At 26.9% G+C, this 57,671-nt stretch carries 53 protein-coding genes (1 of these 53 running past the window's edge); 16 read left to right on the top strand and 37 right to left on the bottom strand.

Annotated features, from left to right (window positions below; genetic code table 11):
• The 3 genes from Q1J76_RS09650 to Q1J76_RS09640 all read left to right on the top strand — a co-directional run.
• Nucleotides 1-985, top strand: the 3' portion of a protein-coding gene (locus Q1J76_RS09650) for a sulfate/molybdate ABC transporter ATP-binding protein (protein WP_300369859.1). 56 nt of this gene lie to the left of the window's left edge; the window shows 985 of its 1,041 coding nt (coding positions 57-1,041); the start codon falls outside the window, past its left edge; it ends in the stop codon at nt 983-985.
• 479 nt (nt 986-1,464) lie between these two features.
• Nucleotides 1,465-2,499 (top strand): RluA family pseudouridine synthase, encoded by a 1,035-nt coding sequence (locus Q1J76_RS09645; RefSeq protein ID WP_300369858.1) that lies wholly within the window; start codon nt 1,465-1,467, stop codon nt 2,497-2,499.
• Nucleotides 2,500-2,599: 100 nt separating this feature from the next.
• Nucleotides 2,600-3,031, top strand: a complete 432-nt coding sequence (locus Q1J76_RS09640; RefSeq protein ID WP_300369857.1) for a PepSY-like domain-containing protein — start codon at nt 2,600-2,602, stop codon at nt 3,029-3,031.
• A 59-nt stretch (nt 3,032-3,090) separates the two neighbouring features.
• Here the strand turns inward: Q1J76_RS09640 and purB are convergent, their stop codons facing one another.
• Nucleotides 3,091-4,383: an adenylosuccinate lyase gene (purB, locus tag Q1J76_RS09635; protein ID WP_300369856.1), complete on the bottom strand. Its 1,293-nt coding sequence runs from the start codon at nt 4,381-4,383 to the stop codon at nt 3,091-3,093.
• A 142-nt stretch (nt 4,384-4,525) separates the two neighbouring features.
• Here purB and Q1J76_RS09630 point away from each other — a divergent pair, with 142 nt between their 5' ends.
• Nucleotides 4,526-5,548 carry a threonine aldolase family protein gene (locus Q1J76_RS09630; protein ID WP_300369855.1) on the top strand — a complete coding sequence of 341 codons (1,023 nt, stop codon included), beginning with the start codon at nt 4,526-4,528 and terminating at the stop codon, nt 5,546-5,548.
• A 66-nt stretch (nt 5,549-5,614) separates the two neighbouring features.
• On the opposite strand, the gene Q1J76_RS09625 is transcribed toward Q1J76_RS09630, so the two are convergent.
• From Q1J76_RS09625 to Q1J76_RS09610, 4 genes are all read right to left on the bottom strand, one after another.
• Nucleotides 5,615-7,432, bottom strand: coding sequence for a methyl-accepting chemotaxis protein (locus Q1J76_RS09625; protein WP_300369854.1), 1,818 nt, complete (start codon nt 7,430-7,432; stop codon nt 5,615-5,617).
• Nucleotides 7,433-7,578: 146 nt separating this feature from the next.
• Nucleotides 7,579-8,469 (bottom strand): class I SAM-dependent methyltransferase, encoded by an 891-nt coding sequence (locus Q1J76_RS09620; protein WP_300369853.1) that lies wholly within the window; start codon nt 8,467-8,469, stop codon nt 7,579-7,581.
• A gap of 14 nt (nt 8,470-8,483) precedes the next feature.
• Complete coding sequence (nusA, locus tag Q1J76_RS09615) at nt 8,484-9,959, bottom strand: transcription termination factor NusA (RefSeq protein ID WP_300369852.1); 1,476 nt, start codon at nt 9,957-9,959, stop codon at nt 8,484-8,486.
• Nucleotides 9,960-10,016: 57 nt separating this feature from the next.
• A complete protein-coding gene (locus Q1J76_RS09610) occupies nt 10,017-10,577 on the bottom strand; it encodes an LSm family protein (RefSeq protein WP_300369851.1) in 561 nt (186 codons plus the stop codon).
• Nucleotides 10,578-10,817: 240 nt separating this feature from the next.
• On the opposite strand from Q1J76_RS09610, the gene Q1J76_RS09605 reads away from it, so the two are divergent.
• From Q1J76_RS09605 to Q1J76_RS09590, 4 genes are all read left to right on the top strand, one after another.
• Nucleotides 10,818-12,344, top strand: coding sequence for a phospholipase D-like domain-containing protein (locus Q1J76_RS09605; RefSeq protein ID WP_300369850.1), 1,527 nt, complete (start codon nt 10,818-10,820; stop codon nt 12,342-12,344).
• Between the two features lie 67 nt (nt 12,345-12,411).
• Nucleotides 12,412-13,365: a hypothetical protein gene (locus tag Q1J76_RS09600; protein WP_300369875.1), complete on the top strand. Its 954-nt coding sequence runs from the start codon at nt 12,412-12,414 to the stop codon at nt 13,363-13,365.
• Entirely contained in the window at nt 13,355-13,504 is a 150-nt protein-coding gene (locus Q1J76_RS09595) for a hypothetical protein (RefSeq protein WP_300369849.1), read from the top strand. The genes Q1J76_RS09600 and Q1J76_RS09595 overlap by 11 nt, the downstream gene beginning before the upstream one ends.
• Before the next feature lie 257 nt (nt 13,505-13,761).
• Complete coding sequence (locus Q1J76_RS09590; protein WP_300369848.1) at nt 13,762-15,045, top strand: galactokinase; 1,284 nt, start codon at nt 13,762-13,764, stop codon at nt 15,043-15,045.
• A gap of 51 nt (nt 15,046-15,096) precedes the next feature.
• Here Q1J76_RS09590 and Q1J76_RS09585 read toward each other — a convergent pair whose 3' ends face one another.
• The 9 genes from Q1J76_RS09585 to Q1J76_RS09545 form a co-directional block, all read right to left on the bottom strand.
• Nucleotides 15,097-15,792: a flavodoxin family protein gene (locus Q1J76_RS09585; RefSeq protein WP_300369847.1), complete on the bottom strand. Its 696-nt coding sequence runs from the start codon at nt 15,790-15,792 to the stop codon at nt 15,097-15,099.
• A gap of 18 nt (nt 15,793-15,810) precedes the next feature.
• Nucleotides 15,811-17,547: a flagellar assembly protein A gene (locus tag Q1J76_RS09580; RefSeq protein WP_300369846.1), complete on the bottom strand. Its 1,737-nt coding sequence runs from the start codon at nt 17,545-17,547 to the stop codon at nt 15,811-15,813.
• Between the two features lie 97 nt (nt 17,548-17,644).
• Nucleotides 17,645-18,445, bottom strand: a complete 801-nt coding sequence (locus Q1J76_RS09575; protein WP_300369845.1) for a class I SAM-dependent methyltransferase — start codon at nt 18,443-18,445, stop codon at nt 17,645-17,647.
• A gap of 73 nt (nt 18,446-18,518) precedes the next feature.
• Nucleotides 18,519-19,145, bottom strand: coding sequence for a PASTA domain-containing protein (locus tag Q1J76_RS09570; RefSeq protein WP_300369844.1), 627 nt, complete (start codon nt 19,143-19,145; stop codon nt 18,519-18,521).
• A 24-nt stretch (nt 19,146-19,169) separates the two neighbouring features.
• Nucleotides 19,170-20,105: a methionyl-tRNA formyltransferase gene (gene fmt, locus Q1J76_RS09565; RefSeq protein ID WP_300369843.1), complete on the bottom strand. Its 936-nt coding sequence runs from the start codon at nt 20,103-20,105 to the stop codon at nt 19,170-19,172.
• 57 nt (nt 20,106-20,162) lie between these two features.
• Nucleotides 20,163-21,611 (bottom strand): hypothetical protein, encoded by a 1,449-nt coding sequence (locus Q1J76_RS09560; protein WP_300369842.1) that lies wholly within the window; start codon nt 21,609-21,611, stop codon nt 20,163-20,165.
• Nucleotides 21,612-21,646: 35 nt separating this feature from the next.
• Nucleotides 21,647-22,261, bottom strand: coding sequence for a DUF8513 domain-containing protein (locus Q1J76_RS09555; protein WP_300369841.1), 615 nt, complete (start codon nt 22,259-22,261; stop codon nt 21,647-21,649).
• Nucleotides 22,262-22,429: 168 nt separating this feature from the next.
• Nucleotides 22,430-24,331, bottom strand: a complete 1,902-nt coding sequence (locus Q1J76_RS09550) for an ankyrin repeat domain-containing protein (RefSeq protein ID WP_300369840.1) — start codon at nt 24,329-24,331, stop codon at nt 22,430-22,432.
• A gap of 100 nt (nt 24,332-24,431) precedes the next feature.
• Nucleotides 24,432-27,035, bottom strand: a complete 2,604-nt coding sequence (locus Q1J76_RS09545) for an ABC transporter substrate-binding protein (protein ID WP_300369839.1) — start codon at nt 27,033-27,035, stop codon at nt 24,432-24,434.
• A gap of 249 nt (nt 27,036-27,284) precedes the next feature.
• Between Q1J76_RS09545 and Q1J76_RS09540 the strand changes: the two genes are divergently transcribed.
• Complete coding sequence (locus Q1J76_RS09540; RefSeq protein WP_300369838.1) at nt 27,285-28,208, top strand: tyrosine-type recombinase/integrase; 924 nt, start codon at nt 27,285-27,287, stop codon at nt 28,206-28,208.
• A 13-nt stretch (nt 28,209-28,221) separates the two neighbouring features.
• Here Q1J76_RS09540 and Q1J76_RS09535 read toward each other — a convergent pair whose 3' ends face one another.
• On the bottom strand, nt 28,222-28,875 hold the full coding sequence (locus Q1J76_RS09535; RefSeq protein WP_300369837.1) for a helix-turn-helix domain-containing protein: 654 nt from the start codon (nt 28,873-28,875) through the stop codon (nt 28,222-28,224).
• A gap of 151 nt (nt 28,876-29,026) precedes the next feature.
• Between Q1J76_RS09535 and Q1J76_RS09530 the strand changes: the two genes are divergently transcribed.
• The gene (locus tag Q1J76_RS09530) at nt 29,027-30,439 is read left to right on the top strand and encodes an HD-GYP domain-containing protein (protein WP_300369836.1); all 1,413 of its coding nucleotides are present in this window, start codon (nt 29,027-29,029) and stop codon (nt 30,437-30,439) included.
• Between the two features lie 17 nt (nt 30,440-30,456).
• Nucleotides 30,457-30,978 (top strand): hypothetical protein, encoded by a 522-nt coding sequence (locus Q1J76_RS09525; RefSeq protein WP_300369835.1) that lies wholly within the window; start codon nt 30,457-30,459, stop codon nt 30,976-30,978.
• Here Q1J76_RS09525 and Q1J76_RS09520 read toward each other — a convergent pair.
• The 5 genes from Q1J76_RS09520 to Q1J76_RS09500 are packed head-to-tail and all read right to left on the bottom strand — an operon-like array spanning nt 30,975 to nt 36,348.
• Entirely contained in the window at nt 30,975-31,907 is a 933-nt protein-coding gene (locus Q1J76_RS09520; RefSeq protein ID WP_367182120.1) for a UDP-N-acetylmuramate dehydrogenase, read from the bottom strand. The genes Q1J76_RS09525 and Q1J76_RS09520 overlap by 4 nt on opposite strands.
• Nucleotides 31,876-33,264, bottom strand: coding sequence for a UDP-N-acetylmuramate--L-alanine ligase (murC, locus tag Q1J76_RS09515; RefSeq protein ID WP_300369833.1), 1,389 nt, complete (start codon nt 33,262-33,264; stop codon nt 31,876-31,878). Before murC ends, Q1J76_RS09520 begins: the two co-directional genes overlap by 32 nt.
• A 19-nt stretch (nt 33,265-33,283) precedes the next feature.
• Nucleotides 33,284-34,357 carry a UDP-N-acetylglucosamine--N-acetylmuramyl-(pentapeptide) pyrophosphoryl-undecaprenol N-acetylglucosamine transferase gene (locus Q1J76_RS09510; RefSeq protein ID WP_300369832.1) on the bottom strand — a complete coding sequence of 358 codons (1,074 nt, stop codon included), beginning with the start codon at nt 34,355-34,357 and terminating at the stop codon, nt 33,284-33,286.
• Nucleotides 34,354-35,448 (bottom strand): FtsW/RodA/SpoVE family cell cycle protein, encoded by a 1,095-nt coding sequence (locus Q1J76_RS09505; protein ID WP_300369831.1) that lies wholly within the window; start codon nt 35,446-35,448, stop codon nt 34,354-34,356. Before Q1J76_RS09505 ends, Q1J76_RS09510 begins: the two co-directional genes overlap by 4 nt.
• Nucleotides 35,449-35,463: 15 nt before the next feature.
• The gene (locus Q1J76_RS09500; RefSeq protein ID WP_300369830.1) at nt 35,464-36,348 is read right to left on the bottom strand and encodes a toxin A; all 885 of its coding nucleotides are present in this window, start codon (nt 36,346-36,348) and stop codon (nt 35,464-35,466) included.
• A 175-nt stretch (nt 36,349-36,523) separates the two neighbouring features.
• Between Q1J76_RS09500 and Q1J76_RS09495 the strand changes: the two genes are divergently transcribed.
• The gene (locus tag Q1J76_RS09495; protein ID WP_300369829.1) at nt 36,524-37,546 is read left to right on the top strand and encodes a diguanylate cyclase; all 1,023 of its coding nucleotides are present in this window, start codon (nt 36,524-36,526) and stop codon (nt 37,544-37,546) included.
• Between the two features lie 100 nt (nt 37,547-37,646).
• On the opposite strand, the gene pta is transcribed toward Q1J76_RS09495, so the two are convergent.
• The 7 genes from pta to Q1J76_RS09460 form a co-directional block, all read right to left on the bottom strand.
• Nucleotides 37,647-38,651: a phosphate acetyltransferase gene (gene pta / locus Q1J76_RS09490; protein WP_300369828.1), complete on the bottom strand. Its 1,005-nt coding sequence runs from the start codon at nt 38,649-38,651 to the stop codon at nt 37,647-37,649.
• A 125-nt stretch (nt 38,652-38,776) separates the two neighbouring features.
• Nucleotides 38,777-39,652, bottom strand: coding sequence for a DMT family transporter (locus Q1J76_RS09485; protein ID WP_300369827.1), 876 nt, complete (start codon nt 39,650-39,652; stop codon nt 38,777-38,779).
• 75 nt (nt 39,653-39,727) lie between these two features.
• On the bottom strand, nt 39,728-41,356 hold the full coding sequence (locus Q1J76_RS09480; protein ID WP_300369826.1) for an ankyrin repeat domain-containing protein: 1,629 nt from the start codon (nt 41,354-41,356) through the stop codon (nt 39,728-39,730).
• Nucleotides 41,357-41,499: 143 nt separating this feature from the next.
• Entirely contained in the window at nt 41,500-42,858 is a 1,359-nt protein-coding gene (mgtE, locus tag Q1J76_RS09475; protein ID WP_300369825.1) for a magnesium transporter, read from the bottom strand.
• A gap of 45 nt (nt 42,859-42,903) precedes the next feature.
• Nucleotides 42,904-43,572, bottom strand: coding sequence for a hypothetical protein (locus tag Q1J76_RS09470; RefSeq protein WP_300369824.1), 669 nt, complete (start codon nt 43,570-43,572; stop codon nt 42,904-42,906).
• A gap of 53 nt (nt 43,573-43,625) precedes the next feature.
• A complete protein-coding gene (locus Q1J76_RS09465) occupies nt 43,626-44,384 on the bottom strand; it encodes an MBL fold metallo-hydrolase (RefSeq protein WP_300369823.1) in 759 nt (252 codons plus the stop codon).
• 68 nt (nt 44,385-44,452) lie between these two features.
• Complete coding sequence (locus Q1J76_RS09460; RefSeq protein WP_300369822.1) at nt 44,453-45,496, bottom strand: glycosyltransferase family 9 protein; 1,044 nt, start codon at nt 45,494-45,496, stop codon at nt 44,453-44,455.
• Nucleotides 45,497-45,662: 166 nt separating this feature from the next.
• Here Q1J76_RS09460 and Q1J76_RS09455 point away from each other — a divergent pair, with 166 nt between their 5' ends.
• Nucleotides 45,663-46,640 carry an ABC transporter substrate-binding protein gene (locus tag Q1J76_RS09455; protein ID WP_300369821.1) on the top strand — a complete coding sequence of 326 codons (978 nt, stop codon included), beginning with the start codon at nt 45,663-45,665 and terminating at the stop codon, nt 46,638-46,640.
• A 59-nt stretch (nt 46,641-46,699) separates the two neighbouring features.
• Here Q1J76_RS09455 and Q1J76_RS09450 read toward each other — a convergent pair whose 3' ends face one another.
• Nucleotides 46,700-47,326 (bottom strand): D-sedoheptulose-7-phosphate isomerase, encoded by a 627-nt coding sequence (locus Q1J76_RS09450; protein WP_300369820.1) that lies wholly within the window; start codon nt 47,324-47,326, stop codon nt 46,700-46,702.
• 71 nt (nt 47,327-47,397) lie between these two features.
• Nucleotides 47,398-48,066, bottom strand: coding sequence for an ankyrin repeat domain-containing protein (locus tag Q1J76_RS09445; protein ID WP_300369819.1), 669 nt, complete (start codon nt 48,064-48,066; stop codon nt 47,398-47,400).
• A 230-nt stretch (nt 48,067-48,296) separates the two neighbouring features.
• On the opposite strand from Q1J76_RS09445, the gene Q1J76_RS09440 reads away from it, so the two are divergent.
• Complete coding sequence (locus tag Q1J76_RS09440; RefSeq protein WP_367182123.1) at nt 48,297-48,704, top strand: cyclophilin-like fold protein; 408 nt, start codon at nt 48,297-48,299, stop codon at nt 48,702-48,704.
• A gap of 59 nt (nt 48,705-48,763) precedes the next feature.
• Nucleotides 48,764-49,261, top strand: coding sequence for an NAD(P)H-dependent oxidoreductase (locus Q1J76_RS09435; RefSeq protein ID WP_300369818.1), 498 nt, complete (start codon nt 48,764-48,766; stop codon nt 49,259-49,261).
• Between the two features lie 66 nt (nt 49,262-49,327).
• On the opposite strand, the gene Q1J76_RS09430 is transcribed toward Q1J76_RS09435, so the two are convergent.
• From Q1J76_RS09430 to Q1J76_RS09405, 6 genes are all read right to left on the bottom strand, one after another.
• Nucleotides 49,328-50,749: an ABC transporter permease gene (locus Q1J76_RS09430; protein ID WP_300369817.1), complete on the bottom strand. Its 1,422-nt coding sequence runs from the start codon at nt 50,747-50,749 to the stop codon at nt 49,328-49,330.
• On the bottom strand, nt 50,749-51,789 hold the full coding sequence (locus Q1J76_RS09425; RefSeq protein ID WP_300369816.1) for an ABC transporter permease: 1,041 nt from the start codon (nt 51,787-51,789) through the stop codon (nt 50,749-50,751). Before Q1J76_RS09425 ends, Q1J76_RS09430 begins: the two co-directional genes overlap by 1 nt.
• A gap of 403 nt (nt 51,790-52,192) precedes the next feature.
• A complete protein-coding gene (gene rnhA / locus Q1J76_RS09420; protein WP_300369815.1) occupies nt 52,193-52,684 on the bottom strand; it encodes a ribonuclease HI in 492 nt (163 codons plus the stop codon).
• A gap of 6 nt (nt 52,685-52,690) precedes the next feature.
• Complete coding sequence (locus Q1J76_RS09415) at nt 52,691-53,692, bottom strand: DHH family phosphoesterase (RefSeq protein ID WP_300369814.1); 1,002 nt, start codon at nt 53,690-53,692, stop codon at nt 52,691-52,693.
• 32 nt (nt 53,693-53,724) lie between these two features.
• Nucleotides 53,725-54,093, bottom strand: coding sequence for a 30S ribosome-binding factor RbfA (rbfA, locus tag Q1J76_RS09410; RefSeq protein WP_300369813.1), 369 nt, complete (start codon nt 54,091-54,093; stop codon nt 53,725-53,727).
• Nucleotides 54,094-54,105: 12 nt separating this feature from the next.
• Nucleotides 54,106-54,585 (bottom strand): chemotaxis protein CheW, encoded by a 480-nt coding sequence (locus Q1J76_RS09405; RefSeq protein WP_300369812.1) that lies wholly within the window; start codon nt 54,583-54,585, stop codon nt 54,106-54,108.
• 285 nt (nt 54,586-54,870) lie between these two features.
• Here Q1J76_RS09405 and Q1J76_RS09400 point away from each other — a divergent pair, with 285 nt between their 5' ends.
• The gene (locus Q1J76_RS09400; RefSeq protein WP_300369811.1) at nt 54,871-55,938 is read left to right on the top strand and encodes a M42 family metallopeptidase; all 1,068 of its coding nucleotides are present in this window, start codon (nt 54,871-54,873) and stop codon (nt 55,936-55,938) included.
• A gap of 148 nt (nt 55,939-56,086) precedes the next feature.
• Here the strand turns inward: Q1J76_RS09400 and Q1J76_RS09395 are convergent, their stop codons facing one another.
• Together Q1J76_RS09395 and Q1J76_RS09390 are read right to left on the bottom strand one after the other, a co-directional pair.
• Nucleotides 56,087-56,512 (bottom strand): hypothetical protein, encoded by a 426-nt coding sequence (locus Q1J76_RS09395; RefSeq protein WP_300369810.1) that lies wholly within the window; start codon nt 56,510-56,512, stop codon nt 56,087-56,089.
• A 70-nt stretch (nt 56,513-56,582) separates the two neighbouring features.
• Nucleotides 56,583-57,671: sialidase family protein (locus Q1J76_RS09390; protein ID WP_300369809.1), on the bottom strand; the 1,089-nt coding region annotated here is incomplete at its 5' end.

Raw genomic sequence — 57,671 nt, 5'->3', positions numbered from 1 at the left:
GTTTGAAGTAAAAAGTGAAGTGTTTTCTATACTTGGAGAATCTGGAAGCGGTAAAAGTATGGTTTTAAAATGCATTGCTGGAATAGAAAAACCAGATAGAGGATATATAGAATTTAATGGTAATATTTTTTATGATTCTAAAAAAAAGATTAATGTAAAACCTCAAAAAAGAAATGTTGGTTTCCTATTTCAAAATTATGCTTTATTTCCGAATATGACTGTTGAAGAAAATATTAAATGCGGTATAAGAGATAAAAAAAATAGTATTAATATAGAATACATAATGAAAAAATTTTTTATACATCATATAAAAAATAAAAAGCCTAAAGAAATATCAGGAGGCGAGCAACAAAGAACAGCATTAGCTAGAATATTCGTATCATCTCCCAATATATTAATACTTGACGAGCCTTTAAGTGCTTTGGATCATCATATAAAATGGGAATTAGAAAAATTTATTGCATCAAGTATAAAAGAATTTGACGGTACTACCCTATTTGTATCGCATAACAGAGATGAAGTATATAGATTATCTAATAATATAGGAATAATAAATAAAGGAAAATTCGATATAATAGATTCTAAATATAATCTATTTGAAAATCCAAAAACTTATTTCTCGGCACTTCTTACTGGATATAAAAATTTCTCAAAAATAAAAATTATTGATAATAAAAAAATTGAATGCATTGATTGGAATATCACTTTAATAATAAATGAACTTAATAAAAATACTGAAAATGCTAATTATATAGGAATGCGTCCGTATTCTTTTTTTGATTGCAAAGATAATACAAATAATATAAAATCAAAAATAACAAATATTACAGAGGACATGTTCTCATATATAATAACTTTAGTACCTATTAATAGTAACAATCAAATCACTTGGAGATTGGATAAAAATAGTTACAATAATAATTATAAATTAAATGATATAGTTAATCTTGGTTTTAATATAGATGATATAATATTCCTTAAATAATTTCCTTATAAATCTTTAGAATGCTTTAAATATTAAAAAAACTTGGGCGGGGACATTTATTTCTAATATGGCAAAAAACTTTATTTAAATTAAAATTGATAAGTAAACAATAAAAAATAAAGGGCGGGGTATGAAAATAGATAAAAAAATGATTATAAAATATATAAAATAATCTTATTAAAATTTTAATTTTTTGCTTTATTCTAAATCCCCCCTATATATTTGCTGCTTATTTTAGAATTGATAATTATTATTATATTTAATATTTATTTATAACATATTAGCTTCCCACCCAAATTTTAATTAAATTTATAGCCTAATTAACGCACGAAGAAAAAATTTAATATAAAAGAATAATTAATAATAGCATGTAATTATATATAAAATTTTATTAACCGTGCGTAAAATAAATAATAATTTAATATTTGATACTAAAAAATTTTTTGACAATTTTTTTTAGTATTAGTATAATCTTAATTATGAGAAAGAAAAAAAATAAATTAAATGAGAATATAGAGGAATTATATAAAAAATCCGTCATAAGAAAATGCAAGATAGAAGAAGATGTAGAATCTAATACGAGATTAGATAAATATATGGGCGATAGATTTTCTTATTATTCAAGAAATAAATGGCAGGATTTAATAGGACAAGGCTTGGTGCTTCTGAATAATAAAAAAGTAAAATATACAAGAGCAGTAAAAAAAGGAGATGAAATAGCTTATCACATAATAGGAATGAAAGAACCCGAAGTAGATAAAAATGTATCTATAGTATATGATGACGGTGATTTAATTATAGCAAATAAACCAGCCAATTTACCAGTTATACCTTCAGGAAAATACTATCATAATACACTTCATACTATAGTAAAAAATATGCTAGGCTGTAATATAAATATGCTCAATAGAATAGATAGAGAAACAAGCGGATGTGTAGTTCTCTCAAGAAGCAGTAAAACAGCATCAAATTTCTGTGCTATACTTGCAGGAAGAAAAATAAATGGTAAACAATACAGAAGAAACTCTATAAAAAAAACTTATATAGCCATAGTTGAAAATTCTAAAAATATAGAGGATAAATTTATTGTAGAAGGCTATATGCTTGAAAGCGGACATAAATATTATAGACGTTTTCAAACACTTCATAAAGAAAATATAAAAGGTTCTAAATATTCAAAAACAGCCTTCAAAACTATAAAAAAAATAGGCAATTATGCTATTGTTATGGCTAGACTATATACTGGAAGAATGCATCAAATTAGAGTTCATCTATATTCTAAAGGTTTATTCATGGTAGGCGACAAAATATATGGTAAATACGGACCAAAAGTATTTGATGACTTTATAGAAAAAGATATTATACCAACAGGGTTTTTCAAAAGACAAGCTTTGCATGCCTATAGTCTTGAATTTAATCATCCCATTAGCGATGAAAAAATAAAAGTAAAAGCCCCATTACCTAAAGATTTAAAAAACTTCATAAAAAAAATAGGAAATAAAGTAAAAATTTAGTAAAATATTTGTAAAAAAACTTGACAAATGATAAAAAAGTGATATACTTATAACTATAAAGATAATTTATATATATAAAAAAATTGGAAGGGAGTAAATCATGAAAAAATTATCTATTTTACTAACATCATTAATTATTTTATCAGCATCAAATCTTTTTGCAGATGACTGGGTAGTTCCTCCTAGTTCTTTACCTCAAAAAGCTACTTCATTCATACAAAGAGTCTTCCCTAATACTCAAATATGGAAAGTAGAAAGAGATGGAAGAAAATTTGATGTAAAATTATCCAATGGAACATCAATAGACTTTTTAAGTAATGGAGATTGGGATAATATAGACAGTGAATATAGCCCTATACCAGATGCTGCTTTTCCTCAAGCTGTTATAAAGGCTATAAGAAATGCGTATCCTCAAGCTGCTATAATAGATGCAGAAAAAGAATGGGGAAATTATAAATTAAAATTAAACAATATGATGGAAATTATGGTAACAGGAAACGGACAGATTATGGGACAAAAATTTGATGATTGATTAAATTAAGCAAAATAAAAGCGGTTGTATTAATAAAATACTTCCGCTTTATTTTTATATTATATTCCAAATCTTTTCATTATAACATCAATATTTCTTAAATAGTATGCATAATCAAAGCAATCATCTATTTCTTTAGAACTTAAATATTTTGTTATATCTTCATCTTTATGAACATTCTCTTTGAAATCTTCATTATTGAGCCATCTTTTCATTGCATTTCTTTGAACCCATCTATAAGCATTATCTCTATCTATGCCTTTATTAACTAAACTTATTAAAATCCTTTGACTGAAAATTAAACCTCCTGTCTTTTCAATATTAGCCTTCATAGCTTCTGGATATATTAAAAGTTTATCAACTATATCAATAAATTTATTAATAGCATAATCAACAGCAATAGTAGAATCTGGCAGTATAACTCTCTCAACAGATGAATGGCTAATATCTCTCTCATGCCAAAGTGTAATATCTTCCATAGAAGCTAATGCATTTCCTCTCACAATTCTAGCCAAACCTGATATTCTCTCACATGTAATAGGATTTCTTTTATGAGGCATAGCTGATGAACCTTTCTGCTTTTCACTGAAATATTCTTCTGCTTCTCTAATATCAGTTCTCTGCAAATTTCTAATCTCAGTAGCAAATTTCTCCAATGAACTAGCAACTATAGCCAAAGTAGTAAGATACTGAGCATGTCTGTCCCTTTGTATTATTTGAGTGGACACTTTATCCGCTTCTATTGCTAATTTTTTACAAACTATTTCTTCTATTCTAGGATCAATATTACTATAAGTACCAACTGCCCCAGAAAGTTTACCTACAGAAACCTGCTTTTTAGCCTCATCTACCCTTTTAATATTTCTTTCATTCTCATCATACCATAATATAAATTTCAAGCCTAATGTCATAGGTTCAGCATGTATACCATGTGTTCTTCCTATACAAGGAGTATATTTATGCTCTTTTGCTCTTCTCAATAAAACTTCTGATAATCTTTTCAAATCATCTAAAATAATTTCAGCAGATCTTTTCATCATAACAGCTAATGCAGTGTCTTTAACATCGCTTGAAGTTAAACCCTTATGTATATACTGTCCTCCCTCCCCTACATTCTCTTGAACTGCAGTTACAAATGATATTATATCATGATTAGTTTCTTTCTCTATTTCAGCAATTCTCTCTACAGTGAAAGTTGCTTTTTCTTTAATATTTTTTACAGCTTCTGCAGGTATTTCTCCAATTTCTGCCATAGCCTCGCATGCTGCTATTTCAACATCAAGCATTACCTGAAACTCATTTTGTAAACTCCAAAGTTCTCCCATCTCTTTTCTAGTATATCTCTTTATCATAAATTATTATCCTCAATAAAATTATTAAATATAAAATCATTATAGATAAAATTATAATTTATTTCAATTATTTTTTAGCTGTTGTAATTTATCAAAAAAAGAATTAAAATTTATTGAATTAAAATATATGGAGCATATAAAAATGAAAATTTATGATTTAAGAAGCGACACCATCACTAAACCAAGCAAAGCAATGCGTAAAGCTATATATAATGCTGAATGTGGTGATGATGTATATATGGAAGACTCTACTGTTAATAAACTTCAGGAAATGGCTGCTGATATAACAGGAAAAGAAAAAGCAATATTTGTTTCAAGTGGTACTATGGGAAATTTAATACCAATGATGATATTAGGAAGAAAAACAAGCCAAATTCTTTTAGAAGAAGAATCCCATATAATACATTATGAGCTTGGAGGAGTTTCATCTTTGGCTGGAATAATACCACTTCCTGTAAAAGCTGAAAGAGGAATTTTAATTAAAGATATAATAAAAAATTATTTAGATGAACAGCCTTATTATATGTCAGCGGTTAATATAATTGAAGTTGAAAATACTCATAATAGACATGGAGGAAGCGTTTATCCTATAGAAGTATTAAAAGAACTTTATGATTTCACTAAATCAAAAAATGTTCATCTTCATATGGACGGAGCAAGGGTTTTTAATGCATCTATAGCAAGTAAAGTTTCCGTTAAAGAAATCGCTTCAAATACTGATTCTATAACTTTCTGCTTATCAAAAGGATTAGGAGCACCAATGGGAGCTATGATATGTGCAGATAAAGATTTTATTGATGAAGCATTTAGAGTAAGAAAGCTTATAGGAGGAGGTATGAGACAAATAGGTTTAATGGCTGCCGCTGGAATATATGCTCTGGAAAATAATATATCATCATTAGAAGAAGATCATAAAAAAGCTAAAAAAATTGCAGAATCAATAATAGAATCTCAAATAGGATCTGTAAATTTAAAAGATGTAGAAACTAATATAGTTATTGCTGATACAAAAAAATTATCTTCTACTATAATATCAAAACTTTCAGAAAAAGGAATAAAGTCTAGTTCTTTCGGAGATTATAAAATAAGATTTGTTACTCATAGAGATATAAGTATGGAGGAAATAGATGAAGTTTGCCAAATAATAAAAAACTTAAAAATATAATTAATATATAAAAAAGAGTATGCTAAATGTGAAAGAAGCATACTCTTTAATAATATTATTTTTTATTTAATTAAAATTATTATCTAATTTAAAATAATCAAGCTCAGATGATAAATTAGCAGTAGCATTAACAACATCTTTTCCAAGTATTGAACTTTCATTAACCAAGTGAGCATTTTCCTGAGTTATTTTATTTAATTCATTCATAGCAGTACTAATCTGTTTAACGCTACTCTCTTCATTAGATGTAGATTCATATATGCGAATCAATATATCTGAAACTTCTCTAGCAGAATTTTCTATTTGAACAAGAATATCTAAAGAGCGTCTTACAGATTCATCTCCAATTTCAATTTTAGATACAGTATTTTCTATAATACTTGTAATGTTTCCAGCAGCCTCATTAACATTCTGTGCTAAACTTCTTATTTCAGAAGCAACAACGGCAAAACCTCTTCCCTGCTCTCCAGCACGTGCCGCCTCAACAGCAGCGTTAAGTGCCAATATATTAGTTTGAAAAGCTATTGTCTGTATCAATTTTGTAATATTAGATATCTCTTTACTAGACTCAGAAATTTCTATCATATTATTTGATATTTCATTAACTGCTGATACACCATTCTGGGTAGATTCTGTAACCCTAGAACTCATATTCTTAGCATCATAAGATCTCTTTGAAGTTTCAGAAATTGCCGATAGTAAATTTTCTATAGAACTAGTAATTTCTTCAACAGCAGATGCCTGAGAAGATGTTCTATCTGATAAATGATCTATTCCTGTTGATATTTTTTCAGATGAATTATTGATTAATGAAATATTTTCCTTTAATTCAAAAACAATTTTATGCATTATATGCTGCATATCATTAATAGAATTTGATAAAAGCCCAGCCACATCTTTTCTCTGTAAATCTTTACTTTCAAATTTACTATCAAATCTTCCATCCTGCATCATTGTAATTATTGTAATAGCATGATACAAATTATTTGATAATGGTATAACTATTCTGGCAACAAGAAGACATTCCAATATTATAAGAACAAATATACATAAAAATAAACTTAACATCAAAAATCTAAATTGATTATAAAATTGTTCAGCACTTCCTTTGAATACTAATATCCAAGGAGCATTGTAAGTTTTTTTGATAGAATACCATTCATTACCTACAATATCCAAATCCCCTATATGAGAAGTTAAATCATTTTTAAAACTAGAGAATATATCATATGTAAATAAATTATTAGTTTCATTCAAAATATAATCTTTATTATCATGAGTCATGAATATACCATTATCAGAAACTATATAAATATCATCAGTAAAATTTCTCTTTAAACTATCAGCTATTTCATTTACATCGGTAAAATCTATAGAAAATACACCTTTTAAAGAATTATTAGTATATACAGCCTTAGAAAATGTTATAGTAAGTTTATTAACAGCAAAATCAATATAAGGCGAACTAATAACAATATCATTAGTAGTTAATGCATCTTTATACCAACCTCTTGAAGTTTGATCATAACTAAGAGGATAAACCTCTAATGTATTTATAAAAGTACCTCCTTGAGGATATGGAACTGCATCGCCAAAATAAATATTTAAATACCCTGTATTAAGTTTCTGAACATTAGTAATAAAGTGCCCAAATTCAATTAAGTTAGGATTAGATTTCAAATAGGCTTCCATCACATAAACCGTATTCTTTAATTCTTCAACATATCCTTCCGCTCTGGTTTCAACTTCTAATGAGCTAATATTCTTCTCATTTAAAAACCTAGATTTATACAAAGGTCTATAAATAATATAAATGCCAATAAACAACAACAATAGAAATATTATAAAAGGTGCCAAAAACTTCAACATTAATTTATTTTTCATAATAATAACCCTTATAAAAATTTATCCCTAATATTATAATATATAAAATTATATTCATATGTCAAATATATTACAATTTTTTTGCATAAACTCTAATAATATACAATTTTTTTGTAAATATTTTTTATTTTACTACAAATTATACATCATTTTTTTGATATTACCCTTATATTTTCACCATAAGACCATATATTATTATTATTTTTATAGTCTATAAATGATAAATTCGCAAAAGTAAATGTTTTTAAAGCAAAAATAGAAAATTTAAATAAATTCTTTATACTAGGAAAACTACCTTCAAGTATATTTGCTCTTAATTTTTCATTACCTATATCAACTTTATAATTACTGTAACTATATCCTATAATATCCAAATCAGCCTTTTTTATAAACCTTATCAGATTATCCTTATCAAAATTCACAATATGCTCAGTAGATAAGTATCTCATAAGCATTTCATAACTACATTGATCAATCATAGGAGAATTAGGCACTTCTATATATAAATGCCCATTATCTTCAAGTATATCTTTTACTTTCAGAAGTATTTCAAAAGGATTTTTAAAATGCTCTATAACATGCGAAAGTATTATTATATCGTATTTATTAGTACTTTCCAAAAAATTAGGCTCTAACTTTATATCATATTTTTTTTTGGCATAATATCTAGCATTATCATTAAGTTCATAACCGTAAACATCACTACCATTTTTCTTAAAAATATTCAAAAGCAAACCATCAAAAGCACCAATTTCACATACTTTTTTATTATTGCAGTCTATATGTTTTTTTATAAAGTTAAATTGAGATATACTTCTAGCATAACGCATTTTACTTTTAGCTATTTCAAATATTCTATTTTTTATATTATTATGATATTCATTTTTATATAAAAAATAAATTTCTTCATCGGAAGGCAATTCTATAAAATAAAGAGAACAATCATTACATTGATAAACTTTTTTATCATTCTCCCATATATTTTTTATAATGCCTATTTCTCTATAATGCCCGCTGCCACAAACTTCACATATCATAAAAATATACTCAATTATTCAAAAGAAAGTTCAATACCACATTTAGGACATTTAGTCATATCTTCAGTGATATTTGATCCGCAATTAGGACATTCATAAACTTCTATTTCTTCAACAATATCTTCAGAAGTAGTTTCATATTCATCTCCTGAAGCCTCTACAACCTCAACAACATCCTTCATTACAGAAATTAAATTATCAACTGTATCTTTTTCTAAATTAGTTTTTTCTATAATATCATCAACAGACATATTATATAACTCTTCTATAGAATTAATATTATTATCTATGAGAGTTTTAATAATAGATTCATCAATACCCTGTAAAGAATATAAATTACTTTCAAATACCTCTTCTATTTCTGATTCCTCGTAAGAAGTTTCTATTTCTTCAGTATTTTCTGAGAATATCTGATTCAAAGGAACTATATCCTTTAATAATTCAGGATTTTCTTTAATATCAGTTTCTGTTTTTATATCGAAATAGTATCCTGTAAGCTGTGAAGCAAGTTTAACATTATATCCGCTCTTTCCTAATGCAAGAGAAAGCTGTTCATCTGGTATAATAATCATAGCCTCTTTCTTTTCAGGATCTGTAATAATGATTCTAATAGGCTTAGCAGGAGTTATAGCCTCAGCAATATATTCTCTTATATCTTTAGACCATTTTACAACATCTATTTTCTCGCCTTCTATCTCTTTGATTACAGATTGTATACGAATACCTTTCTGTCCGATACAAGCTCCTATAGGATCAACTTCAGGCTTATTTGATACAACAGCAACTTTTATTTTTAAACCAGGCTGTCTTACAACATTCTTAATTTCTATAGTACCATCAGCAATTTCAGGTATTTCCAATTCAAATAATTTCTTAATAAAATCAGCTTTAGTTCTAGTTAAAAATATAGTAGGATGTCCAGCCTTATCATTTTCAACTTTATAAATATACGCTCTTATTCTATCTCCAGCTGTATAATGCTCTCTTGGAGACTGATCTTTTTTGGACAATAAACCTTCAGTCTTTCCTAAATTAACATAAATATTTCCTCTGTTCTCCCTCTGAAAATATCCATTAACAAGCTGATTTTCTCTTCTTTTAAACTCTTTAAATATAATATTTTTTTCAAGCTCAGAAATCTTCTGGAAAAATGCAGTTCTTGCCACTGTACTTTCTATTCTTCCGAATGCTTCAACCTGATCTACTAATATCAAAACTTCATCACCCAAGTTAATATCCTGATCTAATTTCTTAGCTTCTTCAAGAGATATTTCTTTATTCTTATCATTAACCTCTTCTACAACGTTAGCTGCCTTATATACAGTGGGATTATTTTTATTATCAAAATGTATATGGAAATTTATATCATTACCATATTTCTTTTTCAAAGCCAAAATCATAGTAGATTCTATAACTTCTTTTAAAAGTTCTACGCTAATATCCTTTTCATCAGATAACTGCTGTAAATAAGTTCCAACGTTTTCAAACATCTTGATTCTCCATTTTTTATTTTTTATAAATCACATACACATATAAGTATATAAATATTAACAATTTAATCTTGCTTTTATAATATCATTTTTTAATATTTTAATATTTTTTTCATTTATAATATTATCTTCATCAAAAACACTTATGATAATATAATCATCTTTAGCTTCTTTTAATACTGCCGTAACTGTAATAAAATCTTCTCCATCTTTATACTTTATTTTTATAGGCATATCCTCAAATAATTCATATCTATCATCAAATTTCCATCTAAAGCCTGCAGAAGAAACTGTAATAGTATAATCTCCCTCATCATACCCATTAGACTTTATACTGTTTTGTATTATTCTTGTAGTTTCTATACAATGACTATGCGATACACTTTCTTTCTTCTTAAAAATAACAGCATAAAGTTTTTTATTATCAGAAATAGCTCTTACTTTCAAATCAAGCAAATATATTCCTTTTTCTTGTAAAATACCTTCTATTTCATTAAATAATAAAGTTTCATCTATTATATTAATTTCTATTTTTTTCTTCTTATCATTTTTTAATTTCTTTTTTTTAGGCTCTCTGCCGTATTCTTTTTGCTTTTGAGGTCTACTTTTATTATTCATACAAATACTATTTTATAATATTTTCCTAGAATAAAGATATAAAAAAAGAGTGTCGGCTTCTTTTAGAAGAAAACCAACGCCCTTCATTACAAATATTTTCGGAAGTAGTTTTATTTTATCCTACTAATAAATTTTGTCAAGTACTTTAATAAAATTTATTATTATGTTAATGTTAATACAATTGACTTTTATAATTTTTCATATACTATTATAATCTATATTTTTTTAATTGGCATAATAATGATTTTCTATATTTTAACTATAATATTTTTTCTATATGTAATATTTATATCTATAAAAATGCTTCTGGAAAACAGACCTCCATACTCATTTATAGCATGGCTTACCGTTTTGGTATTTCTGCCTTATATAGGAGTTATATTTTATATATTTTTAGGAATGAATTGGAAAAAATCAAAAAAGAAAATTTCTGCTAAACTTCCTGAAGATATGATAAAAAAATATTTTTCATCTCTATTGAAAGAACAAATAGAAATACTTGATAATATGCATGGTAATTACAGCAAACATGTAAATTTGGTTAAACTTGCTATAAAAAGCGGTTATTCTCCTATAACAGTTCAAAATGAAGTTGCTATATTTGATGAAGGGCAAGAACTTTTTGATGCTATGATTAAAGATTTGAAATTGGCAGAGAAAACTATACATATGGAATACTTTATATGGAGAAGTGATAAATTAGGAAATAGAATAAAAGATGTTTTAATAAAAAAAGCAAAAGAAGGAGTAAAGATAAGGCTTATATTTGACGGTGTAGGATCTTTAAAAAGAATAAGTAAAAAATACAGAAAAGAATTAAAAGAAAATGGAATAAAATTTTTATATTATCATGATCCTTTTTCAATATTATGGACTAGATTTGTAAATTATAGAAATCATAGAAAAATAGTTGTTATAGATGGGCTTGTATCATATATGGGAGGTATGAATTTAGGTCAGGAATACATAGATGGAGGAAAACGTTTTGATTCTTGGAAAGATGTTCATATGAGAATTGTAGGAGATACATGCAATCTTATACAAAATGTATTCGTATGCGATTGGTACAATGCTGGCGGAAGAGATTTAGAAGTTTTTAATATCAATGAAAATAAACGAAGACATTTAATAAAAATTAAATATGCTAATGAAGAATTGGATGAAGAAAAAGTTTATATTATTAAAAAAGATCTATTCCCAAAATCTAATACGGATAAATTTCTACCTGTTCAAATTATAACTTCAGGAGCAGACTCAAAATGGGATACTATACAAAAAGTATATTCAAAAATGATAGAAGAGGCAAAAGAAAGTATTTATATAGAAAGTCCTTATTTTGTACCAGACGATGGATTTTTAAGCACTTTAGAAAATGCCGCTCTATCAGAAATAGATGTTAATTTAATGATAACTGGAAAACCTGATAAATTAATTGCTTGGTGGGTGGCACAAACTTATTTTGAAACTTTACTCAAGGCTGGTGTTAATATTTATCTTTATGAAAAAGGTTTTCTTCATAGCAAATTTTGTGTTATTGACAGCAGAATAGTATCTTGCGGTACTTGCAATATGGATATAAGAAGTTTCTATTTACATTATGAAATGAATGCCGTTATATATGATGTTGATACAGCCAAAAAATTTGAAAATATATTTAAAAAAGATATGCTTAATTCTCATAAAATAACAATTGAAGAATATTCCAAACAACCTATGCTTGTAAGACTAAGAAATTCAGCTTGCCGAATAATAGCTCCTGTTTTATAATAAAAAGAATATTTATGTATTGAATAATTAACATATTTTTTATATAATATAATAATAAGGTAATATGATGATAAAAAAAATAAAAATTTCAGAATTAGACAATCAAGCTCTTTTTGATTTGGGACTTTCAAAAGAAAGCTATATTTTATTTATAGACGATGCAGGTATAAAAAAAGAAAATATTAATACTTTAAATGATGTACTAAGAAAAAGAGAAGATTTCTTTTTGAATATATCTTCAGAAAAAAATGAAAGTAATAAAAATAATATAAGTGGAAATGATTTGCTTATAGCTTTACCAGATATAAAAAACCTTATATATCATGCTTCTCTTAAATATCCTTTAAAAAATATTAATATATTTTCAAGACTAGTAAATTTGAAAAGTCTTCATCTATACGGAGACTTACCAAAAGATATGGAATTAAAGCCTCTTGATAATATAGAAAATTTAGAAAGTATATATATAGAAAATGGACTTACATTGAAACAAGATGTTTATTTATCTATGAGAAATACAATCAAAGAAATAGGTGCTGGAAGATTTAGAATGGAATCTTTTGATAAGAATCCTAATTTGAAAAAGATAGCTATTCTTTCAGGAGTTTCACATGAAGAAGAGATGCCTAAAAAACTTCCTGAACTTGAAGAGATATACATAGAAAAAGGAAAAAATATAAAATCTTTTAATTTCTTATCTGAAATGAAAACTCTTAAAGCATTGGAGCTAAATAATATACCAACTTTAAAAGAAATTCCTAATTTGAGCAATTTAGAGGATTTGAAAAAAGTAACATTAACTAATTTAAGAAATCTTGAAAATATGGATGCTATATTAAATCATCATAGAATAAGAATATTAATACTAGAAAACATAAAATGCTTTAATGTAGATATACTATCAAAGGAAAATGCTCCTAGAATTAAATATGTATCCGTTATAACCGATGATAAAAATTGGGATAGAAGAACAAAAAAATTATTGGAGGAAAAGGGATACAAAGACTATTATGAAGATTAGTGCTTTAGAATTTGATATACAGAAAGATAAATATAAAAATTTAGAAATAATTAATGATTTTATTAAAGATACAAATTCTAATTTAATAGTTCTTCCAGAATTAGCATCTAATGGATATTTGTTTGAAAATAGAGATTAATTAAAAAAAATATCTGAAAAATAATAAACAAATGTCATACTTGCTTCTTTTAACTGTTTTACCAAACTAGCATTCTCCTAACTACTTGCCTCCATTCTTAATATAGCCTAATTAACTTGATCAACTCCTCTTTGCTGTTCTACTGCTTTTAGTAAATACATACTGTAATTGTAAAATATTTTGATTTTTATCGTTTTTCTTTGACAAAATTAATAGAATTATATATCATATAACATATAAAAATATAAGGATTTCATATGTATAATATAAGCCAATTAAAAAATTTAATAAAAGAAAAAAGTATGGACGAAAAATTTTCTTTAATATACGGAGGAGATGAAGATAGTATATCAGAAGCCTATAATAGATTATCTGATACTATAAAACATTTTGAGAGTATAGATAAAACCGATGAAATATATTTATTTAGTGCTTCTGGGAGAACAGAGCTTTCTGGAAATCATACAGACCATAATAATGGATGTGTATTAACTGCCTCTATAAATTTAGATAAATTGGCAGTAGTTTCAAAAAGAAATGATGATAAAATAGCTGTTTATACTGATTATTCAAACAATCCTGATATTATAGATATAAATGATTTGGACATAAATAAAGATGAATATGGCAAATCTAATGCTTTAACAAGAGGAGTTTGTGCAGCAATAAAAAATAGAGGATATAAAATAGGAGGATGTACTATAACTATAAATAATAAAGTACTTATCGGAAGCGGATTAAGTAGTTCTGCAAGTTTTGAATCTTTAATTGGTGAAATACAAAATGCTTTATATAATGATGATAAGATAAGTAAAATTGATATAGCAAAGATAGGGCAATATGCTGAAAATATGTACTTTGGAAAACCTTGTGGGCTTATGGATCAGATGGGATGCTCTGTAGGTGGAATTATGTCTATAGATTTTAAAGATAATGATAATCCTATAATAGAAAAAGTAGAATATGATTTTGAAAGTAAAGGATATGCCCTTATGATAGTGGATGCCAAAGGAGATCATAGTTCACTTACAAATGAATATGCTGCTATAAGAGAAGAGATGAATTCAATAGCAAACTATTTTGGTAAAAAAGTATGCAGAGAAATAACTAAAGACCAATTAATTGAAAATGCTTCTAAATTGAGAAAAGAAATTGGAGATAGGGCTGTAATGAGAGCATATCACTTTATAGAGGAAAACGAAAGAGTAATTAATCAAATAAATGCTCTCAAAAATGATGATATAAATACATATATAAAACTTATGAATGAATCAGGACTTTCTAGCTTTATGTATTTACAAAACTGTTATTCAGTTACAAGCTCAAAAAATATGGGAGTTGCTTTAGGATTAACTTTAACAAAAGATTTCCTTAAAGGAAAAGGAGCATGCAGAGTACATGGAGGAGGATTTGCTGGAACTATACAAGCTTTAATACCTGTAAATGATATTAATGAATATAAAAAAGTTATGAATTCAATATTCGGTGAAGGAAGTGCTGTAAAAATAAAAGTAAGACAATCTCCAGTATGTGAAATATAAAATAAAAATAAAAGGCAGGTTCTAAAAACGGATCCTGTCTTTTATTAATTTTTAATCTTTCCAAGGAACTTTATTATTAAGCCACCCTCTTTCATTCCAATAATTAAAATCATTCTCTGTAAAAGTTTTCTTTTTATGCAAAGATTTCACTATTCTAAAAAATATCTTCGTTTTTATAGATGGTTTTACCTTACCATATTCTCTTTTAATTTTTTTGGCAGCAGATTCAATTTTTTTGGAAATAGATGATTTTATATCCTCTTTAACTCTATTCCAAGTTATTTCCCTCACAGCAAAACCATATTTATATATCTTTGCTGCCCCCCAAAAGAATGTACTATCTGCCATATCTTTACAAGTGCTTTTCATTCCACCACCAGCTGCAGTAGATATACATACAACCTGCTTTTTAAACATAGATTCATGAGGTCTATGAACTATCCATCTATAACCATAATGATCCAAAAAGGATTTCATAGCACCAGTTACATGATAAACATAAACAGGACTCGCTAATATTATTATATCAGCATTATCCATAGATTCTGTTATAGGTTTAAGTTTTTCATAATTTGGACATAATGTTTCAGATCTTAAAAAACAACTGTTGCATCCTGCACAAAAAGCATTAAAATCTCTAGGTAGAAAAAATTCGGTAATCTCGCCTCCTAACCTATCATAAAGTATCTTAGTGATATTGTATGTAGATCCTTTATGGCTTTGCCCATGAATTACAGTTATTTTCATTTTCTATTGTTATACCTTTTAATCTCTATTTATCTCTCTAGGAAAATCATATTCTTCTATAGGTAACATTTTAGGAGCCTTTTCTGATATATCACCAAGTTCTTTAGAATAAAAATACTCCGTTCCAGAAATCTTTTTGGATATATATTTTCTAAGGCTTGAAATATATATTGTAACTCCAGGGAAAAATCCTTCCATAGAAGTAATACTGCTATGAGATAATTTTTCAAATTCAGCACTCATTTCATCTCTTCTTGCTTCCAATCGAGAAGTTTCCCTTACAAGATTTGTAATTCTTTTTAATATATCTTTTATTCCTTCTCTTTTATTTACAGGTATTCTCTCTATAAATGCTTTAGGATTTTTGAAATACTCTGTACCTAATAGAGATTTAATTTTGCTAATTTCTTCTTTATTTGTTTTCACTGTAGTAACTATATTTTTAAACTCAGCATCAGCTTCAGCATCTCTTCCAACTGTAATAGTAGTTTTTGATTCGCTCATAGAACCTATACTTTTAGCCCAAACACCATTCAAAGCTTTAACATTTCCTCCAATAATAACACCTTTACCATCTAATACTATAATTCTATCATTAGTAGCTATCTCTGAATTAACAAGCTGCTGAGCTAATACATCTCCCTTACATATTATATTAGCATTTCTAATAAACTGAGAACACATTTTACCATTAACATTTATTGTACTATTAGGACCGCCTATTATACCACCTGAAACTATCAAATTTCCAGCACATTCTATATAAGCATCTTCTATATTGCCATGTACAAATATATCACCCTCAGTTTTTATTGAAAATCCAGGAGCAACATTATCTTTAATAATAAGAGATCCATTAACCTCTATATTTCCAGTTGATAAATCCACCTTATCTATCTCTGCTACAGTACTAACGGATAAAGTATTATTATGATTGCTTAATATTCCTCTCATACCGCTTCTAATAGTAATACCGTCATCATCAACTGTGACATTTTTACCTAATTTATAACAAGGATCCTCATCATAATGAGCTTCCATAAGAACATCATATATATCAAGTCCGTCAATAGAAGGTTGTTCAGGCATGAAATGGGCAATTTGTATGCCTGCCTCTATATTATGAATAAATCCTCTTTCTTTAAAATCCATAGCACCTGTTTCTGATTCCTTACCTGTATCAATTGTAAAGTCATAATCAAGTATAATTTTTTGAGTATTGCCATCTATGGGTTTTCTTCCCTCTACAAATACACACATAACACCTTCATCATATTTCAGATTATACTGAACAAGCTCAGCTATTTTATCATAATTAACCATTAACTTTATAGGTATTTCGGATATCATAATTTGTATTTCTTCAAGCATAAGTTGTTTTTTCTGAAGTTTTTGAGGAGGAAGAACCATTACACCTCTCCATTTATCTGCAACATTAATAACAGGTATAATAGAAACAGATTTCAATTCATCATAAAATACATATCCATAAGCTGTACTTTTATAGATACCAGTCATTTTATCGAATTTTACATTCTTACTAGCTTTTATTCCTTCTCTTCTTGAGATTGATTTTAATACAGCATCTCCGGGACGAACATAATTTTTTAAAAGCTCCTCATATAAAGTCTGATTACTACTATCAACATCTACAATTTGATCGTATATCTCTCTAGTATTGATAAGATTATCATAAAAAAATTCATAATTATTAGGATCGATTGATAATGTTGGTTTTATAATTTCTTTACCCATATATGCTCCTTAAAAACGACTCAATACAATATATTTTATTATTATATTTATTTTTTAGCTTTTCATTTTTTATTTACTTTCATTTTTATTTTTATTTTTATTTTTTACATAGGAAAAGCATAACATCTCCTACATTAAATAATTTAACATATTTATCAAAAAAGGATTTAATAACTTTATTAGTTTTTTTCTCTACAGGTATAGAACCCCAAGAAAAATCATTTATTATATTAAATCCAATATCTTTCATATATTTTGATAAAGTAGTTTTAGAAAATAGCCATAAATGCTGTGGCATAACTGCTCTCCAAGATCCCCCATATTTCTTGGCAAACATACCATCGGCATTAGGCGTTGTAATTGCTAAATATCCTCCCTTAGCCAATATTCTATAAACTTCTTTCAAAGTATCTGCAGGATTAGGTACATGCTCTATAACATGAGAAAAATGTATAAATGAAAAATAATCATCTTCAAACCCTACATCAATAAGAGGCTTTTCATGCACAACGATATTATAATTTTTTCTAGCATATTCAGCAGATGATGAACATATTTCAATACCTTGAGGATTATAACCCTTACTTTTCAAATAATTCAGCATCATACCTGTAGCACAACCTATATCAAGAACATTTTTATTTGGTAATTCGCTTTCTATCTTGTCAAAACCTATATCTTTCATAGCAAGCTTCATAAGTCCAAAAAAATTTTCTTGATTAGTTACCTCATATTCAAAATAATTATCGCTATATATATCATTTATTTCCTTCTGACTTAAAATAGGATATTGATATATAAGACCGCAATTTAAACATTTATTGTAGCTTACCAAATCAGTTTTTATATAAAGCTCAGATTTGGTACTACCGCAAAACTCACATTCTGTGTTTTCCACTGTACAACTCTCCAATATTATATTCGGAAAAAAAGATTGTTTCTTTATTTAAATATATTTACTGCATTTGAGATTATTTATTATTAACGGTTAATATTATTTCGCTGTTAACTCCTACAACCTCATCAGCTGCTGGAATTTGCGATAGCACTATATTATTTTCATACATATCATCACTAACATTAACCTTAGGAAGCAATTTTACATTTGTCATTGTACTTAGAATCTCATTGCTTATTACAGAAACAGCATCTTCATATTTTAAACCTGTAACATCAGGCATTTTAGTTAGAGCTTGTTCAGCCACATTAACCACTAAATATACTGTCCTTCCCCTCTTTACCCTTACACCACCTTTAGGCTCTTGACTAACAATAGTACCTAATGGATAATTATCAAAATAATGCGTTTGCACATTAAGATTCATACCCTCTTTCTCTAATAAATTAAATGCCTGAAATATTTCCTCGCCTTGTACATCTGGAAGAACAAAAGATTCACCGCCTGATTTTACAACTACAAAAACTATTATAGAAACTACAAATCCTTGTAAAATAAAAAGAAGAACAGCAAAAAGTATTAATCTTTTAAATACCATAAGAGATTTAGGATCGCTGATTATACCATCAGGAAGAATTAAACTAATAAACTTTTTTATTTTTAATAAAACTTTATGAAATATTTCTTTTATATTATTCATACTATGCAATTATACTCCGCTTTTTTAATTAAAATATTCTCCAATAGACAATTTATTTCCGCATAAAAACTCTTTTACAGTTTGTCTTTTCTTGCCTTCTCTTTGAAGTTCTTTAATGATATATATTCCATTCAATGCTTGTACATAAATACCATCATTCCTTATATCAACTATTTTTCCAAAATCATTACTGTTATTATTAATAATATAACCGCTATTAAAAACTTTTATAGAAATATTTTTACAAAAACAATAAGCTGTAGGCCATCTTACAAAAGCTCTAGTCATATTATGCAAATTATAAGCATCTTTTGAAAAATCTAGTTTGCCGTCTTCTTTTTTAATCTTACTGCAATAAGTTGCCAATGCCTCGTCTTGCTTAATCATATTAGATATATATTTATCAGTATCTTTAAAGAACTCCCTTAATATATATACACCGCTTTCCTTTATTCTATCATACAAATCATAAAATTGCCAATTATTATCTACATTAAACTCATGCTGAAGTATAATATCTCCCTCATCTAATTTAAAATCCATTTTTTGTAATGTAGTACCACTTTTTTCAATACCATAAAGTAAAGCATGCTCAACAGGGCTAGCTCCTCTAAGAACAGGTAATAGTGAACCATGAATATTAAGAGGCATGATTTTTGGAATAGACAATGTTCTCTTATTTAAGATTTTTCCATATGCTACAACTATAAAAAAATCTGGAGCAATATTCACTAAAATATCATAAAAATCATCTTTATTTATACTTTCAGGCTGAAATAGATTAATATTCTTTTCTAAGGCAATTTCAACTACAGGAGAATTGATAATATTTCCTTTTCTATCTTTTTTAGTATCTATCGGAGCTATTACCCCACTTAATTTAACATTATCTAATTCCATTAATTGCAAGATACAATCTCTAGTAAAATCAGTTGAACCAGCTACAATAACATTATACATAATACAAATGATTATATATTTTTATTGTTAAAAGTCAAATATAATTTAAAAATAACATTATTCTTCAATTATAGTTATACCTTTAACATCATATAAAAATTGTATGAATAGGTCAAATATGATAGGATCTATAGCTATTTTACTCTCTGTGAACATTTTCCTCATAAATAATATTACTTCCTGAGGATTTTTATTTCTTTCACCATGCATAAAAAGTAAAGTATCATATATATCCACAACCTCAAACATTTTAGCTGGAAAATAGGCAAAACATTCAGCATTAATTACATCATCTGTTTCAAAAGATATTAAAAAATCAACTTTATGTTTAGGATCATTAATCTTCTTATCAAAAAAATTCTTCATTATTCCGCTGCCATAACCATAACATTCATGATGAAGCCCTGCTATTAAACAAGATTCATCTTTTTGACTCAATACATATTTAAGAAAATAATAAGCCTTTGCTGTATGGAAATCTTTAAAATCTCCGTCTTTAATAAAATCATCTGTAGGAATAAAATCTATCATATTAAGCATAGCAACATCATGATAAAAAGCACCTATAGCATAACTTAATATCTCAGAATTTGTAAATTTTCTTATTCCAAGTTTATAAATATTTTCTAGTTTTTCTATACTCTTTACAAGATTAAATTTATCTAAAATAGTGTTATATTTTTCAAAATAAATATTCTTATATTCCTGTCTTAATTTACTACTTAATCCTTTATTAAATATATTATTATAATAGTATAAAAACTCTATCATAACTATACAAACTCTATTACTATGACTCAATATATTACTGTCATTGAGCATATCCATAGAATCAAAAATATCACGGAAGAAATATTCTTTCTCCAAGTATGTCACTATAGAACTCATTATATTTATAATCATAGTATCAGTTTCAGCTACTGTAGAATTCATTTGATTTTTAGATGAGCTTTTAATATATTTCAAATGCCTTATAAAATCTAATCTGCCTATGATACCCATACCTGTTAATAAACGCTCTATATTTACGGCTATTTCAGCAGTAACTTTATGAGCTTTAGACTCTAACTTTAACTGATCTAAATTTGGTTTTAATAAATATAATCTATTATTTGTTTTTTCTTTTACTATCTTATCTAAAAGTACATTATTAGCTGATTTTAATTTTTCATTTGATGCAGCACAATTTTTGTAAATATGATAAAAATATTCAAATTCACTATATTTATTATCATCCGAACCATCTACTACATTATTTTTATTGGTTTGAGGATTATTCAAATTAAAAAATTTAGTTGAAAATGATGATATATAATATTTAGCATCTTTAAGAAAGATATTATCTTTTTGTTCTAAAAGCATTTCAACAGAATTTCCTGGTACAATGATACTTATACCATTAGGATTAACGCAGGTAAGTTCTATATCCTCTTTAATAATCATTTCTTTCATTTCTAAGATTTTATCAAAATTAATTTCATAATATTTATTCATTGATTTGAACATAATTCTCTTCCTAAATTTATAATAAAAATAAATTATTAATTTTCCATTTCCTGTAAAATTTCATCTATATGTTTAAGCTGTCTGTCAGCTGTTTTATTATAATCAATCTCTCCCAATGCTATTTTGTACGCTTTATCAATAAGATTATCCATTTCAAGTTTAGCTTTATTCTTCATAACCTTTTGTGCTAAATCTTTAGTTATAGCCCATCTTTCTTTAGCCAAATTATAGAAAAATACCGCATATTCAAAACTTTTCTTTATATCTTCATCAAATTGAGAATTATAAAAATAATAATTCTTCTTATCATAAAGTCCTGCAAGATAAATATAATTTTGAGTTATGAGATAGTTAAACTGCATATGCATAAGATCTTTATATCTAGTATAAGCCGCCTCTGTTTCTATAATAGTTAAAGCCCTATTAACGAAATCAAAAGGAGCATTCAAAGCCCTCTCAAGATAATCTACATTCCTAAGCAAGTCATATTCAGCATAATAGGAAGGCAAAGCATAAAGCCTATAATAATCCTCAGCATAAACTATATAACCATAATCTTTTTTTTCGATTATAGTTGATTCTTTCATACCTATTTTAGGGTATAGATTTAGAGTAAATATAAAAATCAATAATAATATTATTTTTTTCATAAATTTATACTTATAACTAAGATGCTTTTATTATTAACGGTATAAATAGTATAATACTTTATCAATAAAATAAAACAGTTATTTTTGATTTTTTAGTTTTATTTTATAAAATCACAACAATATGTTTGAATAGTATAATAATAGTATATATTATTAAATATGAGAATTTTATTTTTCTTCAGCCTCTTTCAATATCTCGAATATAGAACTATTATTATTATCTTTTGCTATGTCTATAGGATATTTACCTATATTATTTCTAATTCTAACATCAGCTCCAGATAATACTAATTCGCTCACTATATCCACATCGCCTGAATTAACAGCCTTATGCAAAGGAGTATCTCCATTCTGATTCTGTATATTAAGATCAGGCTTCTTTTCTAAAAGCATTCTCACTATAGGAAGTTTTGAATTCTCAGCGGCAATATGTAAAGCAGTATTTCCATATTTATCAATAGAATTTAAATTTACTTTCTGTGTTAATAAAATTCTAGCGATATTTTCTGCACCACTTTTTGCTGCTATCATCAAAGGAGTATAACTTGATATTCCAGCATAATTTATATCAGCACCATTTTCTACCAATATCTGAAGTAAATCTACATTATCATTATTAATAGCATATTCAATTAAACTCTCTCCATCTTTAGTTACAACAGATAAATTAGCCTTATTTGCTATTAGTAATTTAGTAAGCTCAACATCATTATTCATAACGGCAATAGTCAAAGGACTGAATCCTCTGATGTCTTCTGCATTAATATTTGCCTTATTTTCTATAAGAAGTTTTATCATTTCATTTCTACTTGATTCTATAGGACTATTCATAGCATATAAAAGTGCAGTTTGTCCGTCATAGCTTTCAGCATTAACATTAGCTTTATTTTCTATTAATACTTTAGCAAGTTCAATATCTCCATTATTAGCAGCATACATTAAAGAAGTCCATCCGTCATTATCATATGAATTAACATTAGCACCATTTGTAAGAAGAACCTTTACAGTATCTATATATGAATTACCGCTTGCTATTAATAATGCATTTTTACCATTAACCAATCTGTTCAATACATTTTTATCTATATTTGATATTATTTTCTCTGTTATTTTAGCACTATCTGCTGCCTTCTGCTGCATTAATACTAAATCTGAAGGAGCTAAACTTGTATTATTAAATTTTGATCCTACTGCAGCCATTATAATATTACCATATACATCACTGATGCCTGCTTCCTCTATTTTGGCACCTTTTGATAAGAAATAGTCAACTAAAGCTGGATTAAGAGATAAAACAGAATTATAAAGTATAGTTATACCATCAGCATCTTTATAATTAATATCCGCACCATTATCTATTAAATAACGAACTATATTCTCATCACTGTTTTCAATAGCATAACCTAAAAGTAAAGGCTCTCTCTTTAAATCAAATGAATTATCTAAAAGAAGTTTTATCATATCTTTATTAGTTTGCGATACTGCATAATACATAGGATAATGATCTAAATATTTGCCAGTATAAGAACCATATACATTAGCTTTTCCTTCTTTTATAAGAAGTTCTGCTATTTTTGTATTATTATTGCTTATAGCCAATAACAAAGGAGAAATTCCTGAATCATTAACTATTTCTGTGTCTGCTTTATTTTCTATTAAGAATTTCACAGCTTTAATATTATTATTTTTAACAGCATAAAATAAAGGAGTTTCATTATTATTGCCTGTTTCATTAACATCAGCAGTATGATTATTAACCATTTCTCTTACTACTTTATCTCCGTATCTTTTATTATATATTTCCTCACTGTATATTTCATAATTTCTAACCAATTTATCCATATCAGATTTGCCTTTTATAAATAAGAACAAACCTACAATTATTCCTGCCCCAATAAGAAGTACAAATACAATGGCACAGGCTACAACTGCCACTTTAAATATATATTTTTTATTTTCTTCTACTTCTTTTATTTTATCTACTCTTTGCATACTGCTTGAACTTCTCAGATCATTAGAAGAGTTATTTAAATCATTATTGATTTCATTATTATTATCCAAATTTTCCATAAAACACCGCCTCTTTAAAAGAATTTGAAAAATATAATATCATATTTTTTATAAATTAAAAGATATTAATCAAAAAATAAATATACTGCTATTATTTAAATTACTGTAATGCAAAACTTCTAGTTTCTATATAAGGAGTTTCATCAGCAATATATGATTCTATAACCACAATATAATTACCTTTAGGAAGAGATGCCAAGTCCTCTTTTGGTATTGTAAGTTTGAATACATCATTTTCCAAAAAGCCATTATACTCCCTTTCTACTCCGTTCTGTAATTGAAGCAATACTTTTACTTTTGTATCAGGATCAGGAAGTTCTAATGCATTATCAGGATAGTTATATGAAGAAACATAAATATCTATATTCAAATCTTTATTTCTATTTGCTATAGCAGGTATTTCAATATCTTCTATTCTGCTCATCTTAGTTGATAACTTTTCAATCCAATACTCAGCTGTATATCCATAATCTTTGAATGCGGTTAATTCTATATAATTAGCCTTAGAATCTATTCTTGAAATAAAGAAAGGTCCATTTGATATATAGGCATGTCCATACTTATCTATAAAATCAATAGCAGCCTGATATCTTTTAATAGCCTCATCTTTTGTGATAAAATCTTCTATTCCAACAGGTATATATCCACTGTCTTTCATTTCAATTAACTTTTCTTTTATATCCGATACACAGATAGGATTTTTAACATCTATAGAAGTTAAAGACTGATCCTGAGAAATAGTATAAATATTTCCTGATTTTGATCCCTCAAGAACTATTTTCATTATAGCCTCATTTATCTCGAAAGGAATAACAGTATTTCTGTTAGGATTTCCTATTTTAGGACTGACAGATGCAATACCTATTTGTCTGTTCATATCCATAGGCCAATAATAATTTCCATAAATAGTAAAACTTCCGTCATCATTTATAACGCTTCCAACAGCATTATCCATAGCAGAAAGATATCTTCCAGCCATAGCAGAATCATAATACTTATCATTTTCATTAGTTTTAGTTATTATATTAGCAATGAACACACTTCCATACATCAAATCAACCAAAGATGACTGAATGCCATGATGCCATTTGAAAAATTTAGGTTTAAAGTCGCATTTTACATAAGCGGTAAGATTATCAGCCTTTTTATAAATGATTTCTCCATTTTCTACTTTTGTAGTTAAACCCTCTTCCCATTTCTGAGTATAAGGATTGTACATTTTAGCATTATTAGGAACTTTAACAGTACCAACAGGAATACCATTATTTCCAGCCATAACACCTATCTCTAAACTATTAGTATCAACATCGCCAAGTATGAATTCAGTTTTTGCTGTAGAAGGTGATTCAAATGAAGAGCCTGCATCAGAACAAGGTCCAATCATTATTGCCGAATATGCATCAGAAAATCCTCCTACACCTACAGGATCCCAAGGGCTTATAAATAATGAACCCTGAGCGGAATGCTGTAGAACCCTAAGCACTTTCTCGCCGTTTCTGTTAGGCTTTATATCCGCACTTCTTATAGACCAATCATTTATACCATCACCTACTCCGTAAAGCATTCTTCTATTAAATCTATCTTTATTTGCTACAAAAAACTGCATTTGAGAGTTTAAATATATTCTTACAGCATCCTCAAGTCCTATTTCCTGCAAACGCATATTACCATTCCAATATTCATCGGCAGTAAGAAACCAGCCATTAGAATTCTTATCACTTATTTTAGAAGCCTCTCTATTATCATAATTCCAAAACTCTGAAATATTTACACCTGGCATATAATTACCTTCTCTTACATACATCTGCCTCAATGTAACATCCCACCAAGCTCTTGTAGCACCTGCTCCCCAAGCTTCTGTTATAATATTCCATTCATAATCTTTAGGATCAGTTCCATATACTACCTGAGTGGATTTATTTCTATCATATAGTAACTTTTCTACTTTTATACCTGTCTTTTCTATTAAATCGGCTATTGCATTACCTGCAGGAAGCCTTCCTGTAGGATCATCAACCCTTATAACGAATTTAATTTTTACAGTTTCACCATTATATTTCCACCAACCATTTTCTTTTATTAACTTTCCTCTGTTTTCAGGTAAATTGGCAGCTTTTTCCATAGCTTTATTTATATCATTAATAGCTTTTTCTTGATTGCCATTATCTGTTATACCCATTTTTGAAGGAATAAGATTATATCTATAAGTACCGGGCTGACCTGGTGTTGCATGAGTAAATGAAGGCTGTCCTGCTCCTCTCAAAATTTCATCTACTAACTTTTTTCTATCAATTAAAAAATTCATGGCAAATCTTACTTCATTTATAGCCAAAGGATTAAAATGGGTTTTTCCGTCTTTAGTTGTAACTGTATACGGAGCTTTATTTGGTACAGGATTAAATAATAAAGACCAAGAACCTGAAGGAACAGCATAAGTATCTAATTTCTCCAAATCGCTTTCGCTTAATGATAAATAAATACCTCCGTCTATACCACTTGCCATTAAATCGGCTCTTCCATCTGCTACATCTTTAATGGCTATTGTAATATCAGTTCTCACTTCATATATTATTTTATCTATTAATGCCCCACTTCTATCTATTTCTTTTTGCTCTATATCATGCTGATTATTAGAACATGAAAATAATATCATAAAGAGTATTGATATTAATAGTATATTAGATGTTTTATTATTTAATTTCATTATTCAGCCTCATTTATTAAAGAATAGAACTTAACATAATATATAATAATAGCAAATGAGTTGTCATTATATTTTAATAAATCAGATATATAATTATTATAAAAAAATTTACTATTTTTTCAACGATTATTGAGTATTTTATTACAAAATAATTAATAATTTTTTATACCAAGTTAACATACTTCATAAATTTATAATTTAAACTTTCGATAATAATTCAAAACAATATATTTTCATGGAGCCTATTATATGGATAATGATCATGTTTTTGATAAAAATAAAATATATGTCTTATTAGAAGAGTTCAGCGATTATTTGCAAACTTTAAACTTTGCAGCTCATACTATTAACAGTTATAGAAAAGATTTGAAAGAATACTTTCAATTTTTAGAAGACAAAAATATTTTATTGGATAATACTGATCATTATATAGTAAGAGATTATTTAACATTTTTGAAAAATAAATCTTTAACAAATTCTACTATGTCTAGACATTTATCTTCAATTAAAAAATTCTATAAATATTTGATTAGAAACGGATATTCGGATAAAACTAGAATAGTAGATATGAAAAGTCCTAAAAGAGAAGAGCATATAGCTAAATTTCTATCCATAGAAGATATAGATAATATATTGGCAATAAATGATGACGGAGATTTTACACTTATAAGAGATAAAATGATGGCTTTATTTATGTATGCAATAGGTTTAAGAGTATCAGAACTTGCCTCATTGAAACTCAGTATGATAAAAAAAGGCTCTAAAACTTTAAGAATATGCGGTAAAGGTTCAAAAGTCAGAGATATACCAATACTTCCAATAGTTTATGATAATTGGGATATATATATAGAAAAAAGAAGAATCATTCAAAAAGAATATTCTGAAAATAATGATTACCTATTTATAAACAGATTCGGAAAACCTATAAGTGATAGAAGTATAAGAACATCTATGAAACGTTTAATAAGAAATGCTAATATATCTATAGATTTTTCACCTCATACATTAAGGCATACATTTGCTACACATCTGCTTAATAATGATGCCGAAATAAGGGGGGTTCAGGAATTATTGGGGCATGAAACAATAGCTACAACTCAAAGATATACACATGTTACAAATTCAAGATTATTTGAAGTATACAATAAATTTCATCCTCATTCTAATAATTAATTTTATTGTTTAATTATTTTTTTCTTTTCTTTATACTTCTAAGATGTAAATATACTGTATGATGTGAAATATTTAAATAATTTGATACCAATTGAACCGCTTCTTTAAATTCAAATATACCTTGATTAAATAATTTTTTTATTATAGTTTTATTATATACAGAAGGTCCCACTTCGCTTTTATCTACAGTACTCATCACTTTTTTAATAGCATCTAAAATAATATCTTCTGATTTTCTATTTTGTTTATCTTTAATATTATCATTAATATTATCAGGTATAAATATTTTTAAAGTATTGATCAAGGAAGTATCATAATACCAGCTCATAACTATCATAGCTATTGGAACTTCATCAGAATTTTTAATAATCATATAATTTATTTTTTGGCATTCTCCAATAACAGTTTCAAGAAAGTAATTTTTATATAATAAATTATTATTCAAAAGTTCATTTAATACATTTTTATCTTTATCAGAAATAACATCACCGATTTTTTTGTTTTTAAGATATTCATTAACTACAAATAATATGGTGTATTCATCATTTTCAAAGGAATACAATACTATTTCTACATTTTCACCTAAATACACTCCCAAAGATTCTGAAAATTGTTTATAACTATTTAGTATGGCATAATCCTCTTTGGTGTATTTGTAATTAGGCATTTCTTCTCCATCTTATCAAATAGTATCACTTTATGTCTATAATATAATAATTTTTTTCTATTTTCCAAATTTTTCTAATTAAAATATTTATTTTATTATTATATGTATTATAATAATGCGAAAAGAAAATATTAATAGTGTGAGTTGTTTGATGGAAATCAATTTAGATAATTACATAAAAATACCATTAGAAAAATTAAAATTTTATAAAGAAGTAATATTAAAGGATAAAATAGAAATTATTTCTAAAAATGAAAATGGTGTAATTAATATAATACCAAGCAATAAAATTGATTATTTATTTGAAAGTAATATAAAAAAAAATCCTCTATTTAAAGATGCCGAATATTATATATATAAATCTTATTTGGAAATGCTTGATTTTTTTACCAATCCAGATGAGTTAAATAATAAAGATTATTTCTACTCTATTTTTACCAATTGTAAAGATCCTTCAGAAGATATAAGTAAAATTCAAGAAAAAATGCTTGAAGAAATTTTACCTATGAACAAATATCAAAGAATAGAAAATATTAAAAGTCTAATAACAGAATTGGAAGCTGAAGAAAATAAAGATAAATTTACCTGTAAAGCCGCTAATATTATTGGTGAAATATTAATAAAATTAGGACTTCTTCAAAGAATAAATGTTATAAGCAATATCACAGAAAATTCAGATGACAAAATAAATAATTCTAAAAAATATAATATCAATTATGAAGAGTTTATAAAAAGTGTTGCTGAAAGTACTTTTATATTACTAAATAAGAATTACGAAAAAGATGATATGTTGAAAGATACTATTGGATTTATGGGCTATAATATTATAGATCATAGTAATAGATTATTTATAAATACAATAGAGTTTATGATATTTTATAATAAGAATATCAATATGGGTATACTTTCCAAAATAAGAGCAAAATGGAAAAATGAGTATATGCCGTATTATACAAAAATTTCCAAGAAAAATAAATTTATAAAAGACACTTCAAAATTAGATAATATATTCAAATTAGGAATAAGGCAATTTGATTATATTGAAATTGTTAATATGGCTACAGCAGCATTATTGCATGATATTACTTTAACTGAAATAATAAATTATCTTCCTATAGAAAATTCTAATATTAATAATGACATATATTCTCATTCCATAAACTCATATAACTATCTTAAATATTCGATATCTAATAATCAAGATATTAATTTAGCTGTAGGACTTCATCATGAATACTATGGTTACGGATATGGACTTGCTATGACTTTATGTTATGCTATGAGAGCTAAAAAACCTAATTTTGAATATCAATATTTAATCAGTTTTGACTCTAAAGATATACTTAATTTTACAGCTTCTGTATTTTATCCAGTAAAAATTTTAGAAATATTAGATTTATACGATTTTCTAAAATATAAACATGATATTTGTTTGGATAATATAAATACAAATGAAGAAATACTAGATTATATGTATAATAATTTCTTAAAAGATGAAGTAAAAATTGATTATATTATATTTTCTATTTTTAAAAATTATTTATCAGATAAAAAAACTTTTTAAACCCAAAGGAAAAATCAATGAAAACTTTTATAACTTTATTTATAATTCTAAATATAATATTCTCTGTTTCCTGTTCTAAGAATGCAGAAAGCACAAGAGAAAATGAAACTTCTTATGAAAACATTTTGGATTACTTGCAAGTAGATTCCCCTAACTCATTTGCCCCATTAGGAATAGGTATTACTATAGCACCTCCTGAACATGGACAAAATGGAAAATATTTTATAGTTAATAAAAATATAGCAGAATCTTCATTTGACTATATGAACAATCCGTATATATACAGAGCTTCAAAAGATAGCAATGCATTATTATCATTTTACGGAGATTACACAAATAACATAGATAAAAATTTCACAGAAGATGAATATAAAATCGATGTGCAGTATAATGTAAATACTTCTAATGAAAAATTTACTTTATGGAAAATAAATGATATATACTACGCTTTATATACAAAAGCAGAAGATGATAGAGATTTAACTAATCTTTCATCTTTATATATAAAATCAGTACATTTGCATATAAACAATAATTAACTTAAAAGAACTATATTAATTTGAGGATTAAAAGCATAATGCTGTTCTATTTTTTTTCTAGTATCTTCTATTAAATTAATAACATCTTCAGCTTTGCTTTTATCCTTATTCTCATCATCATATAAAAACTCATTGATAATATAGTTAGGAAATCTCTTATGCCATCTCATAGCTCCAAACTGCATATCTAATCCTCCAACCCTTTCTACCATCTCATAAGCCTTTACATCATAAAAATCATCAAATACAGGACCTATACTGACATCATTAGGAGCAACAGACCCCCTTATATATCTAAACCAATCTATTCTATTATCAATGCTTTCAGGAGTGTCTTTTTCTAATACAAAAACAGATGATAATATAATAATAAACCTTCTCTCTTTTTCAGTTAAAGCCAAATACTCATCTCTACTAAGCTCTGTAACACTGCAATCTTGCTTATTGAATAATGTTATAGATTTAATAAAATTTAGTAAAGATATACCAAAAGATTCAAATTTATCATATAGAGCAGCACCTATTCTAGTATTAACTAAAGCAACAAATTCAAAACCAGACAAATTTCGAATTCTAGCCTCATGGGAAAGTCTTTCCAAAATAGCTGAGCTATTAGATTTTAAAACACCATCTTCTAAAAATTCAAAAGATTCAAATTCGCTTTCCAATGATACTATTATGCCATTATATCCATTATCAGAAACTATAACCTTACCTGTATCTCCCATAACAAAATAATCTATAGTATTACTATACAAAAAATTAGCAAGCTCCAAAAACTCAGATATTTTTTTTACAACAATATATAAATCAACATCTCCACCCACATTAAATCTGCTGCATTTACTGAAAGGATGATTCATATAATATTCTATATTTTTTTCTTTGAGAAATGTCTCAACTATTTTGTAATTGTCTTGCATAATCATTGCTAATCCTTACTATATTACCTGCTCCTAAAGTTAAAATTATATCCCCATCTTTTTTTATATTATCAAGCATGGGCAATACTTCTTCTATATTTTTTAGATATCTAACATTATTGTTCTGCTTTCCAACTATATGGCATATAACCTCCCCATTTATACCTGCTATAGGAGCTTCTCCAGCAGCATAAATATCTGTTATAATAACTTCATCAGCATCATTAAAGGCATACTCAAAATCATTAAGAAGAAGTTCCGTTCTGCTGTATCTATGAGGCTGAAATACTGCTATTATTCTTCTATTTTTATAAGCATTCCTTACTGATGAAAGAGTAGCTTTTATCTCTGTTGGGTGATGTGCATAATCATCAAATAATGTTATTTCTTTATCATAAAGTTTATTTAATCTTCTTCCTACACCTTCAAAAGTTTTAAGTCCTTCTTTTATAGTATTAACATCTATACCTAAATGAATACCCACAGCTATAGAAGCCAATGAATTTAATATATTATGAACTCCTATAAGAGGAATAGAAAATTCACCTAAACATTCTTTATTGTGATAAGCTATAAAATATGTAATAGGAGCTTCAACTCTTATAGAATCTATATCAACATGAAAATCATATTCTTTACTAAATCCATAAGAATAATATTTTTTATTGGTACTTTTAGATAAATCTTTTACAACATCATCTTCAAAACAGAGAAAAGAACATCCGTAAAAAGGGACTTTATTGATAAACTCTAAGAAAGCAACTCTCAATGCCTCTACATTTCCATAATAATCCAGATGATCATTATCAATATTAGTAACTACATTAATTACAGGAGAAAGCCTCAAGAAACTTCCATCACTTTCATCAGCCTCACATACCATATATTCACTGCTTAAATCATTACATGCAGCATTGCTTTTCAAATTAAAATGATTTCCGCCTATAATACAAACAGGATTAAGCCCTGCATGCATCATTATCTGAGTAATAAGAGAAGTTGTAGTAGTTTTACCATGAGAGCCAGATATTGCTATACCGTATCTTAAACGCATAAGTTCAGCAAGCATTTCTCCCCTTGATATAACTGTTATCTTTTTTGATTTAGCTTCAATTATCTCTTCATTTGTAGGGCTTATAGCTGATGAAGTTACAACAGCAGTAACATCATTTTCAATATTTTGAGCCTTATGCCCATAATATACTTTTATTCCTGAAGATTCTAAAGATTCTGTTTTAGTTGTTTTAGATAAATCACTTCCAGTTATTGTAAAACCTATAGCATTCAATACACTTGCTATGGCACTCATTCCTATTCCACCTATTCCTATAAAATGTATTTTTTCTTTTCTATTTGTAAACATATTTTCCTCAATTTATAAATTATTTATTTCCTAAAATTCCAATTATATCATCTACTATTGAAGATACAGCTCTTGCACTCCAATTGTTTTTGATATTTTCTCTCATAGCATTCAATCTATCATCATTATTCAAATTATTAACAATAACGCTTTCCAATTTTTCTTTATCCAAATCTGATTCTTCTATTAAATAAGCCATATCTTTATCAAGCAAATCCAAAGCATTAAAATACTGATGATTGTCAGTAGCATATGGAAATGGAATTAATAAAGAAGGTACATTCACGGCTAATATTTCACTTATAGAACTGCTTCCCGCTCTTGATATAAGAAAATCAGCAGCATGAAGTAAATTAGCCATATCTTTATAATAACTATGCACAAAAACATTATCAAATTTAGCACTATTAACTTTTGCAATTATATCATTAGCCCATTTAGGACCAGCAAGCCATATTATACGCAAATTATTAACTTTAGCTTTTACATCTTTTATGCACTCAAAAAATAATTCATTTAATTTTAAAGAGCCCTGAGAACCTCCCATAACAACCAAAAGCTTATCATCTTCCTTTAATTTCATAACAGTTCTTGCACTTTCTCTATGAACTATAAAAAAATCATTTCTTACAGGATTGCCAAAAACTTTACCATTAGGCATAAACTCTAAAGTCTTTGAAAATGTCAAATATACCCTTTTAGCATCTTTATAAAATATTCTATTAACTTTGCCTGGTATAGAATTCTGTTCGCATAAGAATATAGGAATATTTTTAAATTTAGCAATATAAAGCATAGGTAAAGATACAAATCCTCCCATTCCTATTATACAATCAGGTTTATGTTTTCTTATTATATTACTTGACTTCATTAAAGCTGGTATAAATTTCAATATAAATATTATCTTCTTCCAAACATTTCCAGGAGAATTAATATTAATAGTATTAAAATCATAATTATTTGGAATAAGAGGATAATCCTTTTGAGCAACAACAAGTCTAGGTTTATGCCCATGTTTTTTTACATAATCATATATAGAAATAGCAGGTGTGATATGTCCAGCAGTTCCTCCTCCGCATAAAATTATATTCATTGTTCTCTCCTTTGAGTTATTTTTAATAGTATAGCTATCATTATCATATTGACCACTAGAGCATTTCTTCCATAACTAATAATAGGAAGTGTCATACCTGTTGTAGGAAGCATAAGTGTAGCAACCATTATATTTAAATAAGCCTGCACACTAATAAACATAGTGATAGCAAATGAAAGATTCTTCAAAAATAAATCATTAGTCCGCGATGATATTATAAATCCTCTAATAGTAAAAGATAAAAATAAGAGAAGTATAATTAAATTCCCTATCAAGCCATATCTTTGAGCTACTGAAGCATATATAAAATCTGTTAAAGCTGCTGGTAAATGAGTACTTACATCTCTTATATTCTCATCTGGAATTCCAGAAATTCCGCCGTAATTGAATGCAAGTTTAGCCCTTCTAATTTGATAAACTTCCTCTTCAGGCTGATTTTGAGGATAAAGATAGGATAAAACTCTATTTTTCATATAAGGGGTATTAAAAATAAAAATAGAAAATATAATTAATATAAAAATACCAGATAAAAATATAGATTTTAAAGGTATTCCTCCATAAAAAAATACGGCAAAACCAACTATAGAAAATAATAATGCCGTACCAGAATCAGGTTCTATTAATATAAGCCCTGAAACCAGAGCTAAAATTAAAAGAGGAGGAAATAAACCTTTCTTTATATCGATTAACTTTTCTCCCTTTTTACTTAAAACACTTGCAAAATATATACTGCATGTTATTTTCGCTATCTCAGAAGGCTGTATAGTAATACCAAAAGGAAGAAGAAGCCATCTTTTAGCATAACTGCTTGTTACCGTTATACCAAAAAAATAAACTAAAGTAAGAAGTATTAAAGTAAATAATAAAATAATAGGCACCATCTTATCTAGAACAAAAAAGAAATCAGGTATAATAATAATAAATATGGTAAAGGCAAACATTAATGATAATAATTTTAAATGATTATTAAAATATGATGTATTTGGTTCATGTATAGTTTGAGCACCGTATATGGAAACTAATCCTGCTATAAGTAATGCTATATATATTATAGATAAATATTTATCTGGAAGTAATTTTCTATTTAACATATACACTCTTTTTTATTATAGTATTTTATAAGTTAATGACATTTTCAATTCTATGAAAGTCATATTATTATAATATGGAAGACCAATATGTAATCCTGCAGAGGATCCTATATTAAAAATTAATCTTTCCCTTAAAAAACTAAAATTGACAATTCCTGCTATACCAAATTTATGTGATAAATGCTTTGAATTAATCAAATATGTAATACCGTAATATCCGCCTATATAAAATAAACTAATTTTCCCAAGCAAGAAAAAATCATTGATTAATTCAAACTCACTTTTTTTATGTAATATTGAAGTTCTAGGATCATAATAATATTTTTTATCTCCAACATTAACATAAGATATATTTAGATTATTTATTAAAACAAAATGATTAAATTTAAACACAAAGTAAGGCGAAACATTTAATATGAAACCAAATGCATTTCCTTTATTCATATTATATAGTTCATCAAAAGAATATCCAACATCATTATTATCAAATCCAGCATAACCAAAATTCATAGCATTAAACATAAAATCAGCATATCCGCTTAATCTAATGCCGAAAAACGAAACAGGCTTTATATCTATAAATGCCCCTATCATATCCGAAGATAGTGAAAAATTATTATCTATACCAAAATCTGCTTTTGTATCTTTCAATAAAAAATTTGTAGCATTTTTATAAAAATATAATCTATAATATAATCTTGTTTCTAAATTAAATTTTATATAATTAAATCCCCCCAATGCAGTTTGTTCTATAAAAAGTTCATTACTATAAATACCTGTATTAGTATTAAGTGAAAGTTTTCTCTCATATATATCCATATTAAAAATAGTATTTATATCCGCAAAAACAATTCTAGAAAATAGATAAATTAATACTATATAAATATTTATTTTTTTCATCAACATCTCAAAATTTATGAAAATTATTTAATATGATACTTTATAAAACAAAAAAATCAAGATAAAAAAAATACTATTTTAGGAAGAATTAATATACTATAAAAAATAGATTGAAAAAAAATATATATATGTTAATATTAGACAAGTATTATATTTTGTTCAGGACATTTTTATAATGTATAGAAGCATCATCAAATCGATAATAGAAAATCGAATTGGTATCATAAAGAAAAACTCTACTTTATCTGAGTTATATTCTTCTGTATCAAAATCCTCAAATAAAATATTAGCCGTTATAAATGATTCTGATAAAATAGTTGGAATCATAAATTATAATGAACTTCTAGTAAATATATTAAAAAATATCACTAAAAAAAATTCGAAGAATATACTTGATAAACCAATAAGTAGTTTTATGAATAAAAAGCTTTTAATAGCACATCCTGAAGATGATATAATGGTAGCTTTTGAAATCATGCAAGAAAATAAAACTGATTATTTAATAATCATTAATAATGATGATTATCCAATAGGTGTTATTAATATATATGATATGTATGAAAGCATAGTAAAAATAAGAATGAGTAATATGAAGTTTGCTATTACAGAAGTAGAAAAAAAATCATCTATTGAAAAAGATAAAGTTATTAAAAAATTAATGAAAGAAATAGATAGCTTGCATGCTCAATCAACTATAGATCCTTTAACAGGTTTATTTAATGTAAGATACTTCAATAAAATAATAGAGGAAGAAGTAGAAAGAGCTAAAAGATACAAATACAGTATATCTATTATATTTATGGATTTAGATCATTTCAAAGATATAAATGATATATACGGGCATGACTGCGGGAATGTTGTACTTCATGAGATAGGAAGATTATTGGGAAATGCTGCCGAAAATATAAATACACTAAGAAAAAGTGATATTGCTATTCGTTATGGTGGTGAAGAATTTATAGTTATATGTCCTAATACTAAAAAAGAACAGGCTTATATTTTAGCTGAAAGAATAAGAAAAACTGTAGAGAAAAAGAGATTTAATTATGAATTTAATATTATAAATGTAACTGTAAGTGTAGGCATAGCAGAACATAAAGGAACTTCCAACAAACCTATAGCCGATACAATAAAAAATGCAGACTCAGCAATGTATGAAGCTAAACATCTAGGAAGAAATAAAGTCATAATGCATTAAAATTATATTTATATTTTTAATTCTATAATAATGATAAAATTAAAGGCTAACAATATATAATTGATAGCCCTTAAATTACTTTTTTATTTTTATTATAAAATTATACTTGTAAAGAAGTTAATACTGCCAAATCAGCTATATCCTGAGCAGAACATCCTCTTGAAAGGTCATTAGCAGGTTTAGCTATACCCTGAAGCATAGGACCTATAGCAGTACATTTACCTACTCTTTGAGCTATTTTATAACCTATGTTTCCAGCATTCAATTCTGGGAATACGAATATATTAGCATCGCCTTTAATAGGAGAACCAGGAGCCTTTTGAGAAGCAACTTTTTCAACCATAGCAGCATCAAATTGCATCTCACCATCATAAGCAAAATTAACATTTCTTGAATCTAATATTTTTTTAGCTTCTCTAACTTTATCAACACTTTCATGTTCAGCAGAGCCTTTAGTAGAGAAAGAAAGTAAAGCAACTTTAGGTTCTAATCCTGTCATAACCCTGTAAGACTCTGCAGTAGATTCAGCAATATCAGCAATCTGTTCTGCAGTAGGACTAGGTATAACAGCACAGTCAGCAAAACAAGCGATACCATTTGTAAATAAAGCTTTATCAGGGCTTTCTACAAAGAATGTAGATGATAAAGTTTTAATACCTTTTTTAAGTCCAATTAAAAATAAAGCAGCCCTTAACATTTCACCAGTAGCATAAACAGCTCCGCCTACCATGCCATCAGCATCATTAGAAGAAAGTATAGCAGCACCTGTATAAACAGAATTATTAATTATTAAATTTTTAGCCTGCTCCTTTGTCATACCCTTTTTTTCTCTAGCCTTGAAAAGCATTTCAATATAAGCCTCTGTTTTTGCATCTTTATTAGGGTCAAAAATTTTAGCAAAATTACCATCTAATTCTAATGAGTTTTCTTTAGCTAAAGTTTCTATTTTAGAAGTATCTCCCACTAATACAACACCTTTAGCTAACTGCTCTTTTTTTAGTATAACAGCAGCCTTAACATGTCTTTCATCATATCCTTCAGCTAATACTATAGTTTTAGGATTAGATTTTACTTTTTCTTTTAAATTATCCATAAATGATGCCATAATAAAAACCTCTTTTTTTAAAATTAAATTACTATTATTATATTTTAATACATAAATTACAATTTTGCAAACATATACTAAGTAACCGTATTATTTTTTATATGATTAAAAGTTTATTAATTATATTAAGCTGATTTTATATTGCTTCCTATCTCGCATATGAATATAGCAGAAATCATACAAATTCCTCCCAAAACAAAATTGAAAGTAAGAGGGTCATTCATAAATATAACTCCTCCTAATGCCCCCAAAAAAGATTCTAAACTTAATATTATGCCAGCCTTATTTGGATTTACATATTTCTGAGATACTGTTTGAAGTAAATAAGCTATTCCTGTTGCCCCTATAGCCAAATACAAAAGAGAATATAAAGATTCATTTGATATAGAAGTAATATTCAAAGGTGTAGAAGTCATAAAACCTATGAAAAGAGATATTATACCTGCTATTATAAGCTGCAATGCCGCCATTATAACGCCATCAACATATTTAAGTATCTTATCTATAAGCATTATATGTAAAGCAAATACAAAAGCAGATAATAAGGCAAATAAATCACCAGCCTTTATACTAGCTAAACCTTCAAATGAAGTTAATAAATATAAGCCTAAAACTGTAATTATAGCAGCTATAAATGCAGCAATATGAGGCATTTTTCTGTATGCTATCCAAGCAAGAAATGGTATAAATATAACATAAGAGCCTGTGAAAAAAGCTACCTTTGAGGCTGTAATAAATTTAGAACTCATAGTCTGCAGAAAAAAACCAAGAAATAATACTACCCCTAAAGATAGGCATAACATTATATCTTTTTTAGTGATATTTTTTATTTTTTTGAAAAATACTATGGAAATAAAAATACCGCCTATCAAATTTCTAAGTCCTACAAGATAAAAAGGTTCTATCTCTCTGACTACAACCTTAACAGCAACAAAACTATAACCCCAAATTAATGCCGTTAAAAATATACCTATAGTACCTAATCTTTCCTTATTAGCCATATTATTAACCTATTTTATTGATAAAGATAGTATAATATTTGAATAAAAATGTCAAAATATTTATTAGATTAATATTTAAGATTTTAATTTATCATTGAATAAATTCATAATACTGCTATAACCCTTTTCTTTTGCAATATCATATTCCTTAGAAAAAGTATAATCATCTATCTTATAATATTTTATCAAATGTTCGCATATTTCAAAATAGCCTTTCGAAGAAGCTATATATAAAGCAGTATATCCATTAAAATTTTCTTCTTTTACAGAGGCATTATTTTTTAATAAGTACTCAACAACTTCAACTTTTCCATTATCTGAAGCTATCATCAAAGCAGTTTCACCAATTCTGCTTAACTTATTAATAATATCAGGATACAATTCTAAAATATAGTAAACAATATCATTATATCCTTTTGCACAAGCAAACATGAAAGAATTCCATCCATTAATATCCGTTTGATAAATATCAACTCCCTTCTCTATCAAATATTTTACAGATTTTAAATTATCATATATAACAGCCCACATCAAAGGAGTAATAGATTCATTATCATTATTGAGTGTCATTCCTCTCATTAAAAGAAGCTCAACAATATCTATATTTCCAGCTATAATAGCATGTATCATAGCATTTCTTTCTATACTGTCTAAAGCATTAGTATAAGCATTATTATCAAGCAACACTTTTACTATTTCTATATTACCTATATAACATGCATACATAAGAGGAGTTACATCATCATCATCAGACTTATTAACATCAACATTGTATTTTATAAGCAAATCTATTATTTCCTTATTTTCTATCTCTATAGCAGATATCAAAGCAGATTTTCCATTATCAGTAACACCATTCAAAGGCACTTTATTCATAAGAAAATAATTAACTATATCCTTATGCCCAGCAGAAGCAGCAACCGCTAAAGCTTCAGGAGCTTTTTTCCTAGAATTATCAAAGAAATATCTAACAACATCTAAATGCCCATTATAAGCTGCTGATATAAAAGCACTTGAAAATACATTATGATTATTAATACCCAATTTTGAATGTATATAATGAACTAATGATAAATTTCCACTTGTAGCAGCCATTGTCAAAGAATATTTAGGTATCTCTATATTTCCCCTATTTAATATATATTCAACTATATCGATATTACCGCTTGATATGGCATATGATAATACCGTTTCTTCATATATATCAAAATCATCTATATTGGCATTATTATCTATCAAAAATTTTACCGCATCAAAATTTGACTTTTGACAGCAATACATCAAAGGTGTAACATTAATATCAGTTTTGGCATTAACATCGGCACCATTTTCTACAAGTATTTTCATTATATCAAAATAATTTTCAGAACATGCATAATGCAATGGAGTTTCATTATTACAATTACTCAAATTTATAGAAGCCCCATATTTTATTAAAATACTAACTATATCAGTATGACCATTTGCACAGGCATTCATTAATGGAGTTATATATAATTGATCAGCCTTATTAGGATCAGCTCCAGCTTTTAAAAGTAATTCAACTATTTCCTTATATCCTGCTCTGCATGCATGTGTTAATGGAGTTAATCCTATTATATTACTTAAATTAACATCTATATTTTTATTTTTTAATAAGATTTCAACAGCTAATATATTATTTCTAGCTGATGCTTCATGCAATTCAATCTCGATTTCTCTCATAAATAATAAACCTTATTCTTTGTTTAAATGTAATATAAAAGCATAAATAGTCAAATATATTTTTAATAAAAATTATACTATATAATTTAACAATTATTTAAAATTTTTTTTAAAAATAATAAAAAAATATTATTAAAATGAAATTATTGTAATATTATAAATGCCAGTGTAGCTATAGAACAATATAAAGCGGTACCTATTATATCGCATATAGAAGTAAGCATAGGAGCCCCACTTATAGCAGGGTCAATATTAAGTTTTGTAAGTATAAAAGGCAAACAAAGACCTATAATACTGCCTATAAAAACTATACTGAACATTGATACAGATACAATAGCCGCTATCTCAAATCCACCCCGTATAACACCAAGTATATAAGCCCCAATGCCCATACTCAAACCTAAAATAGCTGCAACTATAATTTCTTTTGAAAGCATATAAAACCAATCTTTTAGAACAACATCTCCAATGGCAAGGGATCTTATAACAAGAGTAGCAGACTGACTTCCAGCATTACCTCCGCTTCCTATAATCAATGGTAAAAATACTACAAGTACTATATGCTTTTGAAGTGTATTTTGAAATATACTTATGACACCGCCAGAAAATATATTTATAAAAACAAGTATTAAAAGCCAAAATATTCTCTGCTTATAAAGAGTAAAAATAGGAGTGATTTTCAAATTATCATCAAATTGCTCCTCGCTCGAAGTAATACCAGCCATCTTATGGAAATCATCTGTATACTCTTCTTCAGCAATATCCATTATATCATCTACTGTAACAATTCCTATCATAGAATGTCTGTCATCAACTACAGCTAGAGAATGCAAATTATATTTTTTTATTATATTAATGGCATTTTCCTGATCTTCATAAACCGATATATAAGGGCAGTTATTTGTAATTTCAGATATTAATATATTTTTATCTGTAAAAAATAACTTTCTTAATGCAATAGAACCTATTAAAGTTCTTTTTGAATCTATAACATATAAAGTAGTATAGATTTCTGACTCTTCTATATTACTTCTCACATATTCAAAAGCCTCCCTAACAGTCCAATCAGGATTTATGCTTATATATTTAGGAGTCATTAAACGCCCTATACTCTCTTCAGGATAAGCTAAAAGCCATGAAGCTATTTCTCTATCTTCAGTACCTAAAAGTTTTAATATATTCTCAGATAATGATGAAGGTATAGAACCTAAAAAATATGTTCTATCATCGGGATTCATATTTTCCAAAAGATACTTTATATCCGATTCGCTCATATTTTCTATAATTCTTCTCTGATCTATAGGTGCAAGCTCTGGAAAAACCTCTAAATAATAATCTTTAGGCAATACACTAAAAACTTTATATTTATTATCATTTTTTAAAGATGTAATTAAATTAGCCGTTTCTACTTCCTGCCATAGTAAAAGCGTATCTCTCAAAGATTCCCAATCTTTTTCTTCTATCAAGTCCTCAATTTCAGGCTGTAAAAGTTCTTTTAGCATATTCGTATCCCAATAGAAATAATAATCAATTCAATATTATCTAATTTAATGTTTAGTACCTACAAAATAAGTACCTAATTGTATTCCAAAATCAAAAGAGTGTATATTATATCTTGAATAATTAGGATTTTTATAATTCATAGCAAAATCATAATTAAAATATAAGCCTGCCACAATGGCTGAAAAACTGCTCAGATTATATTTAAAATCGATAGTAAATTTTAGATATGGTATAACAGCAGATGAAAATGATTTTTTTATTTCATCGCTATTTAACTTTGAATTATAATCACCATCATGAATATTGGCAGCCATTGGTATTTTTACTCCAGAACCTATACCCAATGCTAATACCAAAAAAGTTACTCTAAACATGGCTCCAGCATTTAGACTATCAAATGCATAGGAAATAACCTTTCCTTCTTTAGAATTAATATATTTATATGTACTTCTATAATATCCTATATCAGCTAAGGCATCAAATCCCAATAATCCACCGAAATCATAAAAATATCCAGTCTGAACTAATACACCGAAATCAAATGAACTTCCACCTTTTAAAGTATCTAATTTACTACCGTCTAAACCTCTTATATCAGAAAATGCAAAACTTCCTGTCATAGGAACGAATAAAGCTACTCCGCCGCCATGCTGTGCAAATAAATTTACACTAAAAAGTAATGCAAAAAATAATGATGTTATTAATTTTTTCATATAGTTCTCTCTTTATTATTATCTTTTAAATTGCATATAATATATACAGATTATTAAATTTCTATAACAAGTCCGTCATATGCAGGATACATATTTGCAGGAAGTTCCCTCTCCAAATGCCTATGCAAAACATCATGAGTCATATGTGTGAAATATGCTTTCTTTACACCCAATCTATCTGCAATATTAACAGATTCCTGTAAAGATAAATGAGTATGATGAGGTCTATACCTTAAACCATTCAAAACCAAAATCTCCGTACCTTCCAATAGTTTCAAACTTTCTTCACTTATATAGCTTGCATCTGTAATATAAGTAAAATTATTGAATCTATATCCCAATATATGAAGAACTCCATGTATTATAGGAATAGGGGTAACTTTAATATCATTAAATATCATTTCATTTTCTATATGATGAAAAACAACTTGAGGAAGACCGCCTCCAACTTGAACAGGGTTAAAAAAGTAATCATATTTCTCTCTTAAATTATCCATAGTATATTTATTACCATAGCAGTCTATTGATGTATGCATTATAAAATTTAATGCCCTCAAATCAACTATACCTGAAGTATGATCTGCATGTGAATGTGTATAGAATACCGCTTCAAGGCTGTCTATTTTTTCTCTAAGCATTTGCTGTCTAAAATCAGCCGAAGTATCAACAACATAATTTTTATTATTATTTTTTATTAATATAGAAGAACGTGTTCTTTTATCTCTTTTATCCTTACTTGTGCATACCTTACATTTGCATCCTATCATTGGAACACCGTCGGAAGTACCTGTACCTAAAAAAGTTATTTGCATAATATACCTCCTTAAAACAACTATATATTTATTTTATTATATAATTTTTATTCTTAATATCAATAGTATTATTTTTCTATTTTTTCTATAAACCTTCTTGCCAAAGCTTCAGCATATATATTCTCTATACATATATGATTATTAGGACAATTTTTTCTCTTATAGCATCTAGCACATTCTAAATTCTCAACTCTTATAGTTTCAGAATTTTTGGCAATAGGTCCTACCCTAACTTCACTAGTAGGTCCAAATACTGCTATAAGAGGTTTTTGAAATGCACATCCAGTATGCATAGGAAAAGAATCAACTGTAATCATTCCATTTGAATTTTTTATTAAATATGCCAATTGAGGAAGATTAAAAAGTCCTGAAGTATTTAATACATTATCAAAATCTTTAACTATTTCAGCACATTTTTCATTGTAATCAGATGTAGCTGAAAGTATTATTTGTATATCTTTGAGTTTCTTTATCTCTTTTATAATCTCTCTTGATTTATTTACAGACAAATCTTTAGTATCCCATCTTGAAAAAGGAGAAAATACAATATATTCATCTTTTATATTAAAATTACTGTTTATTGAATATTGTATATTTTCTATTCTTTTGGCAAAATCAGTTTCTATATTATTAGGCAAAAAATAGTCTAAATCAGTACCATCATCAGGACAGTCAATAAATTTCAAAAAAGAAATCAATCCAACTATAGCATTTATATCCTTATAATAATTACTTTTAAGACCAAACCATTTTCCCTTTGCATACTTTTTTTGGGCATGGCATAAATATAAAAATATAATGCTTCTTTCAAGTCCCTGCAAATCCATAGCTATATCATAATGCTCTTTTCTAACATCTTTTATATGAGAAAAAAATTCTCTTATAGTAGAAAAAAACAATAAAGGAGATTTAAATATCTCTTTCTCATATTTGTATATATCCAAAACATAAAACTTATTTATATAAGGATTATTTTCGAGTATTCCTAAAGCTTTTTTATCAGTAACTACATCTATAATGCAGTCAGGTTTCCACTTTTTTAATGCTCTTATAACGGGAGTCATATGAAGAACATCTCCCAAAGAAGTTTGTTTTATTAAAAGTACCTTCATAAAATATAATCCAAAGTAATATATTTTAATAATACATATTTTTTTTAATATATCAAGAAAAAATTATAGGAATTACTATAAACAGTATTGACAAAAAATACTCTATGTAGTATCATTACTATATAAAGCAATTTTGATATATAAAGATTAAAAAAGGATTAAGATAATGAAAAATAACATTATAATATTTGTATTAATAATAATATTTATACTAGCATCAGCATTTGGAATTAGCAAGAAAAATGCAGATAAAAGAAGCAATGCAGAAAGTAATAAAATTATAAAAATAGGAATAAGTCAAATTATAGAGCATGATGCATTAGATTTGATATACAAAGGCATAGAAGATGAATTAAATAAATATTATAAAAACAGTAATAAAAAAATAGTTATAGATTATCAGAATGCTCAAGGGGAACAGGTAAACTGTAATACAATAGCACAAAAATTTGTAAATGATAAAAAAGATATAATAATAGCAATAGGTACTCCATCAGCACAATCGCTTGTAAATATGACAAAAGATATACCAATAATAGTTTCAGGTATAGGAGATCCTATAGGTGCCAAATTGGTAACAAATTTAGATAAGCCAAATGTCAATATAACAGGTGTTATTAATCTTCCTCCAATAGAAAAACAAATAGAGCTTATGCATACATTAATACCGAACGCTAAAAAAATAGGACTTTTATACTGTTCAAGTGAAATAAATTCAGTATATCAAATAAAATTAGCAAAAGAAAAATTGGATTCATTAGGACTGGAATATACTGATCTTACAATTGCAAATGCAAATGAAATACAGCAAATAATGTTAAGTGCTGTTGGTAAAGTTGATGCTATATTTTCTCCAACAGACAATGTTATAGCAAGCAGTATGGCTAATGTAGCTATAATAGAGGAAAGCACAAAACTTCCTGTTGTATGTGCTGACGCTAGTATGACAAAGATAGGAGGTACCGCTACATATTCAGTGAACTATTATGATATGGGAGTATTAACTGCAAAAAAGACTATAGAAGTTTTAGAAAACATAAAAGATATAAAAAATATACCATTAGAACCTTCAGAAAATTATAATTTTGTAGTTAATACTAATATGATGAACAAATTAGGATTAAGTATACCAAATAATATATAATTGATTAAAAAAAGGCTTGTAATTTTACAAGCCTTTTTCATTATTATAATTATATATTTTTATCTATTCTCTTTAAAAAAATGCTCTTCAACTTTTATACAAATTTCATGATATATAGCCTCATGGTATTCCTGTGATATATGAGTTTCTTTTGCAGGTGCTTTTATAGCTATATCAGCCATCTCAGCAAGCTTTCCTCCATGTTCATTAGTAAATGATATAATTTCTATTCCCATAGCCTTAGCAAGTTTAGCAGCATAAATAATATTTTTAGCATTTCCAGATGTACTTATAGCAAAGAAAATATCTCCTTTATCTCCAAAACCTAATAACTGCTGAGCAAATACTAAATAAGGTTCTTTATCATTAAGATATGCACTTGAAAGCCCTAAATGAGAAGTTAAAGCAACAGCCCTTAAAGGCGATTCTAAATTATCAGCAATATAAGCTCCGTCATCAAATTTAATAAGTTCATTTCTAATATTTTCATCTATAGGACGCTTCTTTAAAAAACTTTTTAATAATTCTCCAGCTATATGTTCACTGTCGCATGCACTTCCTCCATTGCCCGCTATTAAAACTTTATTTCCTCTTTCATAACATTTTATAGTTTTCTCTATAGCTTTTTCTATATTATCTTTTATTCTCTCTAACTTTGGAATTCTATTTATTAATTCTTCCAACATACAATTCTCCTTAAATAAATTACGATATTAAATTATATATGAGTTTAATGTTTTTACAAGATTTTATTAAATTACTCAGTAGCTCCATAACTGGAAAGAAATTCAATCAAACTTTCAGGTTTTTTATAATGATTCTTAACATAAGTAAGAACAGTTCTTCCATTTCTATCTTTATTATTAACATTAACACCATTATCGCATAATATCTTAGCAACAGGAAGCATATTTTCACTTTTATCTGCAGACATAAAAACCATTACCAAAGCATTATAACCATCATTATTAACCGCATTAACATCAGCCTTATTATTTATTAAAGTCTGAACAATATCCGAATGCAATCCATATGAAGCTACATGCAAAGCAGTTTCTCCATAATTATTACGGACATTTAAATTAGCATTAGCTTTTATTAATATCTTAACTATATCTATATGTCCACCAGTTGCTGCCATTATTAATGCAGTATATCCAACTTTATCAGCAATATTAACATCAGCATATGAATTTATTAAAAGTCTTACTACCGCTTTATGACCATGATGAGAAGCAAGCATTAAGCCAGTAACTCCGTCTTCTGATAAAACATTAACATTAACTTTTTTACTTATAAGAGCAGCCACTGTATCATATTTCCCCTCTTCGCATGATTTTAAGAATTTAGTCTCTATATCCGTAAGAGTATAAGCAAAATTAAAAAACGATGATAAAATTATAAAAATATAAATTATTTTTCTCATAAACAACCTAATCATTAATTATATTATATATATAATACTATTAAAACAATATTTGTAAAAGTTTTTTTAAAAATAAAAATATACAATTTTATAAACAGACAATATGTAAATATAATAAATCAATTATGGAATATTAGCAATACTTATATATTATATAAGTATTTTGTTATATTCTTATCATAAATTATAATTGAAAATAAATTTTTTAATACTTAATTATATGCTAATGTATTCATTTACTTTATCAGCTTTTTTTATTATTAACAGCATACAATTTTATTTACAGAAATAATATATTTAATACTTTAAATACAAATGTTAAATTAAATAATAATCAAAAAGCAAAAGACTTTTTATATATAATTCCTTTAACAATTAATATAAATGATTTAAATAATAATGAAAAATATTATAATTTAAGAAAAAATCTTACAGTAAAAACTAAAAATATATGTAATATAAAAACATGGGACTTTATGCTTTATGGAAATAATTGTATAGTTATATTTTACGAAATTTTTAAAACTTCTTACAGCTATACAAGAATAGGATATATAGAAAATGCTAATGAACTTAGAGAAATACTTGAAAAAGAAAGCATTGAAATAACTTTTAGCATCAATAAAAAAAAAAATTAACTCTTCTATAATTTATATTATATGATATAATTGTAAAAAAATATAATAAGGAGAAATAAATGAAAATATTACTAATTTTTGCACATAGCCATTGGAAAGACTCAAAAGTTAATAGTAAGTTGCTTCAATCAATAAAAGATTTTGACAATGTAACAATTCATAATCTAAGCGATATCTATAATGAAAATAAGATAAGTAAAGATAATATAAAAGATGAAATAGAGTTATTGAAGAAATCTGATAAAATAATATTTCAATTTCCTTTATATTGGTTCAGTACTCCAAGTATTTTGAAAGAATGGCAGGACACTGTTTTGAGTGCTTTACTTCATAGTGATGATAATAAATTCTTAGAAGGCAAAAGTTTTCAAATTATTACTACAACAGGAGGAGATAAATCTCATTATGATTCATTAGAATTTGATATTAATAGTTTACTCTCTCCTATTACATCAAGTTTCAAACATTTTGGATTAAATATAGAAGATACATTATGTTTTTATGGTAACAAAGAAGATAGTATAGATTTGAATGAATATCATAAATGTTTTAAATAAAAAATAAAAAACATAGGAATATATAAAAATAAAAAATATATATTTCTATGTTTTATTATTTTCTAATTATCTGCTTCTTAATTTAGGATGAAGTATTTTATCCAAAGCAAATCCCAAAAATGCAAATGACATACCTAAAACAGCAATTAAAATCCCAGGAGGTATTATCCACCACCAAAGCCCAGAAAGTACAGCTGAACCTTTCATAGCATCATGAAGAATTTGCCCCCAAGTAACTATAGAAGCATCTCCAAGTCCGAGTAATGATAAAGAGGATTCATAAACTATTGCAGAAGGCACAGCTAAAGCCATAGAAGCAAATGAAAAAGGTAAAAGTAAAGGAGCTAAATGATTAAATATTATTCTGAAATGCCCCGCTCCAATCGTTCTTGCTGCCTCAATATATGTTTCTTCTTTAAGCTGCATTGCCATAGAACGAACTGTCATAACAGAACCTGTCCAAGAGAAAAATATCATCATACTTATCATAGTCCATATGCTTGGCTTGAATATTGCACTCATTACTATCATCACTGGAAGAACAGGTATTCCTATAAATATCTGATAAATAAACTGCATTACATTATCAATGAAACCTCCGAAATATGCAGATACTATTCCGTACATTACGCCTATTATAACCGATATAAAACTAGTTGCTATACCTATAAATAATGCCCATTTAAGACCTGAAATAAGTCCAGAAAATATATCGCGTTTCATATTATCAGTACCCATTATACCAGACATAGAACCTACCAATACCATATAAGGATTTGAAAAACTAGAATTATTATCAGCAAATTTTCCTGTTACTTCAAATCTGTAAACACCTTTTAATACTTCGAAATTTTTAGCCATATCATCTTTTTTTGTATTAAAAAGTATTTTCATAGGATTAGTTGTAAGAGTGTCAATTTGCCTTGCAAGTATTCTTGGAACTGATTCTCTGTAAAATCTAAATATTCTATTTTTTGAATCATTGAAAGCTGATATTCTCAAATCGCCGTTAACATTATTTAAACTATCTGAAAGGGTTATTGATTCTCCGTCTGGTCTTATAACATTCCATATCAAGCCTGCAGAACCGTTAACATCGGCATGAAAAATCAAGTCTACTGGAGATTTGTCGAATTTATAATCATATTCAAATATAGTTTTATAATGAACCTGATTATCTATATAATTAGTTTCTACACTTATAGGTTTAATATCGGTTGTAATTGCTGATTTCTCTTTATGAAAGAAGTTAATCCATTCAGGAGCTGCTGATGCGGGATTATCCTGCCAATATGTTATATCTCTCCATCTTTTAGGAGACTCTTTATAAGTTAAAATCAAAGGTTCAAGCAAAGATACAAAAATTGACAAAATTAGTATACATAAACCTATAACACCTGTTTTATCCTTTTTAAACTCATTAAAAAATTCTATTAAAGGGGCAAGTTTCTTATTAATATTATTTTTATTAATATCATTATTCTGCATTACAGCCTGCCTCCTATTTTTATTCTAGGATCCAAGAATCCGTAAGATATATCAAGAACTACTAAACCGAATTGATAAAGTGCAGTAGTTATAGCCAAATTTCCCATTAGTACAGGTATATCATTTTGCTGAACTGATATCCAATAGAGATTTCCAAGTCCAGGCCATGAGAATATACCCTCAAATATAATTGATCCCGCAATAGAACCAAGTAATCCCAATAAAGTTATTGTAACTATAGGAGGAGCTGAACTTCTTAAAGTATGTCCAAGCAAAACAGATTTTTCTGATATTCCTCTAGCCCTTGCCGCCATTATATAATCTTCCTGCAATGTGGATAATACTATATTTCTTACAACAAATGAAAGTCCCCAAAAACCTATTAAAGTTAATGTGAAAATAGGCAATGCCATATGCCATAACATATCTAAATAGTACATTATTCCTGTTGGTACTGGTATGGAATGAACTCCTCCAGATGGAAATAAATTAAACTTATAAACGAATACCATTATAAGAATCATAGAAAGCCACCAAGTAGGCATACCGTATACAATCATAGTTATAATACTTGTTGTTCTGTCAAATAGTCCGCCTGCTTTTCTTGCCTTTATAAGTCCTATTATTAAACCTATAATCATTTGTATTACTGATGCCGTTGTGAAAAGTATTATAGAACGGGGAAGTGCCTCGCATATTATTTTTATAACTTCTCTATTACCGTTTGAATCCAGCATAATAGCTGATTTTCCAAATTGAAAAGTTATTGTATTAATAGCTCTTATGAATATTCTCTCACCTACACTTCTATTGAGCCAATATATATCATAATAATATGCTCTTCTCTCTTTAATAAAATTCTCAATATCTTCAGTACGCATATTATTTAACCCTATTACTTCAGCATTGATATTCTCTTCAATCTGTGCTTTTAAGGTTTTTTCGCTTACTGTATTAAATATAGCTGATGACATAAACATAAGTATAACAAACATAATTATGCCTTTTAATATGCGTTTAATAACAAAATAAGTAAACATAATATAATCCTTTCAAAGTATTATACAAAAAAGAATAAAATTGTAAAGTATTATTATGTTAATTTAATTATGTTAATTCTTTTGCTGAAAACTATTCATATTCATAAAAAATATATTAATCATATCTTAATAAAATCATAAATCTAATAAAAACTTGGCGGGGGCTCAAATTTCTAATTATACAAAAAGACTATTAAAATTTTAATTCCAAAATTACATAGAAAATAATAAAGGGCGGGGTATGTAAATAAGTTTTTAAACTTTATTTCTATCCCCACCCTATTTTCTTATAATCTTATATTAAATTTCACATTTATCTTTTTTACTGCCAAAACAGAATATGAAACACCCACCCTAGTTTTTTTAAATTTATTGTTTTATATAACGCCCTAAAATACTAAAATCAGCAATATTCAGTCTTTTCATTAAAAGAAGAAATTTTTCCTTTTTTGATATGCTCATCCATAAGAATATTTACTATTTCATCAGCACGGTTATTTTCTTTGTTGTTGGAATGCCCTTTTACTTTAATAAATTCTATACTATGCCTTTTTGATAATTCTATTAATTCAAGCCAATACTCTTTATTTTCCACAGGCTTTTTATCACTTTTTATCCAATTATTTTTCTGCCAAGAATATATCCACTTTGTCATGCCATTGACTAAATAAGCACTGTCACTATGAAGCTTAATATTATGAGAATGCTTTAATCTCTCAAGTGCCTTGATAACAGCCTTCATTTCCATTCTATTATTTGTGGTACTGTCTTCACTTCCACCAATTTCAAGACGAAGATTATGTTTTTCACTTATAAGTATAGCAGCCCAAGCTCCAAGTCCCGGATTTCCTCTGCATCCGCCGTCTGTATATATTATAATATCATCTTTTATCATAAATCATTAAGCTAATAAGGAAGTTAATTTATCATTTATTTCTGTTATTAATCTTTCTTTCGTGTAATCATTTTTGGATACAGAAAAACCTGATGCTTTAGGATGTCCTCCTCCACCAAAACTCTCAGCAACTTCTCTAATATTTTTGGAACATCTGCTTCTTATACTAACTCTAAAATTCTCCTCTCCTTCATGAATAATGAAACCTATTAATACATCATCCATTTGAATAAGAATATCCGAAGCACTTACAGCAAGCTCTTTCATATTAATGCCACAAATTGTATCTTCCAAACATAAATATCCTATTTTTTTATTATCATCTATAACCATTCTATTGTATATTTCTATTAAAGCAGAAACATCATTTTTAGTATATCTTTTTCTAACAACATTACCAAGATTCTCTTGTATTATTCCTACAGACATAAGTTTTGAACCATAAAATAAAGTTCTGTCTGTTGTATTAGTAAATATAAAACTTCCAGTATCGGTACAAATTCCGCAGTAAAGCAATGTAGCTATATTAGAATCAAATTTTTCTATATAATCCTGAAATATATCGGTTATTATCTCACAAGTAGCACCTGCAGTGGTATCATCATAAAACATAGTAACACCTTTAATATTTCTCACTTTATGATGATCTATAAATATTACTTCATTATATTCATTTAATATATCTGAAAGCCATCCTATTCTATCTATATCTCCAGAATCAAGAACCACTAAAACATCTTTTTTAGGCAAAGTATTTTCATTTACTTCAAAAATTACTTTATCAATAAAAAGTATATTTTTTAAATCTCTCTGTATTTTATCAGTATTAACTACATATGCATCTTTATTGAATATATTTTTAATAATCAAAGACAAAGCAAGCCCTGAACATATACAATCACAATCAGGATTTCTATGTCCTGTGATAGTTATATTATCAGCTTTGGATAACCTTTCTAATATTTTTTCTTTAGACACTGTTATATCAACATTATTACAAATAGCCATTAATAAACCCTTAATATTTAATTTATAAAAGTTTAATTATCTTCAGGAATTTCTTCTGGTATATCTAATTTTTTTATACTTGTTAAAACCTTATTGGTTTCTATTAAATTTTTATCATAATGAAATGTCAAATTAGGTACATATCTGATAGTAAGCTGTTTTCTAAGATACGAAAATATTACGCCTTTAGCACTATTAAGTCCATTAAGAACTTCATTTTGCTTATCCTCATTCAAACATACAAAATATACTTTTGCATTTTTCAAATCTTTAGCAGTATCAACTTTTGTGATAGTAACAAGATTATTCTTTATTCTAGGATCTTCTATCTCCCTCATTATAATCATAGAGAGAGTTTGCTTAATATTTTCATTTACTCTAAGTATTCTATGAGAAGACATAATATTATCTAATTACTTTACTATAGAGTTATTAACAGCATTAGTTAAATCATCAAGCTCATCTTGAATGAATACTTTATCTATATCTACCAAAATTATCATCTGTTCATTAGCTTTTACTAATCCCATTATATATCTACTGTCAATACCTACATGCATATCTATATCTTCTTGAATATTTTCACTATTTATAGTAAGAACATCAGATACAGAGTCAACAACTAAACCGTATTTTTTATCTCCTATTGCCACAACTACAATTACGCAGTTTTCAGGATTCATAGGTTCATCAAAATGGAATCTAGCTCTTAAATCTATAACAAGAATTATAGTACCTCTTAAATTAATAATACCTTTCAAATAATCAGGACAATTTGGAATAGGAGACGGCTGCATAAAATTTAATATTTCTTGAACTTTAAGAATATCTATTCCGTACAATTCATTATTTATCTTAAAAACAAGTATTTGATTTGATATGGCACTATTCATGTTAGCTCCTTTAAGTCGTATTAAGAATTATAATATATAATGTTTATAAGTCAAGTAATTTTATTATTCTTTTTTATTCATTTTATACTATATTTAATAAAAATACAATCACATTTATAAATTAATATTTAAACTTCACAGTATATCGACATCATAAAAAATGATAGTTTATATATGCATATTATTTGTAAAGATTTATACTTTAATAATTGATATTTTATTTAAATGATTTATTATATTCTATTGTAAATGCAATTAATTTAGTATTTTATAAAGGAATTTTTTATGAATGATATTTTGAATTTGATGAAAGATTTAACTAATGCATTCGGACCTTCAGGCTTTGAAGATGATGTTATAGAAATTATAAAAAAGCATACATCATTTATAGATAAGGAAAGAGATTCTATAAACAATTTGTATTTAGGACTTCAAAAAATAGATAAAGATAAGCCAATAGTAGCTTTAGACTGTCATATAGATGAAATAGGTTTTATGGCTGAACATATAAATGATAATGGAACAATATCTTTTATACCACTTGGAGGTTGGCATATACCAAATATAGTTTCAAATTCCGTTGTAATAAAATCTTCATCTGGTGAATATGTGAAAGGAGTAATAGGTTCAAAACCTCCTCATTTTATGACGGATGAAGAGAGAAGAAAACTGCCTGCTCTATACGACATGTATATAGATGTTGGTACTAGAAGTAAAAAGGAAACTCAAGAAGTATTCGGAATACAAATAGGAGATCCTATAGCACCTGATGTTGATTTCAGATATGATGAAAGAACTAAAAGTATATGTGCTAAGGCGATAGATAACAGAGTTGGTGCTTTATGTGTAATAGAAACTTTAAAGGCATTGAAAGATGAAAAATTAAATGTTAATTTGGTGGGAATGATGACCGCACAGGAGGAAGTAGGAACTAGAGGGGCTTCAGTTGCCGCGAATAAAGTAAAACCTGATTTAGTTATAGTATTTGAAGGTTCTCCAGCTGATGATACTTTCTATTATGGTGATAGAGCTCATGGGGCTATAGGAAGAGGTTCTCAGCTTAGAATAATTGACGGCGGTATGATTACAAATCCTAGATTGAGTAAATATACTATAGAAACAGCACAAAAAAATCATTTAGCTCATCAGGTTATAGTAAGAGAAAAAGGTTCTACAAATGGTGCTACTTATCATAAAGCTAATCTAGGAATTCCAAGTATAGTATTAGGTGTGGCTACAAGATATGCTCATAGTCATTACTGTTATGCTTCTTATGATGATATAATTGCTTCTATAGAAATAGCTAAAGCATTGATAAAAACTTTAAATAAAGAAAAGATAAAAGAATTTTAATTAATAACTTTATCAATATTAATAAAAAATGGTATTAGTATTAAAAGCTGATACCATTTTTTTATTATTGCTAATGATAAACCCATTTACAGATTAAAAAATTATTTCTGAAAGTTTTATATTTATTTTTTAGTTTTAAAATATATTTTTATTTTGCTATATCTTTAAACTTTGAAACATCAAACATTCTAGTCGTTTTGCTTTTTTCAAGCGAAGCTCTTATTATAAGCATATTAGAATTAAGAATACTATCATAAACATAATCAGATTTTAAAACTATAGAACTTAATCTTTTTTCATCTGCCTTACAATCCAAATTATCAGGAAAATCTTCATCAAATCTAAAAAATGTCTTATGTTCAGAAAATACAAAATCTTTACTGTTCCAATCTATTATTATTTCTTTTGTATTATTTTGTTTATCAACATTTATAACTAAATATGTATCCTCACTCCAAGATGATAATTTATACGCTAAAAGTTTATAAGTAATTGTTTTATCATTTTCTTCTACTTTCCAATCATTTTTCTTTATCTGATAAACATTGGGATCCATTATATCTTTATCATCCATAATAAAAACCTCCTAAAACACACTATTAATATTAATTACTATATAGTTATATTTACTTTATACAATATTTTTAGGTTAAAGTAAACCTCTTCATATATATTTTTCTAATTTTATTTTTATCTTTATATCCATAATAAATGCATGATATAATATCATCATTTTCAATGCACCAAGGATAACCGCAATCCGTACTTTTCATATCAGAATCTATTATAATCTCTTCATTATTTGCCTTATAATTAATTTTTTCTATATCGAATATATCATCAATATTATCAAAAACTAATGCTCTTATTCCATAAGGTTTTAATCTGTATCCGTAAGTAAGAAGAAGTTTTCCATTATTTAAAATAATAGGATTTAAAGGATATCCATTTATATCTGTAAAAATAGGCTTTGAAAAAGTTTTTCCTTTATCATTTGAATAGCTTATAGAAGTAACACCATATTCATTATCAATATGAGTTCTTATGAAAGCTATTATAGTATTTTTATAATTGAGCAAAGAAGGTTCTACATATTCTATTTTTCTCTTTTTACCATCTATCTTTTTAAACTCAGTTTCACATAAAAAACTTTTTAATTTCCAATCAATAAAATCCTTACTTGAAATAATATAGCATTGATACTTGCAGTTATTTTTATTAATATTTTTTTTATATGCATATATAGGAAGAAGAAGCTCATCATTTAGTTTGCATATACTTCCTCTAACAGCAAAATTTTTCATGATTTCATTATCTTTATTAATTTTTATAGTATAAGGTTTTGAAAAGCTCTTTCCATTATCATAGCTCATACATACACCTATTCCGCTTAAAAGTGCTATAGTATTAGCATATTCTATAAATGTATAATCTCTAAATAAATCTTTTTCATTCATTGGGTGAAATGTATATCTGAAATAGTATGCCATTATAGTTTTTTTATCTATCCTAAAAAGCTGGGCATCTTGTTTGGCAGCATCATCTTCTTCAGCAAATTCAAAAACTTTTTCTGTTTCAAGATTTTTTAAATTTACAATGGCAAACATTGATTTACTTAATGAATGCAGATGTGAATAATGTTTTTTTATTTTTGGTGCCGTTCTAAAACTTATAAGACATTTATTATTATCAAGTTTAATTATACTAGGAAATGCAGTATATGAATTTTTATC

It is taken from the genome of Brachyspira sp. (genome assembly GCF_029258575.1).
Lineage (GTDB): Bacteria > Spirochaetota > Brachyspiria > Brachyspirales > Brachyspiraceae > Brachyspira.
This window is presented reverse-complemented; position numbering and strand designations above follow the sequence as displayed.

Coding starts and splice junctions, on each gene's coding strand:
- Q1J76_RS09500 (WP_300369830.1), bottom strand. CDS start 36,348: ATGAAAAAAATAAATATTTATATAGTATTAATTTATCTATTTTCTAGA.
- Q1J76_RS09485 (WP_300369827.1), bottom strand. CDS start 39,652: ATGGCTAATAAGGAAAGATTAGGTACTATAGGTATATTTTTAACGGCA.
- Q1J76_RS09610 (WP_300369851.1), bottom strand. CDS start 10,577: ATGAATAATAAAAGTAGACCTCAAAAGCAAAAAGAATACGGCAGAGAG.
- Q1J76_RS09520 (WP_367182120.1), bottom strand. CDS start 31,907: ATGATTATGCAAGACAATTACAAAATAGTTGAGACATTTCTCAAAGAA.
- Q1J76_RS09435 (WP_300369818.1), top strand. CDS start 48,764: ATGAAAATATTACTAATTTTTGCACATAGCCATTGGAAAGACTCAAAA.
- Q1J76_RS09560 (WP_300369842.1), bottom strand. CDS start 21,611: ATGTTCAAATCAATGAATAAATATTATGAAATTAATTTTGATAAAATC.
- Q1J76_RS09530 (WP_300369836.1), top strand. CDS start 29,027: ATGGAAATCAATTTAGATAATTACATAAAAATACCATTAGAAAAATTA.
- Q1J76_RS09430 (WP_300369817.1), bottom strand. CDS start 50,749: ATGCAGAATAATGATATTAATAAAAATAATATTAATAAGAAACTTGCC.
- Q1J76_RS09570 (WP_300369844.1), bottom strand. CDS start 19,145: ATGAATAATATAAAAGAAATATTTCATAAAGTTTTATTAAAAATAAAA.
- Q1J76_RS09585 (WP_300369847.1), bottom strand. CDS start 15,792: ATGAAAATAACTGTAATTCATGGGCAAAGCCATAAAGGATCTACATAC.
- fmt (WP_300369843.1), bottom strand. CDS start 20,105: ATGTATAATGTTATTGTAGCTGGTTCAACTGATTTTACTAGAGATTGT.
- Q1J76_RS09405 (WP_300369812.1), bottom strand. CDS start 54,585: ATGAATAGTGCCATATCAAATCAAATACTTGTTTTTAAGATAAATAAT.
- Q1J76_RS09415 (WP_300369814.1), bottom strand. CDS start 53,692: ATGGCTATTTGTAATAATGTTGATATAACAGTGTCTAAAGAAAAAATA.
- Q1J76_RS09555 (WP_300369841.1), bottom strand. CDS start 22,261: ATGAAAAAAATAATATTATTATTGATTTTTATATTTACTCTAAATCTA.
- Q1J76_RS09495 (WP_300369829.1), top strand. CDS start 36,524: ATGTATAGAAGCATCATCAAATCGATAATAGAAAATCGAATTGGTATC.
- Q1J76_RS09525 (WP_300369835.1), top strand. CDS start 30,457: ATGAAAACTTTTATAACTTTATTTATAATTCTAAATATAATATTCTCT.
- Q1J76_RS09445 (WP_300369819.1), bottom strand. CDS start 48,066: ATGAGAAAAATAATTTATATTTTTATAATTTTATCATCGTTTTTTAAT.
- Q1J76_RS09645 (WP_300369858.1), top strand. CDS start 1,465: ATGAGAAAGAAAAAAAATAAATTAAATGAGAATATAGAGGAATTATAT.
- Q1J76_RS09510 (WP_300369832.1), bottom strand. CDS start 34,357: ATGAATATAATTTTATGCGGAGGAGGAACTGCTGGACATATCACACCT.
- Q1J76_RS09450 (WP_300369820.1), bottom strand. CDS start 47,326: ATGTTGGAAGAATTAATAAATAGAATTCCAAAGTTAGAGAGAATAAAA.
- murC (WP_300369833.1), bottom strand. CDS start 33,264: ATGTTTACAAATAGAAAAGAAAAAATACATTTTATAGGAATAGGTGGA.
- Q1J76_RS09625 (WP_300369854.1), bottom strand. CDS start 7,432: ATGAAAAATAAATTAATGTTGAAGTTTTTGGCACCTTTTATAATATTT.
- nusA (WP_300369852.1), bottom strand. CDS start 9,959: ATGTTTGAAAACGTTGGAACTTATTTACAGCAGTTATCTGATGAAAAG.
- Q1J76_RS09480 (WP_300369826.1), bottom strand. CDS start 41,356: ATGAGAGAAATCGAGATTGAATTGCATGAAGCATCAGCTAGAAATAAT.
- Q1J76_RS09460 (WP_300369822.1), bottom strand. CDS start 45,496: ATGAAGGTACTTTTAATAAAACAAACTTCTTTGGGAGATGTTCTTCAT.
- Q1J76_RS09600 (WP_300369875.1), top strand. CDS start 12,412: ATGATAAAAAAAATAAAAATTTCAGAATTAGACAATCAAGCTCTTTTT.
- purB (WP_300369856.1), bottom strand. CDS start 4,383: ATGATAAAGAGATATACTAGAAAAGAGATGGGAGAACTTTGGAGTTTA.
- Q1J76_RS09470 (WP_300369824.1), bottom strand. CDS start 43,572: ATGAAAAAATTAATAACATCATTATTTTTTGCATTACTTTTTAGTGTA.
- Q1J76_RS09545 (WP_300369839.1), bottom strand. CDS start 27,035: ATGAAATTAAATAATAAAACATCTAATATACTATTAATATCAATACTC.
- Q1J76_RS09535 (WP_300369837.1), bottom strand. CDS start 28,875: ATGCCTAATTACAAATACACCAAAGAGGATTATGCCATACTAAATAGT.
- Q1J76_RS09505 (WP_300369831.1), bottom strand. CDS start 35,448: ATGTTAAATAGAAAATTACTTCCAGATAAATATTTATCTATAATATAT.
- Q1J76_RS09400 (WP_300369811.1), top strand. CDS start 54,871: ATGAATGATATTTTGAATTTGATGAAAGATTTAACTAATGCATTCGGA.
- pta (WP_300369828.1), bottom strand. CDS start 38,651: ATGGCATCATTTATGGATAATTTAAAAGAAAAAGTAAAATCTAATCCT.
- Q1J76_RS09455 (WP_300369821.1), top strand. CDS start 45,663: ATGAAAAATAACATTATAATATTTGTATTAATAATAATATTTATACTA.
- Q1J76_RS09595 (WP_300369849.1), top strand. CDS start 13,355: ATGAAGATTAGTGCTTTAGAATTTGATATACAGAAAGATAAATATAAA.
- Q1J76_RS09630 (WP_300369855.1), top strand. CDS start 4,526: ATGAAAATTTATGATTTAAGAAGCGACACCATCACTAAACCAAGCAAA.
- Q1J76_RS09605 (WP_300369850.1), top strand. CDS start 10,818: ATGATTTTCTATATTTTAACTATAATATTTTTTCTATATGTAATATTT.
- Q1J76_RS09550 (WP_300369840.1), bottom strand. CDS start 24,331: ATGGAAAATTTGGATAATAATAATGAAATCAATAATGATTTAAATAAC.
- Q1J76_RS09590 (WP_300369848.1), top strand. CDS start 13,762: ATGTATAATATAAGCCAATTAAAAAATTTAATAAAAGAAAAAAGTATG.
- Q1J76_RS09395 (WP_300369810.1), bottom strand. CDS start 56,512: ATGGATGATAAAGATATAATGGATCCCAATGTTTATCAGATAAAGAAA.
- Q1J76_RS09580 (WP_300369846.1), bottom strand. CDS start 17,547: ATGGGTAAAGAAATTATAAAACCAACATTATCAATCGATCCTAATAAT.
- Q1J76_RS09425 (WP_300369816.1), bottom strand. CDS start 51,789: ATGTTTACTTATTTTGTTATTAAACGCATATTAAAAGGCATAATTATG.
- Q1J76_RS09620 (WP_300369853.1), bottom strand. CDS start 8,469: ATGATATGTGAAGTTTGTGGCAGCGGGCATTATAGAGAAATAGGCATT.
- Q1J76_RS09540 (WP_300369838.1), top strand. CDS start 27,285: ATGGATAATGATCATGTTTTTGATAAAAATAAAATATATGTCTTATTA.
- rnhA (WP_300369815.1), bottom strand. CDS start 52,684: ATGATAAAAGATGATATTATAATATATACAGACGGCGGATGCAGAGGA.
- rbfA (WP_300369813.1), bottom strand. CDS start 54,093: ATGTCTTCTCATAGAATACTTAGAGTAAATGAAAATATTAAGCAAACT.
- Q1J76_RS09465 (WP_300369823.1), bottom strand. CDS start 44,384: ATGCAAATAACTTTTTTAGGTACAGGTACTTCCGACGGTGTTCCAATG.
- mgtE (WP_300369825.1), bottom strand. CDS start 42,858: ATGCTAAAAGAACTTTTACAGCCTGAAATTGAGGACTTGATAGAAGAA.
- Q1J76_RS09640 (WP_300369857.1), top strand. CDS start 2,600: ATGAAAAAATTATCTATTTTACTAACATCATTAATTATTTTATCAGCA.